The sequence below is a fragment of the uncultured Bradyrhizobium sp. genome, assembly GCF_964252615.1.
Taxonomy (GTDB): domain Bacteria; phylum Pseudomonadota; class Alphaproteobacteria; order Rhizobiales; family Xanthobacteraceae; genus Bradyrhizobium.
Genome location: NZ_CAXUNQ010000027.1, coordinates 1 through 57,671, shown reverse-complemented (window position 1 = coordinate 57,671; position 57,671 = coordinate 1). Strand labels below are relative to the sequence as shown.

At 57.6% G+C, this 57,671-nt stretch carries 43 protein-coding genes and 1 pseudogene (1 of these 44 running past the window's edge); 33 read left to right on the top strand and 11 right to left on the bottom strand.

From position 1 onward, the window contains the following. Positions 1-2,461: the 3' portion of a rhamnan synthesis F family protein gene (locus ACFE72_RS14875; RefSeq protein ID WP_375413873.1), read on the top strand. 356 nt of this gene lie to the left of the window's left edge; the window shows 2,461 of its 2,817 coding nt (coding positions 357-2,817); its start codon lies beyond the left edge, outside the window; the stop codon is at positions 2,459-2,461. 41 nt (positions 2,462-2,502) lie between these two features. Here ACFE72_RS14875 and ACFE72_RS14870 read toward each other — a convergent pair whose 3' ends face one another. From ACFE72_RS14870 to ACFE72_RS14860, 3 genes are all read right to left on the bottom strand, one after another. Then, entirely contained in the window at positions 2,503-3,414 is a 912-nt protein-coding gene (locus ACFE72_RS14870; RefSeq protein ID WP_375413872.1) for a class I SAM-dependent methyltransferase, read from the bottom strand. A gap of 242 nt (positions 3,415-3,656) precedes the next feature. After that, positions 3,657-5,948 carry a hypothetical protein gene (locus tag ACFE72_RS14865; protein WP_375413871.1) on the bottom strand — a complete coding sequence of 764 codons (2,292 nt, stop codon included), beginning with the start codon at positions 5,946-5,948 and terminating at the stop codon, positions 3,657-3,659. 336 nt (positions 5,949-6,284) lie between these two features. Further along, the gene (locus ACFE72_RS14860; protein WP_375413870.1) at positions 6,285-7,214 is read right to left on the bottom strand and encodes an NAD-dependent epimerase/dehydratase family protein; all 930 of its coding nucleotides are present in this window, start codon (positions 7,212-7,214) and stop codon (positions 6,285-6,287) included. Positions 7,215-7,894: 680 nt separating this feature from the next. Between ACFE72_RS14860 and ACFE72_RS14855 the strand changes: the two genes are divergently transcribed. Continuing rightward, positions 7,895-11,797, top strand: a complete 3,903-nt coding sequence (locus tag ACFE72_RS14855) for a beta strand repeat-containing protein (RefSeq protein ID WP_375413869.1) — start codon at positions 7,895-7,897, stop codon at positions 11,795-11,797. A 97-nt stretch (positions 11,798-11,894) separates the two neighbouring features. Here ACFE72_RS14855 and ACFE72_RS14850 read toward each other — a convergent pair whose 3' ends face one another. From ACFE72_RS14850 to ACFE72_RS14835, 4 genes and pseudogenes are all read right to left on the bottom strand, one after another. Continuing rightward, positions 11,895-12,677 carry an ABC transporter ATP-binding protein gene (locus ACFE72_RS14850; protein WP_375413868.1) on the bottom strand — a complete coding sequence of 261 codons (783 nt, stop codon included), beginning with the start codon at positions 12,675-12,677 and terminating at the stop codon, positions 11,895-11,897. Positions 12,678-12,680: 3 nt separating this feature from the next. Beyond that, a complete protein-coding gene (locus ACFE72_RS14845; protein ID WP_375413877.1) occupies positions 12,681-13,538 on the bottom strand; it encodes an ABC transporter permease in 858 nt (285 codons plus the stop codon). Positions 13,539-13,650: 112 nt separating this feature from the next. Beyond that, positions 13,651-14,532, bottom strand: a complete 882-nt coding sequence (locus ACFE72_RS14840) for a glycosyltransferase family 2 protein (protein ID WP_375413876.1) — start codon at positions 14,530-14,532, stop codon at positions 13,651-13,653. A 321-nt stretch (positions 14,533-14,853) separates the two neighbouring features. Beyond that, a pseudogene (locus ACFE72_RS14835) lies at positions 14,854-15,267 on the bottom strand (glycosyltransferase); the annotation flags it as partial. A 253-nt stretch (positions 15,268-15,520) separates the two neighbouring features. On the opposite strand from ACFE72_RS14835, the gene ACFE72_RS14830 reads away from it, so the two are divergent. The 13 genes from ACFE72_RS14830 (at position 15,521) to ACFE72_RS14770 (ending at position 29,351) form a co-directional block, all read left to right on the top strand. Further along, a complete protein-coding gene (locus tag ACFE72_RS14830; protein WP_375413867.1) occupies positions 15,521-17,110 on the top strand; it encodes a UbiA family prenyltransferase in 1,590 nt (529 codons plus the stop codon). Further along, complete coding sequence (locus ACFE72_RS14825; protein ID WP_375413866.1) at positions 17,107-18,435, top strand: FAD-dependent oxidoreductase; 1,329 nt, start codon at positions 17,107-17,109, stop codon at positions 18,433-18,435. The genes ACFE72_RS14830 and ACFE72_RS14825 overlap by 4 nt, the downstream gene beginning before the upstream one ends. Further along, complete coding sequence (locus ACFE72_RS14820; RefSeq protein ID WP_375413865.1) at positions 18,432-19,184, top strand: SDR family NAD(P)-dependent oxidoreductase; 753 nt, start codon at positions 18,432-18,434, stop codon at positions 19,182-19,184. Before ACFE72_RS14825 ends, ACFE72_RS14820 begins: the two co-directional genes overlap by 4 nt. 5 nt (positions 19,185-19,189) lie before the next feature. Beyond that, positions 19,190-20,119, top strand: coding sequence for an NAD-dependent epimerase/dehydratase family protein (locus ACFE72_RS14815; RefSeq protein WP_375413864.1), 930 nt, complete (start codon positions 19,190-19,192; stop codon positions 20,117-20,119). Between the two features lie 9 nt (positions 20,120-20,128). Continuing rightward, positions 20,129-21,442 (top strand): NAD(P)/FAD-dependent oxidoreductase, encoded by a 1,314-nt coding sequence (locus ACFE72_RS14810; RefSeq protein ID WP_375413863.1) that lies wholly within the window; start codon positions 20,129-20,131, stop codon positions 21,440-21,442. Next, complete coding sequence (locus tag ACFE72_RS14805) at positions 21,439-22,092, top strand: class I SAM-dependent methyltransferase (protein ID WP_375413862.1); 654 nt, start codon at positions 21,439-21,441, stop codon at positions 22,090-22,092. The genes ACFE72_RS14810 and ACFE72_RS14805 overlap by 4 nt, the downstream gene beginning before the upstream one ends. A 41-nt stretch (positions 22,093-22,133) precedes the next feature. Then, entirely contained in the window at positions 22,134-22,532 is a 399-nt protein-coding gene (locus tag ACFE72_RS14800; protein WP_375413861.1) for a GtrA family protein, read from the top strand. A gap of 204 nt (positions 22,533-22,736) precedes the next feature. Then, positions 22,737-23,300, top strand: coding sequence for a dTDP-4-dehydrorhamnose 3,5-epimerase (gene rfbC / locus ACFE72_RS14795; RefSeq protein ID WP_375413860.1), 564 nt, complete (start codon positions 22,737-22,739; stop codon positions 23,298-23,300). A gap of 12 nt (positions 23,301-23,312) precedes the next feature. Continuing rightward, positions 23,313-24,365 (top strand): dTDP-glucose 4,6-dehydratase, encoded by a 1,053-nt coding sequence (gene rfbB, locus ACFE72_RS14790; RefSeq protein ID WP_375413859.1) that lies wholly within the window; start codon positions 23,313-23,315, stop codon positions 24,363-24,365. Positions 24,366-24,372: 7 nt separating this feature from the next. Then, a complete protein-coding gene (gene rfbD / locus ACFE72_RS14785; RefSeq protein WP_375413858.1) occupies positions 24,373-25,257 on the top strand; it encodes a dTDP-4-dehydrorhamnose reductase in 885 nt (294 codons plus the stop codon). Positions 25,258-25,270: 13 nt separating this feature from the next. Further along, positions 25,271-26,140 (top strand): glucose-1-phosphate thymidylyltransferase RfbA, encoded by an 870-nt coding sequence (gene rfbA / locus ACFE72_RS14780; RefSeq protein ID WP_375413857.1) that lies wholly within the window; start codon positions 25,271-25,273, stop codon positions 26,138-26,140. A gap of 32 nt (positions 26,141-26,172) precedes the next feature. Further along, a complete protein-coding gene (locus ACFE72_RS14775; protein ID WP_375413856.1) occupies positions 26,173-28,200 on the top strand; it encodes a class I SAM-dependent methyltransferase in 2,028 nt (675 codons plus the stop codon). Positions 28,201-28,217: 17 nt separating this feature from the next. After that, the gene (locus ACFE72_RS14770) at positions 28,218-29,351 is read left to right on the top strand and encodes an acyltransferase family protein (RefSeq protein WP_375413855.1); all 1,134 of its coding nucleotides are present in this window, start codon (positions 28,218-28,220) and stop codon (positions 29,349-29,351) included. A gap of 48 nt (positions 29,352-29,399) precedes the next feature. Here the strand turns inward: ACFE72_RS14770 and ACFE72_RS14765 are convergent, their stop codons facing one another. Then, positions 29,400-31,022, bottom strand: a complete 1,623-nt coding sequence (locus ACFE72_RS14765; protein WP_375413854.1) for a carbamoyltransferase — start codon at positions 31,020-31,022, stop codon at positions 29,400-29,402. A gap of 284 nt (positions 31,023-31,306) precedes the next feature. Here ACFE72_RS14765 and ACFE72_RS14760 point away from each other — a divergent pair, with 284 nt between their 5' ends. The 3 genes from ACFE72_RS14760 to ACFE72_RS14750 are packed head-to-tail and all read left to right on the top strand — an operon-like array spanning position 31,307 to position 34,369. Continuing rightward, entirely contained in the window at positions 31,307-32,194 is an 888-nt protein-coding gene (locus tag ACFE72_RS14760; protein ID WP_375413853.1) for an SGNH/GDSL hydrolase family protein, read from the top strand. After that, positions 32,194-34,044, top strand: a complete 1,851-nt coding sequence (locus ACFE72_RS14755) for a carbamoyltransferase (protein ID WP_375413852.1) — start codon at positions 32,194-32,196, stop codon at positions 34,042-34,044. The genes ACFE72_RS14760 and ACFE72_RS14755 overlap by 1 nt, the downstream gene beginning before the upstream one ends. Continuing rightward, complete coding sequence (locus ACFE72_RS14750) at positions 34,034-34,369, top strand: hypothetical protein (protein ID WP_375413851.1); 336 nt, start codon at positions 34,034-34,036, stop codon at positions 34,367-34,369. Before ACFE72_RS14755 ends, ACFE72_RS14750 begins: the two co-directional genes overlap by 11 nt. 73 nt (positions 34,370-34,442) lie before the next feature. Here the strand turns inward: ACFE72_RS14750 and ACFE72_RS14745 are convergent, their stop codons facing one another. Both ACFE72_RS14745 and ACFE72_RS14740 read right to left on the bottom strand, forming a co-directional pair. Further along, on the bottom strand, positions 34,443-35,426 hold the full coding sequence (locus ACFE72_RS14745; RefSeq protein ID WP_375413850.1) for a right-handed parallel beta-helix repeat-containing protein: 984 nt from the start codon (positions 35,424-35,426) through the stop codon (positions 34,443-34,445). A gap of 343 nt (positions 35,427-35,769) precedes the next feature. Next, positions 35,770-38,145, bottom strand: a complete 2,376-nt coding sequence (locus ACFE72_RS14740) for a rhamnan synthesis F family protein (protein ID WP_375413849.1) — start codon at positions 38,143-38,145, stop codon at positions 35,770-35,772. A 359-nt stretch (positions 38,146-38,504) separates the two neighbouring features. Here ACFE72_RS14740 and ACFE72_RS14735 point away from each other — a divergent pair, with 359 nt between their 5' ends. The 14 genes from ACFE72_RS14735 to ACFE72_RS14670 all read left to right on the top strand — a co-directional run bounded on the left by ACFE72_RS14735 (position 38,505) and on the right by ACFE72_RS14670 (position 54,839). Further along, positions 38,505-41,483, top strand: coding sequence for a YfhO family protein (locus tag ACFE72_RS14735; protein WP_375413848.1), 2,979 nt, complete (start codon positions 38,505-38,507; stop codon positions 41,481-41,483). 340 nt (positions 41,484-41,823) lie between these two features. Then, the gene (locus ACFE72_RS14730; protein WP_375413847.1) at positions 41,824-42,495 is read left to right on the top strand and encodes a methyltransferase domain-containing protein; all 672 of its coding nucleotides are present in this window, start codon (positions 41,824-41,826) and stop codon (positions 42,493-42,495) included. A gap of 235 nt (positions 42,496-42,730) precedes the next feature. Beyond that, entirely contained in the window at positions 42,731-43,984 is a 1,254-nt protein-coding gene (locus ACFE72_RS14725; RefSeq protein WP_375413846.1) for a glycosyltransferase family 2 protein, read from the top strand. A gap of 1 nt (position 43,985) precedes the next feature. Further along, on the top strand, positions 43,986-44,975 hold the full coding sequence (locus tag ACFE72_RS14720) for a YbhN family protein (protein WP_375413845.1): 990 nt from the start codon (positions 43,986-43,988) through the stop codon (positions 44,973-44,975). An 11-nt stretch (positions 44,976-44,986) separates the two neighbouring features. Further along, a complete protein-coding gene (locus ACFE72_RS14715) occupies positions 44,987-45,931 on the top strand; it encodes an NAD-dependent epimerase/dehydratase family protein (RefSeq protein WP_375413844.1) in 945 nt (314 codons plus the stop codon). Further along, positions 45,928-47,223 (top strand): nucleotide sugar dehydrogenase, encoded by a 1,296-nt coding sequence (locus ACFE72_RS14710; protein ID WP_375413843.1) that lies wholly within the window; start codon positions 45,928-45,930, stop codon positions 47,221-47,223. Before ACFE72_RS14715 ends, ACFE72_RS14710 begins: the two co-directional genes overlap by 4 nt. Next, entirely contained in the window at positions 47,220-48,089 is an 870-nt protein-coding gene (locus ACFE72_RS14705) for an SDR family NAD(P)-dependent oxidoreductase (RefSeq protein ID WP_375413842.1), read from the top strand. The genes ACFE72_RS14710 and ACFE72_RS14705 overlap by 4 nt, the downstream gene beginning before the upstream one ends. Then, positions 47,975-49,087: a Gfo/Idh/MocA family protein gene (locus tag ACFE72_RS14700; RefSeq protein ID WP_375413841.1), complete on the top strand. Its 1,113-nt coding sequence runs from the start codon at positions 47,975-47,977 to the stop codon at positions 49,085-49,087. Before ACFE72_RS14705 ends, ACFE72_RS14700 begins: the two co-directional genes overlap by 115 nt. After that, positions 49,071-50,051, top strand: a complete 981-nt coding sequence (locus tag ACFE72_RS14695) for a GHMP kinase (RefSeq protein WP_375413840.1) — start codon at positions 49,071-49,073, stop codon at positions 50,049-50,051. Before ACFE72_RS14700 ends, ACFE72_RS14695 begins: the two co-directional genes overlap by 17 nt. 8 nt (positions 50,052-50,059) lie before the next feature. Then, entirely contained in the window at positions 50,060-50,752 is a 693-nt protein-coding gene (locus ACFE72_RS14690) for a nucleotidyltransferase family protein (protein WP_375413839.1), read from the top strand. Beyond that, positions 50,752-51,369, top strand: a complete 618-nt coding sequence (locus tag ACFE72_RS14685; protein WP_375413838.1) for an SIS domain-containing protein — start codon at positions 50,752-50,754, stop codon at positions 51,367-51,369. Before ACFE72_RS14690 ends, ACFE72_RS14685 begins: the two co-directional genes overlap by 1 nt. Next, positions 51,366-51,914 (top strand): HAD family hydrolase, encoded by a 549-nt coding sequence (locus ACFE72_RS14680; protein ID WP_375413837.1) that lies wholly within the window; start codon positions 51,366-51,368, stop codon positions 51,912-51,914. The genes ACFE72_RS14685 and ACFE72_RS14680 overlap by 4 nt, the downstream gene beginning before the upstream one ends. Continuing rightward, complete coding sequence (locus tag ACFE72_RS14675) at positions 51,901-52,617, top strand: transaldolase (RefSeq protein WP_375413836.1); 717 nt, start codon at positions 51,901-51,903, stop codon at positions 52,615-52,617. The genes ACFE72_RS14680 and ACFE72_RS14675 overlap by 14 nt, the downstream gene beginning before the upstream one ends. A gap of 548 nt (positions 52,618-53,165) precedes the next feature. After that, the gene (locus ACFE72_RS14670) at positions 53,166-54,839 is read left to right on the top strand and encodes an ArnT family glycosyltransferase (RefSeq protein ID WP_375413835.1); all 1,674 of its coding nucleotides are present in this window, start codon (positions 53,166-53,168) and stop codon (positions 54,837-54,839) included. A gap of 289 nt (positions 54,840-55,128) precedes the next feature. Here ACFE72_RS14670 and ACFE72_RS14665 read toward each other — a convergent pair whose 3' ends face one another. Further along, positions 55,129-55,584, bottom strand: a complete 456-nt coding sequence (locus ACFE72_RS14665; protein WP_375413834.1) for a hypothetical protein — start codon at positions 55,582-55,584, stop codon at positions 55,129-55,131. 283 nt (positions 55,585-55,867) lie between these two features. Between ACFE72_RS14665 and ACFE72_RS14660 the strand changes: the two genes are divergently transcribed. Then, positions 55,868-57,671 (top strand): NF038122 family metalloprotease (locus ACFE72_RS14660; RefSeq protein WP_375413833.1); only part of this gene is annotated, 1,804 nt, incomplete at its 3' end.

The following is a 57,671-nucleotide window of genomic DNA, read 5'->3' as shown; positions in this document are numbered from 1 at the left end:
TGCGACGCGCCTGAAACTGCCTGCAGACATTGATCCGGTCCTGCACTATGTAATTGTGGGAGAGCAAGTTGGACATCCCCCTTCGGACCGGTTCGATCCGCTCTTTTACAGCGAGCGTTATCCGGACGTCCGAGAAGCCGGACTGAGTTGTCTTGCGCACTATCTTGCTAGCGGCCGAAACGAGCAGCGACGGCCGGTCAGCACCGCTTCAAACCTCAGCATCGACGGTTCGCGCCTGGATCCTGATCGTGAGATCGTCCTGCTCGTGAGCCACGAGGCGTCCCGAACCGGCGCACCGATCCTGGCGTACAATATCGCCGCGCACTTGCGGAAACGATACAACGTCATATCCCTGCTATTGCGAGGCGGGCCGCTGATCGAGGATTTCGGCAGCTGCTCGGCGGCTGTCATCGGGCCTCTCAGCTATCTCGACTGGCATGAAGCCGAAGCCAGGCGTCTTGTCCAGCGTCTTGCCAAGTTCGGGCGTATTTCATACGCGGTCGTTAACAGCATCGAGTCGCGGTCCGTGATGTCGTCGCTTGTAAGGAGCGGAATTCCCGTTGTTTCTCTGGTGCATGAATTCGCCTCCTATACGCGGCCGCATGGGGCAATGAGCGAAGCTCTGGAATGGGCGACGCAGATGGTGTTTTCCGCCGATATGACAGCCAATTCGGCGCTGCAGGAACTTCCGACGCTGTCAAATCGGAAAATTCATATTCTTACGCAGGGTCAGTGCGTCATCCCGGGGGCGCAGCAGGCGACGGAACTGGACTCGCTGGCGCTTCGGCGCAAGATGCTGCCGAAAGGCAGCGAGGATGCGCTCGTCGTCCTGGGTGGAGGTGCCATTCAGTTTCGCAAAGGCGTTGATCTGTTTCTGTCATGTGCCGCGGCCGTTATGGCGCTTGCACCCAAACGCCCTGTGCGTTTTGTCTGGATCGGCCATGGATATGACCCGGCGAACGATGTGAATTATTCGAGCTATCTTGCCGAGCAGATCGTGCGGTCCGGTCTGAGTGAAATGGTGACGATGGTCAACGAGGTCGCCGATCTCGAGCCGGCTTATGCGGCGGCCGGCATCTTCTTCCTGAGTTCCCGCCTCGATCCTTTTCCCAACGTTACCATCGATGCCGCGCTGAGAGGATTGCCGATTGTATGCTTTGAAGGCGGCAGCGGCATCGCCTCGCTTCTGAAGGCTGACAGCACGTTACGTAAATGTGTCGTTCCACATCTGGATGCACACGCTGCAGCCCGTGTCATCGCAAAACTAGCGGGCAACGAAGATGAGCGCCGCCGCATCGGCCGTGCGACGCGGCGTTTCGGTAAGGCGAAATTCGATATGGGCCGTTACGTGGCTGAGATCGATGCGCTGGGGCGTCAGTCGATCGAGATCATGCGCCAGCGTGCAATGGATCTCGCTGTCCTGGAAGACGATCCTTTGTTCGATGCCGATTACTTCATGCCGCATAATTCCGCATTCGTAAACAGGGTCGACGCCATAAGCGATTTTCTGACGCGCTGGATCGCAGTGGGCACAAGTCTTCATTCGGTCAAAAATCCGCGGTTCAGGCGACCTTTTCCCGGCTTCAATCCGCAGATATATGCGCACAAGAACGCGGGTCGCTTTGACAGCGCCGTCATCAACCCGCTAGCCCACTTCATTCGCAGCGGCAAACCCGATGGCCCATGGTGTCATGACGTCATCTTGCCGTTCGACGAGGCGCAAGCGGAGCCGGGCACGCAATGTTCGACGGTGCTTCATGCCCACTTCTTTTATCCGGAACTAGCGCCGGATCTGTTCCAGAAGCTGGCGGCCAACCAGGCGCGCTGCGACCTGATGCTGACCACCACCGACGACGAAAAGGCGGCAGCGTTGAGCACCGCGGCGTCAAAGTATCGGGACGGCGCAGTAACGATCCGCGTCGTTCCCAACCGCGGCCGCGATATCGGCGCCTTCCTCAGCGGATTTAGCCGCGAACAACTTGCCCGATACGATGTCGTCGGACATGTCCACGCCAAGCGGAGCGTTTTGCTCGGCGATGCCACCGGGGAGAACTGGCGGGAATTTCTTTGGCAGCATCTGGTCGGCGACCTGTATCCCATGATGGACAATGTGCTGGCGCGCTTTGCCGCGCAACCCCGTCTTGGGCTGGTCTTTCCCGAGGACCCGCATCTTCCGGGCTGGTCGGATAACCTGCAAATTGCGTCAGGTCTTGCAGAGCGGCTCCGATTTACAGAACCGCTGGAACTGTTTTTCGAATTTCCGGTCGGCACGATGTTTTGGGCTCGCACCAGCGCTCTCAAGCCGTTGTTTGACCTCAATCTTGATTGGGATGACTACCCGGAAGAGCCGGTTTCCTATGACGGCACGATGTTGCACGCGCTTGAGCGGCTTCTGCCCTTTGTCGCGCGTCATGCCGGCTACGACTATGCGACGACGCACATTTCCGGTGTCAATCGCTAAAACCGTCGAACCGGTTTCGGACGCCAGGGTCGAATTACACGTTATGAGTGTCTGCGGCGGAGGACAAAAACGTCCTGCCAGCCCCGCAGTCCTCCTGATTTCGAATACACGGTCTCAAACAAGTCGCTCCACAACGAGTCGGCCTTGTCCATCGATATGAACGTATTGCCGTATTCGTCTCCTGCTTTCGCCGCGTCCACAACCTCGGCGCTATAAGGAACGAACACCAGACGTTCCGTTGCCAGCCTGTTCGACATTACATCGACTGCCGCCTCGTCCATGCCGAACATGGCGTGATGGATCTTTGAGGGCCGGATTACCTGCAACGCGTTGAGGCCGTGCGTGGTGATGATGAGCAGGCCGCCGGGAGCAAGAACCCGCGCCAGATCGGCGAGCCAGGCGAGAGCGGCACGTTCCGGCAGATGCGAAAATACCGACAATGAATAGGCAAAGTCGATTGAATTGTCGGCAAGGGGAAGTGGCGGAACGGCTTTGTTGCGAAGGGTCGTGACGCGTGGCAAATTAGCGGCGCACCAATCGACATGGTCCTGGTTTATGTCCGTGCCGGTCGCTCGATAGCGGTCGGACAAACCGAGATACCGCGTGAGACGGCCGCATCCGCACCCGAAATCCAGGATACGGCGGGGCACGGCGAGGTCGGGCGAGGCATAATGCTCAAGCACGCCCAGAAAATAAGAAATGTCATTCGCCCCGGTCCAAAGAAAGATCTCTTCTTCCGGAGCCGCCACGATTGAGCGCAGGTTGGGGGGCGGGATCGCCGGCAGCAGCGAGCGCATCGTATCATCGTATCCAGGGCCTACGGAGTGCAGCCATTCGGCAGTTTTGTCCGGCGCCAAAATATAGGAAACGATCCGCCCGTCGGGGCGCGTATCCAGCACCTCATTAAACCTGTCGCGTATTTCTTTCGAGGTGATCGATTCCAGAAAGTTCATTTTCTTCTCCAACTTCAACTCATCATCGTTTTTACATTTTAGTAGCTCAACTCTGAACTGAGATATATGCAAATATCACGATGTCCGTTTTGGATGGAGGTTTGAAGAAGGCCCGTCAGGATGCAGCTTGTCTGAAGATGAAAGGGTTCGCACGGTTGGTCGATGCGGCTGCTGGTGTCAATCCCGCGGTTCGGTCTGAGTTTCCGGACAGACCGTTAGCATTGAGCGACGTGGATCACGTTTCACCACACGGATATCCGGCTCCAGTACGACCAGTCCCAGGCGCAGTTATTTCGACAAGCCGTCTCGAGTTCAATGCTATCCACCGTTTGCGGAAGCGTTATCGTGGCTTGTTGCGGGCCGCGATCGGCACTGGTCTGCATGGGATCGAGGCATCGTTCCCATGCCGGGGCTGGGGCGCCTGGAATAGTTACCCGAAAGCACACTCCGTCGGTTTTGGCGTCGTCTCTCCATGCGCCGTCGAGAATACCGAAGCCGATATCAAGGGTCTGTTTGGCGTTGGTGGGTAAACTGAATTTCGTTGGGGCGTGCGCGAAAAGGTCACGGTTGAGCATTGCGAGCTTGGCGTTCGGAGCCTGATACATGATCGATAGCAGTTCCAGGCGTTGCCTGGCGCGCGGGCTCATTTCGGAGTGGACCATGTCGGCGCGAAGCGCGGCATCATCCATCGTGTCCAGCCGGACCATGAACTGTCTTGCCCACAGCCAGTCCGCCATCATGCCCGGTTGTATAGTGAATGATTTCACCTTGGATGGGTTTGCCTGCGACAGCCCGGCAGCCAATTCGATGTAGGCTTCCCCGGTCGCGATCAACGGCGAAAGAAAGAATCCTTCACGCGCCATCGCTGGAATAAAGCGATATCGCCTTTCTGTTCCGTCGGTGAATTGGATCTGGATGGCGAGGATATCCGACTTGAACAACAGACCTGCCAACCAGCCCAGTAGCGTAGGCTGAAGGTCGATGCGGGCAAAAATCGCGCTTTGAACAGAGGGGTCCAGAACCAGTGGTTCGCCAACCGTACCGCTTTGGGTCTGTAGCGTACGCATAGGCAGGTCGAGCGGCCGGGCCCGCTTGTGCAAGACGGCAATGCCGTCGGCAAGGTCCTGAGGTGCATATCGGGCAAGCAGGTCCGGCCAGATCGGGCCTTCCGCGAAAGCCGGGTAACGGTTGTCGATTTGCTCCGGCGCCATCAAAATAAAATCAGGCGCTCGTTCGCCGCTAAAGAATGCACGATTCTTTTCGATCAGGCGGTGGGTATAGGTGGCGAATTCCTGGATCGACGGCCGCGGCACGTAGCGCAAATTATGGGCAATCAATGTCGACTGAATTGACGGAATAACGTCAACCGTTCCGTCGAGCGCGGGCAGGGGATGCTGAGCGCGAACTTGTCCGGCAGCTTTGTTTTCCGCCGCCTCCTGCAGCGACAGCCATTCCTTTGGCCCGGAAAGAAAGTCGGCCCAGCCCAGGAGGTCCATTTTGCGTGCCTGGAACTGGCTGGAGGCTATTTCGTACGCCGGGATGGCAATGTGTTCGCTCCAGCTTCCAAACACGGACAGCAGGCCGGCTAATGCGAGAGCCGCCAATGCCGCCATTATCGGCGAAAACGTCCGCCACGAAAATGCGCAATAGACGGCGGACGCAAGAACCAAGCCATGCCAGGCGATGACGGCATGGACGTCGTGCCTCACGAACCCGGCTTTTATGCAAGCAAACAGGAATATGCCGATCATGATTACGCGTGCAAACGCGGCGGTGAAAGGCGATTCGCCGCCGCGAACGACACCGAACTCGTTCACTGCAGCCAAACCCGTCATCGTCAAGGCCCCGGCTAGGACCAGGCAAATCTCGACTGTCGGGCCCGGAATACTCATGGCCTCGGAATATCCGACGCTAAAGTCCAGGCTGCCGAGAAGGAATTCGATCAAGGCTCCATTCGGCGACGTAAGGCTGAAAATGGCGGTCAAGCTCAGTGCATAAACGATGATCGCGATGGGAAAACGCCTGTTACTTACCGCGAGGGCATCGACAATGAGAAATCCGATCAACGCCACGGGAAAGACCGTGAACTTTGCGAGCGTAGCGACTGCGCTCGCCGCCGCCCCAACTGCGACGAGCGCGCGGATGCGGCGTTGCTGCGGCTGGATGGTGCCGAGCATGGATGCACAGAACGGCATTCCGATATAAACGGCATCGGGTATATTGCTGAGCAGGAATGGAGTTGTACCGATGATGGCGACGAACTCCGTGCCGCTTCGCCTAACGGCGTTGACCAGAAACGCCAGGTAGAAGACGACAAAAAGCGTGATCGATAAAAACCGCTCATGAAAAAAATGACTGGAAAAGACCTTGGTATAGACGGTGGAAAGAGGGCCTCCTGAATATATTATTTGATTACCGAAACCTAGATCGAGATACCGCGCATGTAACAACACCTTTCGCCATGAAGGATCCAAACCCTCCCGAATGAAGGCCGGCGACGCGATGAAAAAGAAGGTAACAATGACGACGGTCAAGATGACGTATAAGACAAGGCGGGACGTTGATCGTACCATGTTTTCGTATCGTATTGATTGTCCAGTGATGGAGCTGCACGCTTCCGCACTATGATCGCATGTCATCGTCTTCGTGATCATGGATATGGCAAAGCTATTGTCAATAAGCGTCAGGTTATGGCGATTGCTACTATGACGAGAGCATCTTTGGTCTTCGCCTAAAAAGTATAGGTAGTCCGGGTAGCCTAGACGGATGCCGTACGAAGAAGGAGACACTCTCTCCCGGTCATCCCAGTGGGGTTGAGCGAGATCGATCAGGGCACGCGAAATCCGCGCGAAGCTCAATATAGATTTGGCTCACTGGGAATTCTGCCACCATGCAAGGGTTGAGCGCAGGCCATCCTCAAAACTGGTTTTCGGCGCCCATCCCAGGACTTCCCGGGCGCGATCGATCGCCAGCACCGAGATTGGAACGTCAAGCGGCCGGCCCGGCTTCCATTGGACGTTGGGTTTTTTTCCCAGCAGAACTTCGATCGATGCCAGCACCTGGCGCAGACTGTGGCCTTCCCCGCTGCCGATGTTGAAAATGCGCGTGTCGCTGCGGTCGTGCGCGGCCGCGACAAGCGCGTCGACAACATCGTCGACAAAGATAAAGTCGCGCACCACCGAGCCGTCGCCCCAGATCTCGATCGCTTCGTCGCGAAGCGCGCGAGCTATCATGGATGCGATCACGCCCTGGTTCTTGATCGATGTCTGGAACGGCCCGAACGGGTTGGTGACGCGCAGGATCCGATAATCGATCTGGTGCAGATGTCGATACAACGCGAGGTATTTCTCGATTGCGAGCTTGTTGATGCCATAAGCCGTGATCGGGTCCGTCGGCGCGGTTTCGGGCGTCGGAATTTGTTGCGGGCATCCGTAGATCGTTCCGCCGGATGAAATAAAGACGACACGGGAAACGCCGAGCTTGCGGCAGATTTCGAGTAGCCACAGAGAGGCAACGATGTTCCGCTGCACGTCACCGGCCATGTCGAGATTGGCGGAAAGCGGTGTCGCTCCGTTGACCAGATGATAAATCACGTCAAAGGTTTCGATCGCTGCTGCGAGTGCTGCGGCGTCACCGAAGTCACCCTGAAACCATTCGACGCCCTCCAGCGCCTCGGGAAACGGGCAGTTGCGACCAAACGCACGCACGCGATGTCCTTCGTCAACCAGCCGCCGGCACAGATTGGTTCCGATGAAGCCGCCGCCACCCAGAACGATGCAGGAGGGTTTTTTCTCGATCATGCGGGCTGAGCGCGGGATGGGATCATGAGTGTTTTTCCGAATGCCAATGACCGCCGTCGTTCGAGCTCGGTCGCAGCCCGGCGCATCGTCAACCCTACGAACTATCAGGGGTTGTAACTCACGCCTTCCTGGAGAGGTGTGCGTTTGTCGATGGGGACGACAATAGCACATTGCCCGGATGGCCCGTCAAGCAAGCTTGAAAAGCCCCCGGGGGCTTACAGCAAAATAAGTTTGCTGCTTTCACATTCGGGCGGGCTCAAGATTTCATTAGGAGAGGTCGTCGCTGACTCGTTTTGTAATCCGCAACTTCAACGAGTAGAAAAATGGATCGGATGAGAAGCGGAGGTTCTTGCAGGTTCCATGAGCGGCGGAAAAGCCTGAACGCGAATGTTGACGCAACGACGAGCTTGAGAATATGATCGAATAAGTTGCAGGCTCACACTTATTTCGATGCTACTGGGAGGGGCATCGTGTTTTGCGTGAGATGATTTTGCAGCCGCAGGTCATCAAAGCGAAAAATTAACAAGATAATTCAAGCGGCGACCGCCTTCCGTCCATTGCAATTTCCCGATTACTGACCGAGCGGCGGCTCGCCAAGTGGTGAAACTCAAGTATCAACAATGCGCCGGGCATCACCGGCGTTATCGCATCGGTGTGTCACACACAGGCAGGGGTTTTTCATGACAAATCATACGCCGGTTTTTACGTCATCGTCCGCGACTGGCAGCTTCAGCGAAATTGCCAACACCACGGATTCGACGACGCTGCACACATTGTCGGGCACGATGAATTTTACCGACGCCGACCACAGCGACACCCATACGACGGTCGCAACCCTGCATTCCGCAGTGTTGTCAAGCGGTTCGGTGATTCCAGGGACGTCGTTGACCCATTTCCAGCACGCCATGACATCGCAGCTCATCAGCGACAGCAACGGCTCAGGAAAGATCAAGTGGACGTTCAGCGATGCCGATGACGATTTCGATTTTCTCTCCAAGAACCAGGTCCTCACCCTCACCTATGACATCAAGGTTTCGGACAATCATGGCGGTTCGGCGATCCAGACCGTGAAGGTCACGGTTACCGGCACCGACGACAAGCCGGTTATCAACATGACGACGGTGGCCACCGTTACCGAGCAGCCGAACCATACGCTGTCGCTTACCCCGGACACGGTCCATATCGCGCTGAATTTCACCGACGATGATCTCACCAACACCGGCCACACCGCGACTGTGCTCTCGGCGTCGGCGACGGGCAACACGTCGGGAATTATTCTCGGTAATGCCGAACTGATGTCGTTCTTCGACGTCGACAATGTCGTGAAGGCTTCCGGTTCGAGCGCCGGCGTCATCAACACCACGTTTTCCGCGGTGGATCTCGCTTTCGATTACCTGGCGGCTGGCGAACACCTCAACATCACTTATGTGGTGCAGCTCGACGACCATGCCGGCGGCGTTTCCACCCAGAACGTCCAGGTAACGGTGGTGGGCACCAACGACGCGCCGTTCTATATTTGCGGGCCCGAATCCGCGCATCTCATCGAGGGCCAGGGCGTCGATTCGTCGGGCAACCTCCATGCCAGTGGCGACCTGCTGTTCACCGATGTCGACCTGTCCGATACCCATACGGTCTCGACGACCGTTACGGCGACGCGTTCGGGCGGCGGCGCGATCCCGCTTACGACAGCCCAACTGCTGGCGGCGTTCAACACCTCGCTGAGCCCGGATTCCACGGGCCATCTGATCGGCGACGTAGACTGGAACTTCGCGCTGTCGAATAGCGCGTCGAGCTTTCTTGCCGCCGGCGAGACGCTGACGCTGGTCTACCACGTCGCGGTCAAGGATTCGTCGCTGGCTTCCGACTCACAGGACGTGACGATTACCATCCTCGGCACCAACCATCCCGTCGCCATCACCAGTGGGCCGGAATCGGCCTCCGCGTCTGAACTCGCGGATACAACGGGCTCCAGCGTGATCGACACCACAACCACGGTGCCGGCCGGAACGCTCAATTTCACCGACGCCGACACCGGCGACACGCACACGGTTGCCGTGACGCTCGGCTCCTCGTCGTGGTCCGGCGGAGGCAGCGTTCCGGCGGCAACGCAAGCGGACCTTGCAGCGGCGCTGACGACCACGCTGAACGATTCCACGGGCACAGGCAACGGAAGCGTGGACTGGAACTTCGGCATCCAGGACAAGGATTTGGATTTCCTTGCGGCCGGCGAGACATTGACCGTCAACTACAACATCAAGGTCAGCGACGCCTCGACCAGCGCGACCCAGACGGTTTCGGTAACCGTCACGGGCGCCAACGATGCTGTGACGATGACGGGCGGACCCGGATCGGCCTCAGTGGCAGAGCGGCCGGGGATGAACGGATCCTCTGCCCCGGACTCCACGAGTCCGGTTCCGACCGGGACGCTGACGTTTGCCGACGTCGACCTGAACGATGTGCATACGGTCGATGTAGCGGTTTCATCAGCCGTCTGGTCCGGCGGCGATTTCATTCCGGCCGGTACGCTTGCCGATCTTCAGGCGGCCCTCATGACCACGCTGCACGATTCCACCGGCTCGGGTGCGGGCGGCGTCGATTGGTCGTTCAGCATCGCGGACAAGGACCTGGATTTCCTGGGCGCCGGCGAGACCCTGACTATCACATACAACGTTACGGTCGCAGATGGGGCCACGAGTTCGACCCAGACCGTGACGATTACCGCGACCGGCGCGGACGATCCGCTGGTAATCAATCCAGCCACCGCCGAGGCGTTGGATACGCAATTCCCGGATGCCGGCAATATCGTCGCCTCCGGCAGCCTCGATCTAAACACCGGGGGCGATGCGAGCGCGGTGGCGGCTGTCACGCAGGTGAACGGCAGCGCCGCCAATGTCGGTGCCGAGGTCGCTGGTACTTACGGTACCCTCGTGCTCAATGCCGATGGAAGCTATTCATACACGGCCAACGCCGCGCTCGACGCGCTTCAGGTGGGGAACAGCCCGACTGATCAGTTCACCTTTACGGCGACCGACAATCTCGGCCGCAGCGTGACGACGACACTGACGTTCCACGTCACCGGAGCAGACGACGCACCGCAGATCACGGCGGCCGACGTCCTCGGCACCCTGACCGAAGACGCCGGGCCGACCGTTGCGGTCAATGGTGGGTTCGAAACCGGCGATCTCACGGGCTTCTCGTCTGCCAACGTCATTGTCGACCCGCTATTCCTCGGAGGTGAATTCGGCAATTACTCGGCACGCCTGAGCGGCTCCGGTTTCCTGGAGCAGGATGTCGCGACCACCGCGGGACAGCATTACAGCGTGAGCTTCTATGTGGCCGGCGATCCCGACGCGAGCACCGATTCGCTCACCGTATACTGGGACGGCGCGCAGATCCTGGCGCAGACCGACGTCGCGCTGGGCTTCACCAAATATACATTCGACCTGGTTGGCGATGCCTCCGACCCCACCACGCAATTGTTCTTCGACTTCTCCGGCGACGGCGCCGGTCTGTTGGTCGACCAGATTTCGATATCTCCGACGCCCGGCCCCGCAACGGAGACGACAAACGGAGCAATCGCTTTCTCGGACGTCGAGACAGCCGATACGCATTCGGCGGCGTTCACGCCACAGGGCGCTGGATATGTCGGAACCTTCACCCTTGATCCCGTATCGGAATCCGGCGGCAACGGTTCAGTCGCCTGGCACTACAGTGTCAATAATGCCGATATCCAGTTCCTGGCGCAGGGCCAGACCCTGACACAAATCTACACGGTTTCGGTCACGGACTCTCATGGCGTTTCAACCATGCAAGACGTGGCGATTGCGATCAGCGGTACCAACGACGCGCCGACCGCGGTGAATGACACGATCATTACCGACGTTGGCCCGAACGCGGCTGTCATCATTGCCCCCTGGGCATTGGCGGCGAACGATACCGATCCTGACACGACCGACCAGGTCTTCGTCAACAGCCTCGGCACCAGCACCGGCGGAAACGCGGGCGGTATTTTCGGCGCGGTGTTCTTCAACGACGACGCAACGCTCGGTGGTTCGTTCACCTACAATTCCAGCGATGGCCACGCGACCAGCAGCAATTTTGCCGCGGCGACCGTGATCAACAACGCAACCACGACCACGACACTCACCGGTACCGGCGCCAACGAAATCCTCATCGCCACCCAAGGCAACGAAGCGCTCAACGGCGGCGGCGGCAACGACATCCTGTTCGGTTACGACGGCGGTCACCTGCTGACCGGGGGCAGCGGCAACGACACGTTTGCGTTCCAGAGCCAGCCTACGGGCACCAACGTGATTACCGACTTCAACAATATCACCGAGCACGACCACATCGCGGTCTCCGCGAACAGTTTCGGCGGCGGGCTGACGGCAGGCCAGGACGTGACGTCGGTGTTCGAGACCTCCGGCGACAACCAGTTTTCCGGGAGCGGAGCGGTATTCCATTTCGATACCGCGAACCAGACGCTTTACTTCAGTGGCGACGGAACGACGGGGTCCGAGATAATGCTGGTGCAGGTCCAGGCCGGCGTGACGATCAATCCGCACGACTTGCTCATCGTGTGAGCAGGCCGCAGCGGTAGGGCTTCGAGAAGCCGAGCGGGCTGCGGACACGCAGTCCGCTTTCGCTCATTTCAGTGTGCCGATCAAGCCCGCAATGCCCCTATCGCCGTGTAGCGCCGGCGTATGCGTCGAGAACCTGAGCTATCGGACCTTCCGCCTTGACGACGCCCTGATCCATCCAGACGCCTTTGTTGCAAAACCGGCGGCATGTATCGAGGCTGTGCGAGGCCAGGACGAGGATACTCGCTTGCGAAACAAAGGATTCGATACGGTCCTGCGCCTTGGTCAGGAAACCGGCGTCTCCGGCCATGATCCATTCGTCCATCAAAAGAATTTCCGGTGCGAAACAGGTTGCCACGGCGAATGTGAGACGTGTCATCATGCCGGCCGAATAGGTGCGAACCGGAATGTCGAGATAGTCGCCGAGTTCGGTGAACTCAACGATATCACCCATCCGCTCCTCGATTTCGTTCGCCGTCAGCCCGAGGATCAGCCCGCGAAGGCGAATATTGTCATATCCGCTGACCTCGCTATCGATGCCGAGGGAAATATCGAACATCGGGGATATCCGGCCCCGGCTCCGGACAATGCCCGATACAGGTTCGTAAACGCCGGCCATCACCCGCAGCAGTGTCGTCTTTCCCGCTCCGTTCGATCCGACGAGGGCTACCCGGTCGCCGGCGGTGAACTGCATCGAGACGTTTCGCAGCGCCTCGACAATGATCCGATGATTCGCATCGCTGCCGAGATGGCCGCCGGAACCGCGGAACAGGATGTTCTTTTTCAGTGACTGGGACCCGCTGTGGTAAATCGGGAATGACACGCTCACATTTTCAAGCGCGAGCCGGGCTGCATCAGTCGATATGGTCGAGGCCATGTTCATCAATCATACCCAGTAAGAAATGCGCGAGCGAAAGCGCGAGAAAAACACGGCGGTTATCACGATGTTGAGCAGGGTAATCAGCAGCACGGCAAACCAGCTTTTGGCAGACGGCACGCTGCCGAGCAGGGGCGCACGGACAATTTCCAGAAGGTGAAAAAACGGATTAAAGTCGGTGATGTATTCCCTGCCTTTCAGCAATTCTGGTTTCCAGAAGATCGGGGTCACAAAAAAGACGATCTGAACGATCGAGCCGATCAGCGGCGGAACGTCGCGAAACCTTGCCGAGATTATGCCGATGCTGAGGCTCGCAAGCGCACCGTTGATCACCACGACGATCAGGCCGGGAATAGCGAGCAGCCCGATCGTACCGGGCCAGATCTGGAAATACATCAGCACCGCGAAATAAATAATAAGGTTGTGAAGAAAAATGACCAGCTTGCTCCAGGTCGATCGATAAACATACACCGAATACGGCAACCGAATTTGCTTGATGTACGATTCGGATCCCGTAAACAACGTGCCGCCCTCGACCAGAAAGCTTGCAAGCAGTGTCCAGACCAGCAGACCAACGCACAAGAACGGCAGAAACTCCTCGACGGGGGTGTTGAACAGCCCGGCGTAGAGGACGCCGAGCGCAACGATCATGATCGCCATGCTGGCCGTCAGCCAGAATGGCCCCAGAATGGAACGCCGGTAGCGTTGCAGGATATCGTTCCAGCCGAGGTGAACCCAGAGGCGCCACGAGGCAAGCCCCGAGATCATGTCCGACCACGCAGTCGCGACGGCGTCCATCGTTCCGCCGCGTGCGATAAGCACATCGGGCAATGCAACGTTTCGGCTATTTCTCAAGGGCGCGACCATATCCATCCCTGCATCGGTTCTTGACACGTTGTTCGTAGACTAATTTGACGGAAAGCGGAACAACCCAGTCTCGCTGCGCCGATCGAGCGCATGTTGCTGTTTTCATTGTCATTTATAACCACGGCTTTTTGCGTCGGGGCGGAAAGGCCAATTGAAAACACTCGCTTATATCTGTCGAGAAATTTTCGTTATAAAAAGCATCGTGATCTATTTCGTTTCCCCACTTTGCTCGCATGTATTGGCTTTCCCGTTGAAAGCGTTCCGCGTTTTCCGGCGTATGCTCGGCCCCCCGAGTGGCGGATTCGTGATGATAGAGTTCGGCGTGAGGGGTCCAGATGTTGCGATAACCCATTTTTTTCAATCTGAGGCAAAAATCGACATCATTGTAGGCCACGGCGAGATCGGTTTCATTCAGGCCGCCGGCTTCTTCGAACACCGACTTTCGAACAACCAGGCAAGCGCCGGTGACTGCGGACACCTGGGACGTAAGAAGGTTTCGACCGAAATATCCGGAGTTCGATCTTGCCATTGCATGGTTGAAATGATTGGCGACACCGCTCACGCCGAGCACGACCCCTGCGTGCTGCACCCGATCGTCGGGATACATCAGCTTGGCGCCCACCGCGCCCACGCCGGTCATGACTGACAGGGAAACCATCTCGGAGAGCCAGTCCGGGTTGATCACATCGATATCGTTGTTGATCAGGCCTATGATCGAACCCTTTGCCTTGGTTACGGCCATATTGTTGATGGCGGAAAAGTTGAATGGGCCGACATACGGTATGATGCGCACCCGCCCGTCCATCTGCAGCTTTTCAAACAACTCGAATGTCTCGGGCAATTTGCTTTCATGATCCACGATCAGGATCTCGATCTCGGGGTAGTCGGTCCTGGTGAGAAGGCCCTCGACGCACATGCCCAACAGATCGGGACGGTCGCGGGTGGGGACGATCAATGAAACCAGCGGAGCCGGACTTGGAACCGCGCGAACCACGCGGGCCCATTGCGGCAATAGCGGATGACGCTTTACTTCGCCGGGTTCGCGGCGCCGAGCAAGATGATCGCCGACCGCGCGAAGCGCGGCCTCGGAACATTGACGCTGCCGCTCTTCGGAGAACGAGGCATCTCCGAAGTCGCGGCGCCAATGATACAGCACGGCGGGGATGTGGCAGATCCGGGCGGCAACCGTCGCATCGGCGCATCGCAGGGCGATGTCGTGATCCTGGCTGCCTTCGAAACCTTCGCGAAATCCGCCGACGCGTTCAAGAAGCGCGCGTCGGTAAACGCCCAAATGACTGATCATGTTGTGGCCGAGCAGAAGATCGATATTCCAATCGGTTTTGAAATAAGGAAGAAATCGTCTTCCCGTTCGGTCGATCTGGTCTTCATCGCTGTAGATGATATCGAGCGCGGGGTCTTTGTTGAGCGCGACCGCGACTTCGTAAAGCGCGTGCTCCGGCAACAGGTCGTCATGATCCATCAACGCGACGAACTCGCCCGTCGCCAGCAACAGTGCGGAGTTTGAAGCGGCTGAGATATGGCCATTGCGCTGCCGCCGCATCCATTTAATTCGCGGATCGTTCGCCGCGGCCTGACGCAGCAGATCGGCAATGTGAGGCGCGGTGGATGCGTCGTCGGCGATGCACAATTCCCAATACGGATAGAGTTGACGGCGGATGCTGTCGATCGCTTCGCGGAGCGCCCATTCCGGCGTCTCGTAAACCGGCATAATGACCGAGATAAGCGGCTTGTTTTTCAAACCGGATACATGGGCGCGAATCTTGTCTCGGTCGGCCGGCGAAAGCGTATCGAAATGCTCCACCCATCGGTCGTACCGCTTGATCGACGTTCCTTGGCTGAGGCGATAAGCGGCCCTTAGAAAACGCATCAAGGGCGCTCTGAGCCGGGTCGGCAGTTTCCCGGTAACCGCTCTCAGCGGGCCGCTTAAGCGCTGCGCGATCTGCGTTATGATAAGATAGGACATGCTTGCCGCGGCGCGGTCCCGCCAGGTGGGTATTTGCGTTCGAGATTGCATTTACATGCTTGGCATGAAACATGCTAATTTGCTACGTCAGGCGCAAATCCCCCTCGTAGCGCCCACGGCGAGCCGCCCGATCGTGCTTCAAGAACGTCCAAATCCTGCTGTTGCGCCGACGGCGCCGCCCTTGGTGGTCGATCTCGACGACACGTTGCTGCGAGTCGATACTCTTTATGAGCTTTTCGTTTTAGGACTTTTTACAAAACCGGTTCAGACATTGTCGTCGCTTTTGGCGTTGAAAAGCGGAAAAGCTGCATTCAAACGCCGGCTGTCCGGCATCGCGCAATTAGACGTCGGGTCTCTTCCCGTTCGCGAGGAATTGCTTGCGTATCTGAGGCAGGAAGCCGCTACCGGCCGTGAGATTCATCTTGCCACCGCGGCCGGAGCCGCCGTCGCGGCAGGTGTGGCCGAGCGATTTGCAATTTTTCAGTCGGTCCAAAGCACGGATCGCGACGTCAATCTGAAAGGCCCGCGTAAAGCGGAGCGACTGAAGCAGCTCTTTCCAGCGGGCTACGTATATGCAGGCGACAGCCGCGCCGACCTTCCGGTCTGGCAGAGTGCAAGCGCCGCGATCATCGTTTCGGCAAATCCCGCATTGAGCGCAGCAGTTCAATCCGCCGGCATTCCGATCGAGCGCATTTTCAACAAAAGACCGGGCCAATTGAGCGCATGGATCAGGGCGATCCGTCCGCATCAGTGGGTGAAAAATGCGATCATTTTCGTGCCCGTTATCCTGGGATGGAGAGACGTAGCTCTCGCTTCCGTTGCGACCACGCTCGCCATGCTGATGCTGCTCAGCGTCGTCGCGTCGCTGACTTATCTCGTCAACGACATGGCCGACCTTTCATCGGATCGAAAACACTGGTCGAAGCGGCGTCGTCCTTTTGCTTCCGGCGCCATTCCGCTCCGCGACGGACTGCTCGTGGTCGGCATCGCGCTGCCGCTTGCCTGCCTTCTGGGTTTGTGGATTTCACCTGCGGCGGGCGTCTGCCTCATTTCTTATGTTATCGTAACCCTAGGCTATTCATTCGGGTGGAAGCGCATTCCACTGTTCGATACGTTCGTCATTGCGCTTCTGCTCACGATCCGCATCGTAATCGGCATCGCCGCGGCCAAGCTTATGCCGTCCGCGTGGCTGCTGACCTTCTCGATGTTCTTTTTCTTTTCCCTCGCGCTAGCCAAGCGTCATACCGAGATATTAAGGGCGTCGGAGAACGATTTTCAGAAGCTGGAAGGCCGGGGCTACCAGCTTCACGACGACAGCCTGACGCTGACATTCGGTATCAGCGCATCCATGGCTTCGATTGTCATTGTTGTCATTTACCTGGTCGAAGAGGTGTTTGCCCGCGACATCTACAATACACCGGCGTGGCTTTGGATTGCGCCGATTTCGATCTTTCTGTTCAGTTGCCGGATTTGGGTATTGGGGCACAGAGGAAGGATGACCGACGACCCCGTTGCGTTCGCGTTGCGTGACCGCGTCAGCATCGGTCTCGGCCTTTTTGTCGCCGCGGCCATCTTGTTGGCGTTGTGACCGGCTTCCTCTCTCGTTCCGACATCCTGCCCTGGGGCAGGATACCCCGCACCCACATTCGCATGGCCCGTCCGTCATTCCATGACGAACTTGACGGGTTGGTCGCCGATGGCTCGCGCGGACCAAACCACCTCCTGGCTTCGGGATTGCGGCGGTCGTACGGGGACAGTTGCATCAACGGCGGCGGCGCGATGATCGACATGACCGGTCTCGATCATTTCGTCAGTTTTGATCGTTCAACCGGGCTGTTGGTCGCCGAAGCCGGCGTCAGCTTGGCAGACATTCTGAAGCTCGTGGTTCCCGCCGGTTATTTCCTGCCGGTTACCCCCGGGACGAAATTCGTGACGCTTGGCGGGGCTGTGGCTAACGATATTCATGGCAAGAATCATCATCGCGCCGGGACGATCGGTCGATGGATTCGCCGGCTCGATTTGATCCGCAGCGATGGCGTCGAGCGTTCGCTCTCGCGGGAGGACACGTCGGGCGCTTTTGCGGCGACTGTCGGAGGTCTTGGGCTCACCGGCGTCATTACGCGCGTCGCGCTGGAACTCTTGCCCGTCGCCAGTTCCAACATGGAGGTCCAGACGATCCCGTTTCGCAACCTTTCGGAATTCTTCGCTCTCGCTGCCGAAAGTGAAGCCACCTATGATTATACCGTTGCCTGGGTCGACTGCCTGGGGAAGGGCACCACTCTGGGTCGTGGTATTTTAACGCGGGCTCGCCATGGTAACGACGGGCAGTTGCGCGTTGCTCCAACCGCAGCGCCGTCGGTTCCGTTCGATGCTCCCGGCTTTTTGTTCAATCGCCTGTCGCTGTCCACATTCAACCAGATTTTTTATCATGTTGCCGGCCGGCCTCGACGGACAATGATGTCCTACAATCGATTTTTTTATCCCCTGGACGCGATAGGAAGTTGGAACCGGCTTTATGGCCGGCAAGGCTTCTATCAGTATCAAAGTGTACTCCCGGCCGGCAATGCCGAGCCCGCAACCGCGGAAATGCTGCGCATGATAGCCCGAGCCGGGCAGGGGTCATTCCTCGCGGTACTCAAGACGTTCGGTGATTTGCCCTCGCCGGGTTTACTGTCGTTTCCCATGAAGGGCACGACGCTGGCGCTGGATTTCGCCAATCGCGGTCCGTCCACCCTGTCGCTGCTTGACGAGCTCGATGCGATTGTCCGGGAAGCCGGGGGCCGGCTCTATCCGGCCAAGGACGGCCGCCTCCCGTCAGCGCTGTTCCAGGCGGGCTATCCGGCGCTCGAACAGTTTAAAGCCCATATTGATCCTGGAATGTCCTCCACGTTCTGGCGGCGGATGAACTTATGACGAGCAACGGCCCGCTTCGCGTACTGATGTTAGGCGCCGGGTCAGGCATCGCACAGGCCACCGCGCGGCTTTATGCCGATGAAAACGCGGTCCTCGGACTGGCCGGGCGCAATGCCGGGCGTCTGGCGGGGATCGCCGACGACTTGCGGGCGCGGGGAGCGACCCAGGTCGAGACGTTTGATGTCGATTTCACGACCGCACCGGTTCTACCGACGCTTGCCGCCATGGCCGACAGGCTGGGCGGGGTGGACCATGTCATTCTGGCCTATGGCGTCTTGGGCGAGCAGGCGCTTGCTGAGAGGGACCCGACCTTGGCGCAGTCCATTATCGACGTGAACTTCGGCTCGGCGGCCGTCTGGACGCTGGCCGTGGCCGCGCTGCTGGAGAGGCAGGGAAGGGGGTCCCTGGTGGTTCTGGGCTCGGTCGCCGGCGACCGTGGGCGGCGCGCCAACTATATCTACGGAGCAGCCAAGGCCGGCCTTTCGACGCTCGTGGAAGGCATCAGCCACCGCTTTCACAGAACCGGCCCGCGGGCAGTTATCGTCAAGCCGGGGCCGACCGACACGGCGATGACGGCCGGAATGACGAAGGGCGGCCCGTTGTGGGGAACCGCCGAAGCCGTCGCGGCCGTGGTGCGGAAAGCTGCCGATGCCGGCGGCCCGGTGGTCTACGCGCCGGCGCGCTGGCGTTGGATTATGGCGATCATCCGCATGATTCCAGCGCCCGTTTTCAACAGGATGAATTTCTAGCCGCGATGCGAAAGATAGTCATCACCGGGGCCGCCGGCCTGGTCGGGCAGAACCTCGTGGCGCGTTTGAAGTCGCGGCCTGATCTGCAGCTCATCGGTATCGACAAGCATGCAGCCAATGTGCGTTTATTCCGCGAGGTACATCCGGACGTCCACATCATTGAAGCAGATCTCGCTCGAGCGGGAGAGTGGGCAGACGTCTTTGCGGATGCCGATACCGTGATCATCAATCAGGCGCAGATCGGCGGCCTCCATCAGGCGGAGTACGAGGCCAACAACGTCATCGCGACAGGCGAGGTCCTCGCAGCGATCCGGACCCATGCCGTGCCTTATTTCGTTGGGATGTCGTCATCCGTCGTCAATTCCTCGGCGGATGACTTCTACACCCGGTCCAAGACCGCGCAGGAAAGGCTGTACGATAAAAGCAGGGTGCCGCACGTTACGCTCAGGCCGACCCTGATGTTTGGATGGTTCGATCGAAAGCACCTGGGCTGGTTGCGGCGTTTCATGGATCGTTCGCCGGTCTTTCCGATTCCCGGAGACGGCAAATTCACACGGCAGCCGTTGTTTGTCGGCGATTTGGTTTCGATCATCATTGCATCTGTCGAGCAGCGAAAAACCGGCACGTTCGACATCTCGGGGCTCGAACAGATTTCATACCGCGATCTCATCGCCATGATCCGTGACATCGTCAAGGCACGCGCGCGGATAGTTCATATTCCCTATTCCATGTTCTGGGCCCTGCTGCGGCTCTATGGCTGTGTCGATAAGAACCCGCCGTTCACGACCGGTCAGCTTGAGGCGCTCGTGATTCCGGAAATGTTTCCGATCATTGACTGGCCCAAGGAATTCGGTATCGCATCGACGCCGCTGCGCCGGGCTTTGGAAGACACGTATCTGGATCCCAGATTTTCTTCGATCACGTTGTCGTTCTAGGGGGCGGAGATGACCCGCATTGTCGTGCTGGGTGCCGGGCCGATGGGGCTCGCGGCTGCGCAACGCGCGGTCACACTCGGCCACGAAGTCGACCTGATAGAAGCCGACGGCAAGGTCGGCGGCATGGCGGCGCATTTCGATTTTTCCGGGACTTCGATCGAGCGTTTCTACCATTTCGTTTGCAGGTCGGATGCGCCGACGTTCGCGCTGATGAGCGAGCTTGGCATCGGTGACAGGATGCGTTGGGTCGATACCTCCATGGCCTATTATACCCACGGCCAGCTTCACAAATGGGGAGATCCGATAGCACTGCTGAGGTACCCGCATCTGACGTTACTCGAGAAAATCCGAACCGGCTTGCAGATGTTCTCGACGGCAAGGTCTGCAGACTTTCACCGCATCGAGCATTTGACGTCGCGGCAGTGGATCGAGCGCGGTTCCGGCACATCTGTTTACGACGAGCTTTGGAAGCGGCTGCAGGAACTGAAGTTCCATGAATTTGCCGACCAGGTTTCCGCCTCCTGGATCGCAACGCGTATCAAGCGCATCGGCAACTCGCGCAAGTCGATGTTGCAGGAACAGCTTGGCTACATCGACGGCGGGTCGGAAACGCTAGTAGCGGCGATCGCCGGCGACATCAGAGGCAAGGGCGGCCGCATCCATTTACGGACACCAGCCGAGCGCGTGATCGTGGACCACGGCCGCGTCGCTGCCGTACGCGCCGGCGGCCATAATTACGCGGCCGATGCCGTGATCTCGACGGTTCCGATCCCCCTGGTAAACGGGCTGATCCCAGACCTGCCGCAAGACTGGAAGGACAAATACGCGGCGATCCGCAACATCGGCGTGGTCTGTCTTGTCTTCAAGCTGCGCAAGTCGGTGACGCCTCATTTCTGGGTCAACATCGTCTCCGACGATATCGATATTCCGGGAATTATTGAATTTTCCAATCTGCGCCCGGTCGGCGCCCCGATCGTATATGTTCCGTATTACATGCCGGTTACTCATATGAAATGGAAATGGACGGATCGGCAGTTCATCGAGGAGGCTTTTGGTTATATCAAGCGCATCAATCCCAGCATCGGTGACGACGATCTGATTGACGCCAAGGCAGGTCGCTTGCGCCACGCCCAGCCGATTTGCGAGCCCAACTTCCGCGACAAACTTCCGCCGGTCCAGACGCCGGTTGGCGGGCTGCAGGTTGCCGATACATGCTACTATTATCCGGAAGATCGCGGGGTCGCGGAAAGTATTCGATTGGGACGTCGCATGGCCGAGAATGTACGCAACGATCCTTCGCGGGCAGTTGCGGGAAACATATGAACGATCTGGCAAGTATTTATAAGTCGCGGTTTTCAAACACGGGCCTTGAAAAGAGGAACCGGGTTTGGAAGATATTGTGCGAAGAGTTCTTTCAGCAGCACGTGCCGCCGCAATCCACCGTGCTCGATCTGGCGTGTGGTTATGGGGAATTCATCAATAATATAAAAGCGGCCCAAAAATACGGGGTCGACCTGAATCCGGATGCAGCGGCATATCTCTCGCCCGAGGTTAATTTCAGGCTCGCGCCAGCCTGTGATCTTTCGCATATTGCAGACAACAGCCTGGATCGCGTCTTCACGTCTAATTTTCTCGAACATCTGCCGGATAAGGCTGCCTGCGACACAGTGCTCAAGGAGGTCCGGCGTACGCTGAAGCCCGGCGGCAAATTCATGATACTGGGCCCGAACATTCGATACGCCTACAAGGAATATTGGGATTACTACGATCATTGCCTGGCGCTGTCGCACCTGTCGCTGGTCGAAGGTCTTGTGCTTGCCGGCTACGAGCCGGAGAGCGTGACGGATCGTTTTCTGCCATACACCATGAACAATGCGCGACCGGCAGCCGATTGGATGGTCCGGACCTATCTGCGGATACCGTTGCTGTGGAAGGTGCTGGGAAAGCAGTTCTTTGTCATTGCGCGGAAATGAGAGGAGATGGTGAACCGGTACAGCGGCGCGCGAGATGCCTGATGAACAACCGCTTCGCACGTTTTTTCCTTGTCGGCGCGGCGGCGGCGGCGGTAAATATTCTTGGCCGCGTCTTGATTTCCTGTTTTGTGCGATTTGAATACGCGGTAGCGCTGGCCTTCCCGGTTGCACTGACGTTTGCTTTCGTCATGTCGCGGGTTTTTGTCTTTGAAGCCTCCGAACGTCCAGTTTGGAAGCAATATCTTCGCTTTTGGCTCGTCAATCTTGTCGCGCTGATTCAGGTTTGGCTTATCAGCATCGGTCTGACCTACTGGCTCTTTCCAGCGGTCGGGTGGACCTTTTACCCGGAACTGTGTGCGCACATCATCGCGGTATGTAGCCCGGTCCTGACCAGTTACTATGCGCATAAGGTCTTCACTTTTAGCGGGAAGAGCGGGTGACGTAGACGTCCGGCCGATCGTGGCGACGATTGTCAGAATAGACCAGCGCAGGCCGGCGCGGAACATTCAACGACAAGATGCCGAAGGCTGGCAATCCCGGAAATTGACCATTTAGGGCGAAATATGTAGTGGTGTCATGGGTCCGCCGAAATCGAAACGGGGTGAGCAGGTCGAGTTATCCGCGACCTGCCGATGAGAGTGGCAATGCAAATCGAACGGCTGGAAATTCCGGACCTTCTGTTGGTGAAGCCGGCTAAGCACGGCGATCACCGGGGCTTTTTTTCAGAGACTTTTCGCGCGGACGTCTTGGTCGCCCACGGCGTAGAGGCCATCTTCGTGCAGGACAATCACGTTCATTCGGAACAAAAAGGTGTTCTCCGGGGCCTGCATTTTCAGGTGCCGCCGCATGCGCAGGGCAAGCTCGTGAGGTGCATGCGGGGGGCAATTCTCGACGTCGGCGTCGACATCCGGGTCGGGTCACCGACCTATGGACGGCATGTCGCAATTGAACTGTCGGCGGCGAACTGGCATCAGTTGTGGATACCGCCGGGCTTCGCCCATGGTTACATCACGCTCGAGGACGATTGCGAAGTCATCTACAAGGTCACCGACTATTACGCGCCCGAATGCGATCGGGGCATCGCATGGGACGACCCGGCCTTCGGGATCGATTGGCGTCTACCGGCGTCGGAGGTTATTTTGTCGGACAAGGACCGGCAGCAACCCCGTCTCGCCGATGCCGCGGCTGCTTTTCAGTTTGTTCGTTAGAGGAGTTGGTTGATGCGGGTTCTTGTTACCGGAGGCGCCGGCTTTATCGGATCCGCGGTGTGCCGACACTTCATCCTGGATCTCGGATACGACGTTGTGGTCGTCGACAAGATGACGTATGCGGGGAATTTGGCGTCGCTCGCCCCGGTCGCTTCCAGTCCACGCTACGCCTTCGAAAGGCATGATATTTGCGATGCAAGCGCGATGGGCGGAATTTTCGCCAGGTATCGTCCCGACGCGGTCGTCCATCTCGCCGCTGAAAGCCATGTCGATCGCTCGATTTCCGGCTCGGATGTGTTCGTCAAGACGAACGTCCTCGGAACCTTCACGCTTCTTGAGGCGGCGCGAACGTACCTTGGGTCGCGCCGCAAAGGCGCGGAAGCCGATTTCCGCTTCATCCATGTGTCGACCGATGAAGTGTACGGTTCACTGGGAGAGCACGGGCTGTTTACGGAGACGACGCCGTACGATCCGAGTTCTCCCTATTCCGCCACCAAAGCGGCTTCCGACCATCTCGCCAAGGCGTGGCAACGGACCTACGGACTGCCGGTGATCGTGTCGAATTGTTCGAACAATTACGGCCCCTATCACTTTCCGGAAAAACTGATTCCGCTGATCATCCTCAACGCATTGGAACGCAAGCCGCTGCCGGTGTACGGCGACGGCTCCAACGTGCGGGACTGGCTCTATGTCGAAGATCACGCGCGCGCGCTGGGCGTTATCCTGGCCAGGGGCCGTCCCGGCGAGACTTACAACATCGGCGGACGCAATGAACGGGCCAATATCGATGTCGTCCGCCAGATTTGTTCATGGATGGATCGCCTGCGCCCGGTCAATTCATCGCATCACGAGCATATTTCCTTCGTGACCGATCGGCCGGGGCATGACCAGCGCTATGCGATCGATGCCACCAAACTGGAAACCGATCTCGGCTGGCGCGCCCACGAAACGTTCGAGACCGGCATCGAAAAAACGGTTCGGTGGTATCTCGAAAATGCCGACTGGTGGCAGCCCTTGCGGGACAAGGTTTACAGCGGCGAGCGCCTCGGCCTCGTAAAGGCGTGAGGCATTGATGCGGCTGTTTGTCATCGGGGCGGAGGGGCAAGTCGCGCGCTCCCTGCGCGAGGTTGCGTCGCGCACCAACGATATCGTCTTCGGCTTCGGCGCGCGGCCCGATCTGGATCTGTTGCGCCCGGCCTCCATTGCGCAGGCACTTGCCGGGTTCCGTCCCGATCTGGTCGTCAATCCAGCCGCCTACACCGCCGTCGACAAAGCCGAATCCGAACCCGACCAGGCGTTCGCGATCAATCGCGATGGCGCGCGCGCGGTCGCTTCGGCGGCTGCCGATCGCGGTGTGCCCGTTATTCATCTCTCGACCGATTATGTCTTCGACGGTAAAAAGAAAGCACCGTATTCCGAAACCGATCCGGTGGAACCGCAAGGCGTTTATGGCCGGTCCAAGCTGGAGGGCGAACGGGCTGTCGCCGAGGCAAATCCCAGGCACATCGTGCTTAGAACGTCATGGGTCTACGCCCCGTTCGGCAGCAACTTCGTGCGAACCATGCTTCGTCTGAGCGCAGAGCGCGACCGGCTGCGGGTGGTGGACGACCAGTCCGGATATCCGACCTATGCCCCCGACATCGCCGGGGCGATCGTCACGATCGCGCGCCTATGGGCGGCCTCGGACTGGCACGCGAAATATTCGGGCGTCACCCATGTCGCCGGCCCGGATGTTCGCACCTGGTGCGGGTTCGCCCGGGAGATCGTTGCGGGGGCCGCAGCGCGGGGTGGGCGCCTTATTCCGGTTGACCCGATCTCAACTTCCGACTATCCCACGCCGGCGACGCGGCCGGCTAATTCCTGCCTGTCGAGCGAAAGGCTGGAAGCCATTTTTGGACTTCGGCTGCCGCCCTTGAAAAGTTCATTGGCCGATTGTTTGGACCGTCTCCTTCACTAGATTGGGGCATATTTTGAAGGGCATTATCCTCGCCGGCGGCAGCGGCACGCGGCTCTATCCGATGACCTTGGTTACCTCCAAGCAGTTGTTGCCGGTCTACGACAAGCCGATGATCTACTATCCGCTGACCACGCTCATGCTGGCGGGGGTCCGCGAAGTTCTGATCATTTCGACCCCGCATGACCTGCCGCTGTTCCAATCGCTGTTGGGCGACGGCGGCCAATGGGGCTTGTCGCTCTCCTACGCAGCGCAACCGCGGCCGGAAGGCCTGGCGCAAGCGTTCATCATCGGCGCCAAATTTGTCGAAGGCGGCTCATCGGCGCTGATCCTCGGCGACAACATTTTTTTCGGGCATGGCCTTCCGGATCTTTTGCAGAACGCGGTCTCCCGCACGGTCGGCGCGACGGTATTCGCCTATCACGTCGTCGACCCCGAGCGATATGGCGTGGTCGCGTTCGACCAGGCCGGGAAAGCCACCTCCATCGAGGAAAAACCGCAGCACCCGAAATCGAATTTCGCCGTTACCGGCCTTTATTTCTACGACCAGCAGGTCGTCGATATCGCCGCCAACATTCGGCCGTCCTCGCGCGGCGAACTGGAAATCACCGACTTGAACGGCGTTTATCTCGATCGCGGCCAGTTGTCGGTCGAGCGGATGGGTCGAGGATTTACCTGGCTGGATACCGGAACGCCAGATAGTCTGTTGGAGGCCGCCGAGTTCGTCGCGACCCTGGAGAGGCGGCAAGGCTTCCGCATTGCATGTCCTGAAGAAGTCGCCTTCAATCAGGGTTATATCGACATCGATCAATTGGAGCGGCTGGGTGTGGCGCTGGGAAAAAGCGATTATGCACAATATGTTCGCGATCTCGCATCAAGACCATGATTGCTGCATGTATTTAACGCCTTAGTGAAAGAATGCCCGATCCTGAGGAAAGGCCCCAGCTACGCGCGTCACACGATGGATCCCGCGAGCCTCAACTATCTGTCGTTGTAGTTGTCTATGACATTCCGCGCGAGGCGCCGCGGACGCTTCAGTCGCTGTCGGCAGGTTATCAGCGCGACATCGCACCCGGCGACTACGAGGTGATCGTGGTCGACAACGGCTCGGACCCGGCTCTCGATCCTGAACTGGTGGCGAGTTATGGGAGCAATTTTCGCCTGATCCGTGTCGCTCCGGCGTCGCCGTCGCCGGCGCACGCGGTCAATCGAGGCATTGCCGAAGCGCGCGGCGGCATCGTCGGCGTCCTGATCGACGGCGCGCGGATCGCAAGCCCGGGGCTGCTCCATTTCGCGCTGCACGGCGCGACGCTGTACGACAAGGCGGTCGTGGCGACCCTTGGCTGGTACCTGGGTTTCGACTTTCAGCGGTTCGCCATGCGGATGGGATACGATGCGGCGCAGGAGGATGCGCTGCTCGCCTCCATAAAATGGCCCGAAGACGGCTACCGGCTGTTCGAGATTTCGACGCTGGACGAATCGAGCGTCGAAGGCTGGTTCTGTCCCATCGCGGAATCCAATGCGCTGTTCCTGAAAAGAGAGCTCTGGGACACGCTGCAGGGGATGGATGAGCGTTTCGACGGCCCCGGGGGCGGGCTGCTCAATCTCGATATGTTCGATCGCGCTCTGGGGCTGCCGGGTGCGCAGCTCGTCATCCTTTTGGGGGAGGGGACGTTCCATCAACTGCACGGCGGCGTCGCAACCAACAGTCCCGCCGAACGGCTGCCGGAGACCTGGCAAAAATGGGCCTCACAATATGCCCGGATCCGGCAGCGCGCGTATCAGGTTCCAGCGCCCGGCAAGCCGCCCGCTTATATCGGCACCCTGTCGCGGCCGGTGCTGCTTCATTTCACCCGCGCGGCGGTCGATCCGATCCAGCGCCGGTCAGAGCCGCCCCTGGGGCCGGCGTTCGATCGGAACCTGTGGGCGATGACCCCGCCGAAGCCGGCCGGTGATCCGGTCGTTGCCGAACTGATCAACATGGCGCACCGGGAATTTTATGCAGGGCACTATCCGGCGGTCCTTGGCCTGGCCAACCTGGCCAGGAGCCGCGCCCCCGACGAGCCCGAGCCGCTGCGGTTGCTTTCTCTGGTAGCGAGCAGTCTGGATTACAGCCATCCGATCGAGGGCGATTACTTCGTCGCCATGGGTGACGCGTTCCGCATCATGCAAAACAGTGAACTGGCCGCATCCAATTATCGAAAGGCGTTGACGTTCGACCGCGACCTCGTCAAGGCGCATGTCGGCCTCGCCACCTTGCGGTTTCCGGGCGATTTTTATTACGAATGGCTGGAACGCTTTTATACGCTTCTGGAGCCTGAAACGGTGATCGAGATCGGCGTTTTCGATGGCCAGTCGATCGCCCGCGTGCGGCCCCCGACGCTGGCCATCGGCGTCGATCCGAATCCCAGGCTGGCATACCCGCTCACCGCCGAGACGCATATTTTCACCGAAACCAGCGACGCGTTCTTTGCCCGCCGCGGACCCGATTCGCTGCTGGCCGGACGGCCGGTTGGCGTCGGCTTCATCGACGGCCTGCATCTTTACGAGCAGGCATTGATGGATTTTATCAACCTGGAGCGCTACTGCGGGCCGCGTTCGGTCATTCTGTTCCACGATACCGTGCCGCTGGACGAGGCGACGCAGAAACGGGCGTGCGACACGAAATTCCACACCGGCGACGTCTGGAAGGTCGTGCCGTGCCTCAAGCATTACCGGCCGGATCTCGATGTCTTCACCATTGCGACGCCATGGACGGGACTGACCGTGGTGACCGGCCTCGATCCGGCATCGCGGGTGCTTGCGGAGAATTTCGACGAAGCCGTCGCGCGCTTCATCGAGGCGCCGTTCGCGGACATCCAAGACCGCCTCGACAGCGCGCTTAATATCGTTTCCAATGATTGGAGCGTCGTCGAAGCGCGCCTCAAGGCGCGCCACATTATTTAGCGTCTCGAGGCGGTTCGATGACAACCAGCGTCAATCGTGGCTATATTCCGGAGATCGATCAGATCAGAGGTTATGCCGCGCTGCTTGTACTGTTTTATCACGGACTGAACTTATTCTCGCAACAAATGCTGTTCGGAGTTCTTTATGCTCCGGCCTACAGACTTCAAACCATTAATCCAATCATGGCATTTGTATATGAAGGCCACAGCGGTGTCGGCCTTTTCATCGTGCTGTCCGGTTTTATCCTGACCATGGGATGTGTCGGCCGCAAGATTGATTACGGAAAATTTCTGTTGTCGAGAATTTTACGGTTGTATCCGCTATACGTTTTTTTTCTCGCCTTTGCGGTGTGCGCCAATCGGGACGGGTTTAATTTCTCAAGCATAGTGCAAACGTTGTTGCAATTCAGTAATTTTCCAGGAGGACCGGCAAGCAATTTGACAAGTATGTTCTGGGCAGTATCCGTCGAATTCCAGTGTTACCTCGTCTTTCCATTCCTGATTATGTTTTCGGATACGAGAGGCAACATATTTCTTTTGGGCGTCATGCTGCTGGCGCTTATTTTTCGGGCCTTGCTGGTATTGGACGGCGCCAATGCACGAGACCTGTCTTACTGGACGGTGGCCGGCCGTATCGATCAGTTTGTGTTGGGGATTATCGCGGCAAGAATCTATGTCCTGCACGACCTGCGTAGCGCGCTCAAGCCCTGGTGGGTATTGGTTTCGACGTCTCTCGTCGTCATTGCCATGTTCCTGTATCACCGGTCGGGCGGTTGGATTGTAACCGCGAATTGGAAGATTTTTTGGCCCCCGATCGAAGCCGCTTTCTGGGCGTTTTTCATCGTGACCTACCTGGCCGCCGGTCGGCTGATTCCTGCGATGATCGCCAAAATGGCGACCAGGGTCGGTGAGATCAGTTACTCGATTTACCTGGTCCATTTCATCGTTTCGATGCTGATCGTCAAATACCAATGGTTTACTCGGATCAGCGGAAACCCCTATTATGACGCGCTTATCACCACGCTCGTGCTGGCGGCGCCGATCACGATATCTATCGCCTCGCTGAGCTATGTGCTGATCGAAGCGCCGTTCCTGGCCCTGCGCAAGCCGTATATCGTGCCCCATGGCGATGGTTCGGTGCAGGCCGGCTGATTGCCGAGGATCACCGCACGGGACGCAAGTTCGGCGGATGGCGAGCCGTCATGTACACAATGCCTTTTCAACCATGAAATTTCCGATAACCAGGGCATCGAGGCCGCTCCTGAAAAAACTGGCCAAGGCGTGCTCGGGAGAATTGACCAAAGGTTCGTCGTCCAGGTTAAAGCTGGTGTTCAGAACGACGGGAATCCCGGCACGAGCATCCAGTGTCGTCAGAAGCCGATGGTACAGCGGGTTCGTCTGGCGGCTGACGGCTTGCGGGCGGGCGGAGCCATCGACATGCACGACGGCGGGTAGCCGGGCGACCCACTCCGGTCGGACTGCTCCCGCCATCAGCATGTATGGTGACAATACGCGCATGTCGAAAACGTCGAAAAAGCGCTCCTCCAGCACCGAGGGAGCCAGCGGCCGCCAGGACTCTCGCCGCTTGATACGATTGACCCGATCGAGGTTCTTGTAGTCGGCAGGGTTTGCCAGGATGCTCCGGGCGCCAAGCGCACGCGGCCCGGCCTCGGCGCGACCCTGGAACCAGCCGATGGCCTTATTGTCCAGGATCGCGGAAGCCGCAGCCTCGACGGAATCGACGTCGCGATAATTTATCTGCGCGGCGCGCAGCAAATCTCGGATGTCGTCATCCGTGTACTTCGGCCCCCAATAGGCATGATCGAAATCGATCGTACATGGACTGCCGGTAAGCTGCTCATGCGCCAGAATAGCTGCTCCTAGAGCCGTCCCGGCATCGTGGCTGGCAGGCTGAATGAAGATACGGTCCACGAATTCCTGCGCCGCCAATTTTCCATTGCCCGTGCAGTTGAGCGCGACGCCGCCGGCGAGAACGAAATTCCGGCTGGACGTGCGGGCGGCCAGATGTCGCGCCATTCTCAACAGCGAGCGTTCGTAATAGTGCTGCAGGGTGGAGGCCAGATTCTGGTGGCGTTTGGTGAGAGGTTCACGCGGATCGCGCGGCGTGTTCCCCTGCAGAAACGCCCGATAACGGCCCACATCCGGCAATCCGAAAGCATCGTCGCACCAATCCGGAAGCAACTGGCCATCCGGGGTTCCGTAGGAGGCCAAACCCATGGTCTTTCCTTCGCCGGAGTGAAAGCGGAAGCCGAGCTGCTGGGTGACCAGCCCGTACAGTTCGCCCCAGCTATTTTGGGGGCTTATCTCGCCGATCACCTGAAGCGGGTGGCCCCGACGCTGATATCCGAGAAGACCGCTCAAGCGGCCGCCCCAGCCATCTAGTGAAATCACGTTGGCTTCGTCAAACCCCGATGGCGTAAAGGCGCTCGCGGCATGAGCGAGATGGTGATCGTAGTGATACAGTTCGCCATACCGAACCAGATCTGTCTCCGTGCTCAAATGCACGGCGGGGATGTGGAGGGCGGTGGCCGGTAACCCGTCTGCAAGGTATTGCGCGATCGCCTCCGTCGTCAGGTCTCCTGCGTTTGGCCGTTCAAACCCGACGGCCGTCGCGTTTACGTCCGCAGCGGTCAGCCCCGCGTATCGAAGGCAGAATTCAACCGCCCTGTAGGGATGAACCCGCGGCGCATGTTTCAGCCGCGTGAATCGTTCCTCCTCCGCAAACGCGACCAGCTTGCCATCGACGAGCAAGCAGGCGGCAGTGTTGTGCGAGATCGGGTGCGTGACGCCGATGATGACCATTAATTGCCTCGTAAGCCGTATCAGCCTTTAGAGGCTTTCACGGAAAAATCCTAGCCGGGCCTTGCATCCACGTGCATCCTCTAGAGGATCGTCGTCTCGAACAGTATTGCAGGTAGGCCATTGTATTGTTTTTCACGGTACCAGGGCTGACGAGCCGATCGACAGGTTTCTCTCTCAAATTAATGAATTCAGGATTGACGCCCGCGATCAGCGGCTCTTAATGACATCGAATCCGCGAGGATTTCTCGGCTCAGAATAGTAGAGTCGACTTCGGATTTAGGCTGTTGGGGACGAAAATTGACCGGGTATTGGTGCATAGTATGGCGGTAAAACGGAGTGTCGGATATCTCGATATCTTCCGGCCGCATCCTTTGCTGGGCTGGTCGATGTCACCGAATCAGGAACGTGAAGTTTCGTTTCGAGAGGGCGTTTTCGAAAGCATTGGCGCGGACGGTTGGCGGCGAGTGGCTGGCGCTCCTGCTGCGGCATCTTCCAGAATCGCTTTCTATGGTTGCTCATTTACCTATGGCACCGCATTGCGTGACGAAGAAACCTTCGTTTCGTTGCTGCAGTCCAGGCTCCCTGACGCCATGATGCTGAACCGCGGTGCCGGCGGGTATGGAACTACGCAAAACTATCTTCAATTTCGCAATGACATAAAAAACCAATATATCGATGCAGCGGTTTTTTGCGTGATCAGCGATCATCGTTATCGGAACTATGCCCACCCAGTCTGGATGCGCCGCCATTTACTAATGCAATGGTACGAAATTGGCGTCGAGCAAATGCCGCGCGCACGTATCGATCGATCGGGAAAGGTCTGGATCGAATTTATTCCGATCTGGCAGCCAAGCCTGCTTCGGGAAAACTTCGACTTCATATTTCCGGACGAGTTCACTCTCGATCGTCTCACGATTGCCGTGTTGCAAGAGATACAGGACGTAGCTCGCACGCACGATATTCCGATACTGATTGCACTGCTCGACAGTGTGGACGATCCGTTTTCCGCGATCTTGCACGAGGCGATTCCATCGGCGCTGGACATCTCCACGCCTTACGATGGGGAACACACTTTTATCCCGCACGATATTCATCCCAATGTGCGGGCAAACGAAATCTTTGCGGAAAGGCTTTTTCCGCATGTTTCATCACTCGTTTCCGGGTTACGATGATGCCGCCTTACGTGCTTGGTATCTCGGCCTTGTTCCACGATTCTGCCGCGGCGCTGGTCAGAGGCCGGGAAATCGTTGCGGCCGCGCAGGAGGAGAGATTCACCCGCCGCAAGGGCGATTGGCGGTTCCCGCATGCCGCGGTCAACTATTGTCTGGGCTTAGTCCCTCAGGGTACGCCTGTTGCGGCGATCGCTTATTACGAAAATCCTATGTTCAAGGTGGACCGCATTATCTCCAATGCGATGGACGCTTACCCGCGAGGCGGCGCTATCTGGCCGGATACGCTGAGAACATTGAGGGCACTTAACTGCGAATTGCCGGCCTTGCTGCGCGCGTTTCAGACTGGAGATGACAATATCCATTTCGTGGATCATCATCGATCCCACGCTGCATCGGCCTTCTATCCTTCGCCATTTCCGCGGGCGGCGATTCTCGTTGTGGACGGAGTCGGAGAAAGAGCCACGACTTCCATCTGGCATGGTGAAAACGACTCGATCGAGCCCGTCCGGGAGATCGCGTTCCCGCATTCCTTGGGCCTGTTGTATAGCGCCTTTACCCAATACCTGGGCTTCAAGGTCAATTCCGGCGAATACAAGCTGATGGGTCTGGCGCCGTTCGGAAAACCGGTCTTTCGCGATCTGATCCGAGAAAATCTCATCGATGTCAAAGATGACGGATCGTTCGCGCTCGACATGAAATATTTTCGCTTTGCGACCGAGAGGACGTCCATCAGTCCGTTGTTTTCGGAGCTCTTTGGACAGCAGCCGCGCAGCCCTTCCGGCGTCATTTCCTCACACCATATGAACGTCGCGGCTTCGATTCAAGTGGTCCTCAACGAAGCCATGACTGGTTTGGCTGCGCTTGCGCAAAAGTTGACGGGAGCAAACGATCTCTGCCTCGCGGGGGGCGTTGCGCTGAACTGTGTGGCAAACAGTCACATCGCCAGGCAGGTTCCTGCGATCAGCCGGATTTGGATACAGCCTGCGGCGGGTGATGCCGGCGGCGCCTTGGGTTGTGCCTTGACCACGGCGATCAAGCTCGGACGCACGAACAGCACGAAGGCGGCCCCGGTTGACAAGACCTCCGACGGGATGATGGGGGCTTTTCTCGGACCCGAGTACACCAGCGATGAAACACGTTCGGCGCTGGAGGCGCACGGCGTTGCATATGAGCTGATCGGTGAAGAAGAAGAGCTGACCGCCCGCGTTGCTGAGGCGCTGGCCGGCGGTCTGGTGATCGGCCATTTTCATGGACGAATGGAATTCGGGCCGCGTGCGCTTGGCAACAGATCAATCCTCGCCGACCCGAGGCCACCGACGATTTTTAGCCGTGTCAACCAGCAAATAAAAGGCCGGGAAGGATGGCGTCCCTTCGCGCCCGTCGTTCTTGCCGAAAAGGCCGCCGAGATATTCGATCCGCCAATCGACAGTCCCTACATGTTGTTCGTCTCCGAAGTGAGGGAGAACCTCCGCGGTGGTCCTACGATTGCCGAGTTGCGCTCTCAAGGTTTGGACTCGCCGGTCGATCTGGCAAAGGCGGTGAGATCGCAATTCCCGGCCATCACGCATTGCGATTACAGTGCGCGGTTGCAATCCGCACATCCGGAACAAAATCCAAGACTTCATCGAATCCTGACTCGTTTCTTTCAACTGACAGGATGTCCGCTGCTTCTAAACACGTCATTCAATGTGCGGGGCGAACCGATTGTTTGCTCGCCTGTCGATGCGATCCGGTCTTTTCTTAACTCAGGCTTAGATTGGCTCGTGCTCGACAGTTACGTCGTAAAAAGACAGGATTTGACCGAAGCGCAGCGAAGCATGGTGGGGAGCATCGTATATCATGCGGATTGATGCCGTCGATAAAATCGAGCTTCTTGTTGAATTATTCGAACGGCATGCGGAAGCAAAGGATGATAAAGCATGCCCGTTTCCGACCAACTCTCAATTCATGTCGGTACCGTGCGAATCAAGATCGGAGACGACGACGCTCGCGGAGATGTTGGCGGAAGCTCCCAGTATTCTAGAAGTTTTCAGCCACAACTGGCACCGCCGAAACGACCTTCGCCATGTTCCAATCGACCGCCTCGTTCGATTTTTAGCGGAAAACGCTGAAAGCATCGAACGTGATACACCGCGGTCGGCCAAGCTGCTTCATTATGTATATCCCATTGTCTGACACGCAGTCGATTCGAACAAAAACTCCGGACGCTGTAGCGTCCGGAGTTCATCTTCCAGCTTTTAAAGAGGAATTAGTTTAGAATAAGCCCACCCGAATTCACAGGAGCGAGCGGCGTGCCATCGGTGCCGTTGCCGACGATCTGATTGTTCTTGAAGGACTGCACCGTTGCACCGACGTTGCTTACTCCGGTACCGTTGTTGGAAATCGTATTGGAGCCGAGCCGCAACGATGCTTGAGCACCGGCGGCGGCAGCGCCCGAGTTGAGATTGAAACTCATAGTGCTGCCCGTAACCACTGCCGAGTTCGCTCCGCCCGAACTGGAGAGTCCAACACCGCTATTAGAGCTGGCACTCATAACGCTGTCCTTTACGTTCAGGTTGGCCGTGCCGCCGCCGCCCGACCCGTCCATGAAGATACCATTTGTGTTAGCTTCGAACTGAACCCGGTTCACAGACACGTTGGCGCCTGCTCCGCCGGTCGGCTTAATGAGAAGGCCGGCATTGCTGATCGTGCCGCCATTGTCCGTAATATAACTGTCGGCTACCAATACCTGCGCCAGCCCAGAGCTGTTAGCGACGAGGATGCCGTTGCCGTTGCTGCCGCCGCTGGCACGGCAGTTGCGGATCTGCGTCTTGTGGATGTGAAGCACGACGCCGACATTGATCATCTCGATGCCGTTGAGGCCGGTGCCGATGCATTCAATGTCCTGGCCCTTCAGCGTGACGATGCTGCCGGCCGGGGCGCTGACGATGAAGCCGTTGACGCCAGCGGAAAGCACGCCGCCCTCGGTATAGTCGCAGACCACGCTGATCGACTTGGTGATGGTCAGGGTGCCGAAGCCGCCGGGATCGAGGCAGTTGATTTCGCCGTTGACGGCGGTCTTGGAAATCGCGCCTGCATAGGTCTTGCAGGGCGCCGTGCGGCTGCACGGGTTGGCGTCGTCGCCCACGCCCGAAACCCAGGTGCGGGTGGCCTGCGCATGGGCAGGGGCTGCGAAAAGCAGCGGCGCGAACGCCAGCCCTAGCGCAGCAATCGATAGTGCAATCTTTCTCATCTTAAAAACCTCCCAATGTTAAGTTCACATCATCTGCATACGCTGCGAACATTTCTGGATGATGTCAGGTGCGTTTCAGCAGTTTTTCCGGACGGTATCGGGGTTATTTCAGCAATCATGCAACTAGAAGTAGGTAAAAACGTCCGAAAAATAAGCTGAATGCAACTTTACTGATCCGCTTCTGACGGGTCAATGAATTTTCATTGCGCGATTTGGTCGCTGTACAACGTCGAGTTCCCGGAAAACACGAACCCCGTGCAACCAAGTGGCGCCACGACATTGGCCCAGCCGATCATCTCGATCGCGGGTAATCGTTTTAATTCAGCGTCGGGTTATCGACGTGCTATCGCCGCGAGCTTCGCACATACGTGGTCGCATATTCGAATCCCGCTTTGGCAGCCGCGAATGGAATGATTCGTTCGAGCGCATGCAGCAATGTGCCGTCGATCGGCAACGGCTCCATCGGAAAATCGGCGTCGCGCAGATCGAGCCGGATCAACGGTTTCAAGGCGGCCGGCCGCGCCCAGAACATCGTGCCGACCGGGAAGTCGAAATGCAGCGGAAGGGGCTGCGGGAGCTGCATCCGCGCGGCGAGATGTTCGGCGATCTCAAGGTTCTCGTCCCAGCCGTTCAGATTCGGATCCTCGGCAAATACCAGCCCGACATGCGGATCTTCAGCGAACACGCGCAATATCGTGTCGGCCATCGCGAACTGTCCGCCGATCAGGTGTTCCCACGCGAAGTTACGCCAGCGATCCCCGGTGGTGCTTTCAACATGCAGGCTGCGTTTGCCATGAAAGTGGCCGACAACGTCGTAGGCCGAATAAAGGCCGTCCCGCAATCCCTGAAGAAAGGGCGCGAGATCGCGGCCGCGATTGCTTCCGACCGCGATCTCGACATGTCGCGTTGCGGATTTTGCGACGATGTCTGCGATCTCGTCGGCCTTCGCTTGCGTCGTCGTCGTCAAGAACAGATCGAAGGCGTGTCTGTTCTGGTTCAAGCGGCGGATAAAATCAGGCAGCAAATCGGGATAATGAAAATGGCCGTGCACGGCAATCCGGCCGGGCCTGGTCGGAACGATGTCGTCCGCGGTCGGGGTTATGACCCGGTGCGTCCATCGCCCGGACGGACGTCCGTTGCGCGCGAAATGGGCGAGCGGGTTTTCCGGTCGTTGCGGATCGAACGCCGGATTCTCGCACGCATAGATGAGCGGGTTGAATCCTTCCAACGGCCTTCGCATGAACGTGCCGGCGAGCACCTGTTTCCACGGCGCAGCCAGCCTGGCGTCGGCGAGGTATTTCCAAACCCCTGCCTCGGCGCTCCATGAATCCGAGTCGTAACCAAAATGGAGGTCCGGGTTGAAGGCTCCGTTTTGCAGAACGGTATTTTGGTCTTCCCTGAGTTGCGCCAGCGACCGACGGGCGCTGGTCCCCAGTTCGTCGAGCGCCTTCACATAGGTTTCCATGTTGAAGTTCCGGCGGGCGATCTCGGCGACGGCCATCGAGGCCCTGCGCAGCTTCGCGGGGTCGGTGACGAGGCTGCAGATCACCTTGGCGGCGGCGTTCGTGTCGAGGTGAGGAACGACGAGGTCGCGGGTTTCATCGCGGTTCGAAAGAAGCTCGGCGAACCCGGTGGTTTGATCGAAGCAAACCACCGGGATTCCCCGCAAGGCCGAATCGATGGCGACGTTCGGCAACGGATCCAGTCGCGACGACAAGAAGAAGACATCGGCGCGATCATAGGCCGGACCAAGATCGTCAAGCTCGCCGAGCAGCTCGACGTCGCCGTTCAATCCGCTTTCGTCGAGCTGCTGCTTCAACGCATCGAAGTATGGCTGATCAAACGAATAATGCGCGCCGACCCAGGCAAAGCGAACGCGGCGGTCCGGCAGCATGTGCTTGACCGCGGCGGCCGCGGCGATGAAAAGGTCCACTCCCTTCCGCATCGTCACGGTTCCGATGCCGATCACGCAGAATTCCCGGTCGGAGTTTTTCCGCGCCGGCGTTGCCGCAACCAGAGCCGAAGTTTCGTGCCGTTCGGCAGCGGCAAAGGGAAGTTTCGACGGTCCCTGCGGCAGGATCTTGAAATCCCGCGCCTGCAAGATCTTGTAATCGGCGGCTGCCGCATCGGCGACGATCCGCGCGGAAAAAACAATGGTCGAGGCCATCTTGAAAAGTCCATGGAGCATGCCGACCGGCCTGTAGGCGCTGGAAAATTCGTGCACCAGCGCCACCACGGGAATGCTCAGCGCTTCCAGTTCGGCAACGATAAATCTGCTCTCGACGGTATTGGCTATCGCATATTTGGGAGCATAATTATCGTAGATCTGACGCGCCAGCGCCTCGATCTCGCGGGGCTTCATCGGAAAATCGTCGGCCAGACATACGACGGCGGAGGCGATCGTCTCGAATGCGGAGCGCAGCGGGCCGCCGCGTTTCAACAGCACGACGACGTCGTAATGCGCGCGGAAATCGCGCGCCAGATTCCAGGCCAATATGGGCGCGCCGGTTCGCGTGGCTTCGTGAACGATCAAGAGGATGGTTTCGCGGCCGGGTTTTATCTCCGCCTTCGGAAAGGCGAGGCCGTCAGCTTTCGGGGTGGAGAACCGTCTTGAGATCCGGTCGGCAACGCCAAGAACCCTCCTGGCCAGCCGTTTGGCCCATGGCGGCAATTTCCTGGCTAACCGCCTGACCGGCCCGTCGTCTCGCCAAATTGACATGATGAATTTTCGCTATGCAGTATTTGAGCCACAGACCTGAGCGCCGATATTGCGCTTTCTTCCCGCTTTTAGAGCATCATTCCCCCAGTGCTCAAGCTGCCTTATTCGTCTCGCCCGGCGCGCATGCACGAAGAGCCTCCGCTCGCCGTCACGAAAGGATCCGCCGTCGCGAGACGTGACTGGATTGCCCGCGCGCGGAAAAACCCTCCAACACACACTTTTTCCGGATTGTATTCCAACAATCCGGACTGCATAACGGGCGCGCCGAAGTTCTGGTATTTCACGGAAATAAGGGCTGCCGGGCGCCGCGACCGCAGAGCGGGCGTTCCAGTCTCAAGCAATTACCCTCAGTTTAGCGGATGAAACAGCTCAGAATGTTCTGGAACGCGCTGATAAGGACCGAAGGAATTCGAGCATCTCTGATCCTGGCTCTGATCCTGAATGTCGTTTTTTTTCCCGCGCTATGGGGTGGCAAGACGCTGCTGATGAGCGCGCGTGACGCACCTTCCATAATGCAGTCCGGAGCTTACCAGCAGGACCGGCCGGCGGGGGGCATCAGTCGGACATCGGACGCCGGCGCGCCTGCGTGGCAATCGGAACCCTGGTTGAAAATCGTATGCGATCAGTTTGAAAAAGAGCACAACCTTCCGCTGTGGAATCCGTACAGCGCCTATGGAACTCCCTTAGCGGGCGCCATGCTTGCACAGCCGTTTTACCCGTTGAGTTTCCTCATCTGCATTCACCCCACGGCATGGACATACGACTTTCTGGTTGTCGGCCGGCTGCTTGTAGGCGGCTCGCTGACTTTCTTCTTCGCGTCGTTGTTCCTCGGCTTCCGCCCTTCGCTCTTCGCCGCGATCGCTTTTATGCTTTCCGGCTACTTCACGCTCTACATGGATATGCCGCATCTGAGCGTCGAGGTGCTGCTTCCCGGACTGTGTCTGACGTTCGAGTTATTGCTCCGCAAAAACTCGTTGGCCGCCGTAGCCGGAATTGCGGCCATGGTGCTACTGAGCGCGATCGGCGGTATGCCGGAGTCCATGTTCTTAACAGTGTCATTTGGATGTTGCTATTTCCTCTTCAGGCTCGCGGGTGTTGCGGAATTCCGGCAGCGAGTCTTCGTTCACCTCGGAATGGCAGCCGCGGGGTTGGTACTCGGTTTCGCCCTGGCCGCTTTTCTTCTGCTTCCCTTCTTTGAGTTTATGCGTCTCGCACACGACACTCATCAAGCTGCTAATTTGGGCGGGCATGCGCGTGGGTTAGATTTCTTCGAGAACGGGCGCGCATCCATCACCTATCTGCTTCCTTTGATCTTCGGCCCGGTCGGAAATTCCATCCTGGGTACCGGCTGGACGGGGGTCACCGGCTACTGGGGTGTCGTGCAATGTCTTTTCGCGATACTGGCTCTGTTCAGCTTGTTTCTCTCCTCGCAGAGTTCGCATTTCAATACACTGAAATCTTTAACGTTATTTTTCTCAATCTTTTTGGCTCTCATGCTGCTTAAGCGGTTCGGTCATCCAGCCATCAATTGGATAGGAAGTCTTCCGCTGGCGGACCTGATCGTATACCCGAAATATTTAGAGCCGCTGATGGCATTCTGCGTCGCCATGTTGGCGGGTATTGGATTTTCCGTGTTCGTTGAAGGAGGGACGAAGTTCCGCTATTTCATTATATTCGCTACCACGGTTATAGTGCTGATCGTGATGTTCGCGTTGGCGGGCTGGTCCCTCCCGTCGGTGTTGGAGCTTAAGCAACACGCGGCAGTCTACTACCTGAACGTGCTGGCGGGGGTGCTTGTAGTGCTGGCGGCGGTTATGCTGCTGTTGTCCCCGCTGCAGCGATCCAAACGGATATCCTGGGCGTTAATCGGTTTGCTTTCCATCGAACTGTCGTTCAACTTTGTCGTGCCCAGCTTTTATCTATTCAGCGCGTTGCCCTCCGTGAATATGTCGCCTTTTGCCGGGGCTCCTTACCTGGACTTCCTTAGGACACGAAACACCGAGCACGATCGGGTATTTGGTCGGGAGGGATTCCTTTATCCCAATTGGTCAGGCGTGTTTGGACTGGCGGATGTGCGAACTCTCGACGGCATGTTTTACAAGCGATACATGACGTTCATACGTAATTTCTTGCTCAAACCGGGTGATGAAGGACGCATGAGTGGAGATTTGGCAGATCGTTTCACAGGAGCGGAAGCAAACTATGCCTACGCCTTCGATAGTGAAATCGAGAAGCGGTTTCTGGCGCTCTCTTCGGTGAAGTATTTGATAAGCGGGAGCGAATACGGTGACTCTTCCGAGGTGCGGGACGAAATCGTTGCTCAACATCGCGATGACAACGTTTGGGGATTTGGCATGGGCACGTTCGGAGTGGGGCCGGGCCAGTCCCCTATGGGCGTGTTCCAGCATGCCCCTTCCAGCCGAATTTCTTATAAGACAATCATCGATCCCAAGCGGTCGATGTTCGAAGGAGTGGCGGTCATTAAGCCGGAGGCTCATGACAAGAGTGATGGCGTAGGTTTTCTGCTCGAGGTCAGGACCGGCGGACATACCGAGACGCTGTTTTCCACCTTGCTTAATCCTAAAGATATTCCCGCGGACCGGGCCGGACGACAATTCCAGGTGGACTTGACGCCATATGCTGGAAAGCATGTCGAGCTTCTGTTTTCCACGGATCCGGGCCCGAGCGGAAGCAACGCCTATGACTGGGCGGGATGGACACGACTGCACTTTGTCCCGGCCCCAGGCGCGGAAGCGGATGGGTCCGCGTTCGTTTTCAAACAGGTGTATGAGAGCGAAGTCCGCATTTATGAAAACGACCAGGTACTGCCGCGAGCCTCGCTGTTTGGTGCGGCCGAGGTGCTACCGGATGACCTCGTGTTGAAGCGGCTTAAGGAGCCGTCTTTTCGCCCCAACGCAACGGTCCTCTTATCCGCGGAGTCACTTTCGGACGAGGATTTAGCAAGGGTTCGTCCGCTAACCGAGGCCCGCGAAGGCCGGGTCGCAAAGGCGCGGATCGCATCCTACGATTCCCAGCGCGTGGTGATCGAGGCGGAGACTAGCGCGCCGGGTGTGCTTATGCTCAACGACACGAACTATCCGGGCTGGCGCGCTACCGTCGACGGCAAGCAAACGTCTGTGCTGCAAGCAGACTATTTGTTTAGAGGCGTCATCGTGCCTGCGGGCAAGAGCATCGTCGAGTTCTCCTACAAGCCGACGTCTTTCCGATTAGGGGCAGCGATTTCCGCGGTGGCCCTCGTCGTCCTGGCGGCTGCTGCGGCGCTTTTGCGTCGCCGAAAGCGATTGTACCGCCCATCTTCGGCCCTATCCAGCCGGTGAGGTGATATCCGCCTCGAACGAGGCAGGGATCGGACCCATCGCCACTCCGCCGTTGAAATCTCAGTCCGATCGAGACGAAGGAAAAGCAATCCAATCCGGTCCCGTTTCCAAGGAAAATCGGCCGAGTTGCGTCTCATCCCGTTTGATTTTTGGTATTATATTACCTGATATCCCGGATGAATCGGATATGAATTAGCTGAAATTACTTCACCAAAGCACGACCCGGCATCGATTATTTGATGAGTTTTCCAGCAACCTTCCACCTGAGGTTCAACGATGCTAGGTGATCCGAGACGCTTTGTTTACGCATGAAAACCTCCTGCATAACTGGAAGGTCGAGATGAAGAGTATCGATTCAATTTACTACCGGGATGCTGGCTCGATCAGAACCGCTCGCGGCGTGTCGGCAAGGGCCAGAAAGGCGATGTATGATTTGTTTATCAGCGAATTTGCACCCGATCATTCTGTTTCTATTTTAGATATTGGAGTCTCGGAGGAGGATGGCCTGGAAGCCAACATGCTCGAGCAACAATATCCATGGCCTGGCCAAATCACCTGTGCAGGACTTGGAGATGGCGCCGCTTTAAGAAGCGCTTTTCCGAAGGTTTCATATGTCAGCATCTCGGCGGGTGAACGACTTCCATTCCAAGACGGACAGTTCGACATTGTTTGTTCTAACGCTGTCTTAGAGCATGTTGGCGGACCAAGCGAGCGAGCGTTCTTTTTAGCTGAAGCTCAGCGCGTCGCTAGCTCGGCATTTATCACAGTGCCGAATGGATGGTTTCCAATCGAGCATCATACGGCGGTTCCACTGTTGCACTGGAATCCAAAATTTTTTCGGTTTCTCCTAAAACGAACGCGGTTCTCCTATTGGACGACCCCTCGAAATGTGGAATTTCTGAGCGAGGCATTGCTGGCCAAAGAGTGGAAAGGTAAGAAGACACTGAAGATTTGCAAAACGGGCATGTATTTAGGGCCTCTGAGCTCGAATCTTGCCTTGATTATTCGCTAAGCGAATCGGCGCGATGCGTTTGACATCGTTGGATCAGCCTTTGCCCCCACGGGTGGTGTCCAGATGACCATTCTGTAGATGCAAGACACCATTGAGACGTGATCTCGGAAGCCTAAAAACCTAGCTTGCCGGGCTGGTAAGCTCGGATCACCTGTGCTAATCGCCTGCAGGTTTTTTGCTTCCATTCGGCTAGATCGGTCCGAAGAGAGGAGCCACCTCCACCGGAATCCAATCTATGACCTGCTCAGTGGCTAGCACAGACATAATCGCGGAACATCATCTGTCGCGTTCGACGGCATGGAGCACCCTCTTCAACCATTACGAGGCTGCCTTCGTTCGTGCGAATGGCGTTGAACGTAAGAGACTGGCGTTTACATTCGGCGGCGTTGGAATCGAGGAACTCCGTCGAGAAGTAGGCGTCCGAACGGCTGCTTCTACGTGGGGCGACCTCCTCCTTCTTGATGTTCACCTCGCCTTCGATCAGTATGATCGCGCGCGGGAGCATTTGGCCGAAATCCTTTTTCGCGCTGGATATGAGTCACCGATAATTTGGGCGTCACGAGACATCCTTCAAAAGGAAAGCCAGCGCTCCGGCATATTCAACGACGTTTTATCTTCTGAAGCGTTGGGATTTCCTCCGAGCTTTGGCCTGAGCGACATCAAAAGTATTGCAAACCAGAAGGGCCGCCTCCTGGCAATCGGTGTGAGAGGGAAGCAACGTCCTCCAGATGAACGGAACTGGAAAATCTCAGTGGTCTTGCCGGCCTTCAACGAATCCAGCACGATTGATGTTGTTCTTAAACGGATCTTGGCGAAGAGAATTCAAGACGCGACGATCGAGGTTTGTATCGTTGAAAGTAATTCAACGGACGGGACACGAGAGAAGGTTCTCGCCTACCAAAATCATCCGCAGGTAAAGATTGTTCTGGAAGACTGTCCCCGCGGTAAGGGGCATGCTGTCCGGGCTGGGCTGCAACAGGTCTCAGGCGACGTAATAATTATTCAGGACGCCGATCTCGAGTATGACATCGACGACTACGAAAATTTGATCAATCCAATTCGAGCCTACAAGGCAAGTTTCGTACTGGGATCGCGGCATCCGGCGGGAGAACGGGTTTGGCAGCTCCGCAGCTTTGAGGGGCAGCAGTTCATTTCAAGCGTTATGAATGTCAGTCATCTGTTCTTCGCTTGGTTGTTGAACTTCACCTTTCGTCAGCGGTTGCGCGATCCGTTTACGATGTTCAAGGTTTTTCGACGTGACGCGATTGAAAACGTGCATCTCGAGTGCAACCGGTTTGATTTCGATATTGAACTGGTAGGCAAGCTTACCCGTGTTGGGCGCTTGCCGATTGAAATCAACGTCAAATATATCTCGCGATCGTTTGATGAAGGAAAAAAAGTTTCCTTTTTTCGAGACCCGCCGACCTGGGTAGCGGCGTGCGCAAAACATCGCTTTTCGACACTCTATCTATCAGCGTCCCCCCGCTAAGATGAAATCAAAACTAAAGGGGCTGATTGGCCTTTTAAGCAGTCTTCTGCTGCTGGGTCTCATCTTTGTTCTACTCCGAGCAAAAAATGCTGATTCTCTCTTAGAGGCTTGGCGCCGACTAGGATTCCTCAGCCTGTTTATTGCCGTCACCTGCGTGTTGGGGACGACCTTAGCCGGAGCATGGAGACTGCAGGCCATCATGGCCATTTCTAATAATGCTAAATCTAGTCTTGCAAGTCTGCTCCGGCTCCAACTGGTCTCGCAGTTTGTCGCACACGGAGCTCCAATTTCGGCACTTGCCGATGTCGCGAAAGTAGCGATTCTTTCTCTCAGGTTTAATCTGTCGCCGGGCGCGTCTTTGCGGGTCGTGGTTTATGAACGTGTACTGGGTGCCATCGCCATCATATGTTTGGGATCGGTGGCCTTCGGTTTCCAATTTCTGGTTTCGGTGCCTCTACACGTTCTCAAAGTTGAAGCGTTGGTCTGGGCTACGGGGATATTGGGGATTATGGTCCTACTCGGACTTTCTCGATTCAAAATTGTTACCGGGATAGGTTTGCTGGACAAGGCGATCCGCGGCATATTCACGGTCGGCCACCTGCTGTTCCGGCCAAGGCTGTCTGTTACGTTGCTGATATCGTCTGCGGTCCAACTTCTGTTGATGGCGACGGCGTTCCTTGTGCTTGCCGAGTCCATGCACCTCGTCGTTTCGCCGCTACAACTGATCCTCTTCATGCCGTTCGTTTTTTTTGTAGCGTCGCTGCCCATTTTCTATCTCGGTTGGGGAGGGCGCGAAGCTGCAGTGGTCTTAACCCTCGGCTCGGTTTCATCCATGACTTCTTCAGAAGCCGTGGCGTTGTCCGTCGCCTTCGGAGTTTGCGTTCTGCTGGCTGCATTACCGGGAGGAGTGTTCTGGTTGATGCGACCATCAATGCGGAAGGCGGCCAGTGACCGGGCCGCTCAGTTGCAAACGTTGAGCGAGGAGAATTAATGCTTGCCTTTGTGACGGGCGCCGCCGGTTTTATTGGAAGTAATCTGGTAGATCGGCTGTTGGCGGATGGAAATAAGGTGGTGGGGTATGACAATTTCTCGACCGGCCGTCGGCCGTTTCTAGCCTCCGCATTGCGATCCCCCAACTTCAGTCTGGTCGAAGGAGATTTGCTCGACACCGAGAAATTAAGCCGGGTGATGGCAGGTTGTGAAATGGTTTTTCATCTCGCCGCCAATGCCGATGTTCGTTTCGGCACCCACCATCCGTTCAGGGATCTCGAGCAGAACACCATTGTTACTTACAACGTCCTCGAGGCCATGCGCGCAAATGGCATCAGGAAGATAGCGTTTTCGTCGACCGGCTCGGTTTACGGAGAAGCAACGATTTTCCCGACCCCGGAGAACGCGCCCTTTCCTGTGCAGACCTCGCTATACGGCAACTCCAAAGTTGCGGCCGAAGGCCTGATCTCGTCCTATTGCGAGGGTTTCGGATTTCAAGGCTTCATCTTTCGTTTCGTTTCGATTCTCGGCGAGCGCTACACCCATGGTCATGTCTTCGACTTCTATCAAAAGCTGCTGGCCGATCCGTCGCGGCTTGAAGTGCTGGGTAACGGCAGGCAGCGCAAGTCGTATCTCTATATCCACGATTGCATAGACGCGGTCATGGTTGCGGTCGGGAAAGCCACCGAGCCCGTCAATATCTTCAATCTGGGCCAGGATGAATATTGCGAGGTCAACCAGTCGATCGGGTGGATTTGCCGGCGGCTCAACGTCGCACCCGAGCTGATCTATACGGGGGGCGAGCGCGGCTGGATCGGCGATAATCCCTTTATCTTCCTTGACTGCGGCCGAATCCGCTCCCTCGGCTGGACACCGAAATTGTCCATTCAGGACGGCGTCGTCGCAACGCTGGAATATCTCATTGCCAATCCATGGGTCGTCGAGGCTCGGTCGTGAAAGTCTGCGTCCATGGCCTTTGGCATCTCGGCACCGTCACGGCGGCGTGTCTCGCGGCGCGCGGAATAGCAACCGTCGGGCTTGCCGAAACCGAACAGGCCGCCGCCAAGCTCGATGCCGGGACCGCTCCGCTGTTTGAGCCCGGCCTTGACGCGCTGCTGCGGCAGGGTTTGGAGCAGGGAGCGCTGAGCTTCACCGCGGATGTCGCCGCAGCCGTCTCGTCGTCAAATCTTGTTTGGATTTGTTTTGACACGCCGGTCGATGATAACGACGTCGCCGATGTCGATTACGTGCTCGATCGGGTGCGCGGCACCTTTCCGCATCTGAAGAGCGGGTCGGTCGTGCTGATCTCGTCACAGGTCCCGGTCGGCAGCACCGCGCGGCTGGAGCGGGAATTCGCCGAGGTTGCGAATGGACGCGACGTCTCATTTGCCTATTCGCCCGAGAACCTTCGACTTGGCGACGCCATCCGCGTGTTTACGCAATCGGAACGCATCGTAATCGGGGTTCGCGGCAGTGACGTACGCCGGCTCATCGAGCCGGTGCTCGAACCATTCTGCGAGACGCTGCTGTGGACACGGGTCGAATCGGCCGAAATGGTCAAACACGCCTTGAACTCATATCTGGCCACCTGCGTGACGTTTACGAACGAGATTGCCACCTTGTGCGAGCGTGTTTCAGCCGACATGAGCGAAGTTGAAACGGCATTGCGTCTCGACCCCCGCATCGGGAAAAAAGCGTATGTCCGCGCCGGATCCGCGTTCGGCGGCGGGACTTTGGCGCGCGACATCCAGTTCCTCAAGGCCGTCGCTACCGATCACGGCGTGCGCGCTCCGGTATTGAACGCGGTCCTGGAGAGCAACGACCATCACAAGGGATGGGTGGTCCGGCATTTGCGTCACCGGCTTGGAGCGTTGAAGGGGAAAAAGATCGGCATTCTGGGTCTGGCCTACAAGGCAGGTACCGATGCCATACGACGTTCAGTGGCGATCGAGGTCATTGAGGAATTGCTTGCCGGCGGTGCCGATGTCACGGCTTTTGATCCGAAGGTGACGGTGCTGCCGGCACCGCTGAATTCGGCGGTCACCGTTGCGGTCTCGAGCAATCAAGTTTTCGAGGACAGCGCCGCTGTGGTATTTGCTACCGAGTGGCCGGAATTTCTGAAGCTCGACTTCGCGGTGCTGGTACCCGCCATGAAGCGAGCATTGTTGATCGATCAGAACGCCTTTGCCGCGAAGCAGTTACCGGACCTATCCGGATTGGAATACATCGTTGCGGGCAAGGTGCAATGAAGCTCAAAGGTCGCTTTGCGCTGATTACGGGTGCCAGCCAAGGGCTTGGCGCCGAAATCGCGCGCCAGTTCGTGGCGAACGGTGCGTCGGTCATGCTCTGCGCGCGCAGTGCGGATAAACTTCGCGACCAGCAGCAAGCACTTGCGCCGCTCCTCCTACCGGGTTCCCGCATCGTCACCGTGGCTGGCGATGTGGGAGAGGTCAACGACGTCGACGCCATCTTCGCGAGAATAAATTCGGATTTTCCCCGGCTTGATATCCTCGTCAACAATGCCGGAATTTACGGCCCAATGGGCAATATCGAGAACGTCCACTGGAATGAGTGGGTCGATGCAATCCGGATCAATCTACTGGGTCTGGTTTACGTCGCTCGGGCGGCGGTTCCGATCTTCAGGTCGCAGCGATACGGCAAGATGATCAACATTTCCGGCGGCGGGGCTGCGAATCCGATGCCGGGAATCACGGCATACGCGGTGTCCAAGGCCGGGGTCGTTCGATTTACCGAGTCGCTCGCGCTTGAATGCAAAGCCGACAATATCGACGTCAACGCGATCGCGCCTGGCGCCCTCGTCACCCAGATGATGACGCAGCTTCTTGAGGCAGGCCCCGATAAGGTAGGAAAAGATTTCTACGAACGCATGAAAAAGATAGCGGACGAGGGCGGAACACCGCTCGACGTCGGCGCGGCGCTTTGCGTCTTTCTGGGCTCATCGGAAAGCGACGGCATCACCGGAAAATTGATCGCCGCGCAATGGGACCGATGGGAAGACTGGCCCCTGCATCTCGACGAACTGAACAGCAGCGACGTCTATACCCTGCGGCGCATCACCGGCCGCGACAGGAACAAGCAATGGGGCGATCGGTGAAGAGCGGACCGGGAGTTGCGATCGTCGGCTGTGGCCTGATCGGCCAAAAGCGGGCCAAGGCGCTGGGCGGCGCGCGCCTCGTGGTCTGTGCCGACGTCGTGCAGGAACGCGCCGACCGGCTGGCCGCAACCGTTGATGGTTGCAACGCCGTGGCCGATTGGAAACAGGCGGTCAGCGATCCCGCAGCCGCGATCGTGATCGTCGCGACGTTGCACGACAGCCTGGCGGAAATCGCACATGGCGCGGTCGCAAACGGCAAGCACGTCTTGATCGAAAAGCCGGCGGCGCGCCGGGCGGGCGAACTTGCCGGCCTTTCGGAAGCCGCGGCTGCCAGCGGAAGCCTGGTGCGGGTCGGCTTCAACCATCGCTACCATCGCGCCCTGCAGAAGGCGCATCAGCTGGTCGCGTCCGGCGCGCTCGGTCCGCTGATGTTCTTGCGGGCCCGGTACGGTCATGGCGGGCGGCCAGGTTATGACCGGGAGTGGCGATCCAATCCCGCCACGTCGGGCGGCGGCGAACTCATCGATCAGGGGCCGCATCTCATCGACCTGGCGCGCTGGTTCCTCGGCGAATTCCCGGAGGTCGAGGGTTTCGCAGCCACGTATTTCTGGGATATGCCGGTAGACGACAACGGGTTTCTTTTGCTTAAGACGGCTGCAAAACAGGTTGCATTTCTGCATGCCAGCTGCACTGAATGGAAAAACACCTTCTCATTCGAAATCTACGGGCGGGACGGAAAACTCGAGATCAACGGGCTTGGCGGCAGCTATGGTATCGAGCGCCTGACCTTTTACCGGATGCTGCCGGAAATGGGTCCGCCCGAGACGACCTCGTGGGAATACCCGATGGCCGACAACTCGTGGGACGTCGAGTTCGCGGAATTTCTGGACGATATCCGCTTAAAGCGCGCGCCGTCGGCTGGCGTGCGTGACGCAATAGAGGCACTTACCATTATCGAAAAAATCTACAGGATCTCTGGTTATGATCACCACGCGTAGTCCGCTTCGTATCAGCCTTGGCGGAGGCGGAACCGACCTGCCTTCGTACTACCGCGAGCACGGCGGGTTTCTGATCGCCGGCGCCATCAACCGCTACGTCTATGTCAACGTGATGCGGCCGTTCACCACGGGGATCTACCTGAAATATTCCCATCTCGAGCACGTCGATGCCACCGACGACGTGCAGCATCCCATCATTCGCGAAGCCATCAAGATGCTTGATTTCAGGACGCCGCAAGTCGAGATAACGACGCTGGCGGATATTCCGTCAGGTACGGGCCTGGGGTCGTCGGGAAGCTTTACCACGGCGCTTCTGAAGGCTCTCTATGTGCACAGGATGCGTCAGATCGAGCCCAAGGAATTGGCGGAAAAGGCTTGCGAAATCGAGATCGACCGTCTCGGCGAACCGATCGGCAAGCAGGATCAGTATATTGCGGCTTGCGGAGGGCTTACCTGCTTTACGTTCAATCCGGACAATTCCGTCGACGTCGAGCCTCTCAAGATCTCGATGGATACCAAGTTCGATCTCGAAGACAATCTGCTGCTGTTCTTCACCGGATTTTCCAGGAGTGCCGGGTCGATCCTGAAGGATCAAAACACCAAGACCAAAGGCAGCGACAAAGACATGATCGCAAACCTGCATTTTGTAAAGGAGCTGGGGCTTCGAAGCAAAGCGATGCTGCAATCCGGCAAGACCGAAGATTTTGGCGCCCTGATGCACGAACACTGGGAACATAAGAAGCGCCGTTCCGGCGGAATGAGCAATGCGCAGATCGACGATTGGTACGACCTCGGCGTGAAAAACGGCGCGACCGGCGGCAAGCTGGTTGGTGCGGGGGGCGGCGGATTTCTTCTGTTCTATGCCAATGACCGGAACAAGCTGCGCCATGCCATGACCAAGGCCGGCCTCGAAGAAGTCCGGTTTGCGTTCGACTTCGAGGGAACAAAAGTGCTGTTCTCGTGAAGCTTCCGGTGGCTATCCTTGCGGGTGGTCTGGCCACCCGGCTTCATCCAGTCACCCAAACCATTCCCAAGGCCTTGGTGGACGTGGCCGGCGAACCCTTCATATTGCGCCAGCTGGCCTATCTGAAACGTCAAGGCGTGGCAAAAGTAGTGCTTTGTATAGGATACTTGGGCGAGCAGATCGAGGCGGTTGTCGGCGACGGATCGGCAAGTGGACTATCGGTAACCTACTCGCAGGATTGGCCCAAGCTAATGGGAACCGGGGGGGCCCTGAGGCGGGCTTTGCCGCTTCTGGACTCCCAGTTTTTGGTCCTGTATGGAGACTCCTATCTGCCCATTGACTTCGCCCGCGTCGAACAGGCTTTTCTGAACAGCGGCAAGCCCGCCTTGATGACGGTCCAGCGCAATGCGGACCAATGGGACAAGAGCAACGTTCTGTTCCTGAACGACGTGCTTGTGGAGTACAACAAGAGGGCTCCAAGGCCTGAAATGAGCCACATCGATTATGGACTTGGTGCCCTTTCGGCTCAGATCCTCGTCAAGCAAAGCGCCAAGGAACCGTTCGATCTGGCTGACATCTATCATGGACTTTCGCTATCGGGAGAGCTGGCCGGTTACGAAGTGCATGAGCGATTCTATGAAATAGGTTCGCATGACGGCCTGGCGGAAGCGGCTGAGTACTTCAAGAGCAGGGGATTATGATGGGTTACGCTGAACAGCATATGCGCGAGTCCGCTGAGATCATTGCGAAGATGGACTTGGCCGCGATCGAGAAAATGGCGGACCTGCTGGCGCAGTTGAAAAGCGAGGGCGGACGGGTCTTCTTCCTGGGCGTCGGCGGCAGCGCCGGCAATTGCTCTCACGCGGTCAACGATTTCCGCAAGATCGTAGGGATCGAGTGCTATGCGCCAACCGACAACGTATCCGAATTGACCGCGCGCACCAACGACGAAGGCTGGGCGACCGTCTTTGTCGAATGGTTGAAAATTAGCAAATTGCTCGCGAAAGACGCACTTTTCATTTTTTCCGTCGGTGGGGGCAATCTTGAAAAGAATATCAGCCCCAACCTCGTGACAGCGCTGCAATATGCGAAAACGGTTGGTGCAAAGGTCATGGGAGTCGTCGGCCGGGACGGTGGTTATACCGCGCAGGTCGCCGATGCCTGCGTCATCGTGCCGACCGTCAACACGGAGAACATCACCCCACATTCGGAAGCGTTTCAGGCTGTCGTCTGGCATCTGCTTGTGTCGCATCCGAAGCTGAAGGCCAATCAGACCAAGTGGGAATCGGCGGTCGCAACCTCCGGTTCTTCCAGATGACTTCGAGGGCCATTTTCCTCGATCGCGACGGCGTGCTCAATCGTCCGATCGTCCGGGACGGGAAACCTTATCCGCCGCCGCAGGTCGAGAACCTGGAGATCTACGATGGACTTCGCGACCAGCTTCAGCGATTGAAGGACCGAGGCTTTGTCTTGATCGTTGTCACGAATCAGCCTGACGTGGCGCGGGGCACGACGCCCAGGGAAACCGTCGAGGAAATCAACGAAGCAATTGCCCGTCACATTCCCGCGATCGACCGGTTCATGGTCTGTTTTCATGACAATGGCGACGGCTGTGACTGCCGGAAACCGAGGCCGGGGATGTTGTTGCGGAGCGCGGAGGAATTCGACGTCGACCTCGGTCGCAGCTACATGATCGGGGATCGCCGCGGCGACGTGGAAGCGGGCATTGCGGCGGGCAGCCGTACGATTTTTATCGATCGCGCTTACAGGGAAACTGCGCCCGAACGGTACGATTACAAGGTCGGTTCGACCCAGGAAGCGCTGACAATCATAGAGAGCGAGATGGACCATGAAAAAAGTTGAAGATCTGACCGTAAAAATCTTTGCGGATGGCGCCGACAGAGCGGGCATGATGGAGATGTATGCAAAGCCGTTCGTCAAGGGTTTGACCACCAACCCGACCCTGATGCGCAAGGCCGGGATAACCGATTACAAGGCGTTTTCGCTCGACATCCTGAAGGCAATTCCGGACCGTCCGATTTCGCTCGAGGTTTTCTCGGACGATTTATCGGACATGGAGCGCCAGTCGATGGAAATCGCCGGTTGGGGCGAAAACGTCTATGTCAAGATTCCGGTGATGAACACCCAACGGAATACCAGTTACAAGCTCATCGAAAAACTTGCGGCCCGGAAGGTGAAGCTGAACATCACGGCCTTGATGACGTTGACGCAGGTGCGCGACGTGGTGGCCGCGCTGGATCCGAATGTGCCGAGTTACGTCTCGGTATTCGCGGGACGCGTTGCTGATACCGGTCAGGATCCGCTGCCGATGATGATGGCTGCCGTTGAATTGCTCAAGGTCGCACCGGCCGCCGAATTGATCTGGGCCAGCCCCCGCGAGCTGTTGAACATCTTCCAGGCGGATGCGATCGGGTGCCACGTCATTACCGTAACCAACGATATTCTGAAGAAACTGTCGCTGGTCGGGAAGAACCTCGACGACTATTCGCTTGAGACGGTCAAGATGTTCCACGATGACGCGCTGCATGCCGGGTACAAACTATAGCGGTACGTTCGACAAAGCGCGGTGTGCGTCATTTGTTCGGAGCCCATAACGGCCAATGGCACCTGGAAGAAAAACAAATCGGCCCAGACGAACAACTGCGGAGCTTGTCGCGCTTATCAGGCAGCGCCACGAGGATTGGTGGCCGCATGAATTTCCGCTTACGATTGTCAGGTCGGCAGAGCACGATTGGACGGCGATTACGGACGCGGCGCTGGGAAACGACTTTGTTGCAAGTATCGGCCGGATTGTAAGTGACCTGCGATTGCAAAATGCGTGGGTCGGCCAATAGCGGCCGCGTTTGACGAGCGCTTGGACGGATTGAACGAATTCCTCGAGAGGCGTTGAACGATGTTCATCTTCGCAATTGGATCTTGGAGCTGTCATTGAGGAGGACAAAGGACGCGGAGTCCTTTGTGCAGACCCCAACATGCGCAGAGGACCGGGGGGCGCGGTACGCAAAGCAGAGCGATACAGAGATGGTAATTAATTCTTTCGATTGGACGCCAACCCGCGAATGGAGTTCCCCTTTACTCCGCAGAGCGACGAACTTGCCGCAAGTCATTTGTATTGCCGTCGCGTGTTTATTCTTTTGGGTTGGCATACAATGGATTTGGGAGCATCGGGTCGGTGGGCTTCTCGACATGGATGAGGCCGGCTACTTCGGTATTGCCGTCGGGGATTATTTTGAACTCACCAAGAACGGCTTCTTAGCTTGGCTAAAGCAGGTGACAGGCCCGAACATCCAGGCCCCTCTAACAACGGCGCTGACATCTTTAGTTTATGCAGCCGCGGGCCTCGAACTGCATTACGGTTACCTTGTGCCCCTGGCGAGCGCCACGATCGCGATCCTAGCAGCATATTGGCTTGCCTGCGAAATCGCCGGTCCCTACGCTGGGTTGGGCGCCGCCGCATTGACTGCTACGACTCCGCTGATTGTCATCTATTCGCGAAGCTTCCATTTCGCTATGCCTGCTACGGCTCTTGTTGCCTTGGCGTTACTCGCAGCCGTAAAATCTGATCGTTTTTCTAAAACTGGATGGTCGATTGCCTTCGGAATATTTTTAGGTCTATTACCGCTAGCGCGAACGATGACGATTGCTTTCATTCCAGGAATTTTGTTCGGAGCGGCGCTCAACATTGCGTCGAGCGCGTCGCTTTCGGGCCGCTTGATCCGTTTCGTTGGTGCGCTCGGAGTTGCGGCGATCGTTTCGGCGATGTGGCTTGCGTTCACGTGGAAAGAAGTGGGCAGTTACTTGTTTAGCTTCGGGTACGGTACCCGAGCCGCAGAATACGGCACGGTCATACCGTTTTTTTCGCTAGATACCCTTCAGAGGGCGATACTCCTCGTCGCCTGCTCCGTCTTTTTGCCGCATCTTATTTTAATTGCTCTCGGACTTGCGGTGATGCCAGCCGTCGCATTTCACGCCATCCGGCAGCACGGATGGAAGAGCGGAACATATGTAGCCAACTCTCCGCTATTGCTTCTTACCGTGACGGTATTCTGCGGAATTGCAGCTCTGGTGAGTTCACCCAACACCGGGTCCGCGTTTATTGCGCCATTGCTTCCCCCGCTTGTGGTACTCGCGGTCTGTTTGGCTTGGCAAGCGTCGACCCTGCGACTCTACCGCGCCGCCGTTCTTTTCGTCATTGTGAGCACCGCTATCGTGGTGGGGCTTCCTTTTTTGAATATCTATACCTTGCCGCAGGGTGCAACCGGGGTGCCATACCTGGGTCCGGTGGGTGTGTCGGATAATCGAGGAACCATAGACATCTATATAGACAGCAGCGGCCCGCGGGCTATGGGCCGTAACAAGGCGGACGCCGCGCTGTGGCTCGCGGTATTTGCTGAAACAAATCACGCCATTTCTGAAAATGGCGAAAGCGGTGGAGTAGCGGTCGGTTTCCGAAACGGAATTTACAGTGTGAATGCGCTTGGACTTCAGTATTTCTTAAAGACGCGTGCTGGTCGCAGTTTCATCCTTGTGGACCCGGGAGGGACGGGAAATACTACGGGAGGTTTTCGCGAATGGCTAACTAATGGAGCGGCGGCCCACTCGAACTTGCTTTTGACGTCGCCCGGGGAGGAAGGTGAAGACTTTGGTCCCCCGGTCGATTACGCCGCACTGGAAGTCGCAGCGCGCGATGTGGATTTCCTCCCCGTCGATACTTGGACGTTGCCCAACGGCCGCGTCGTGACGTTATGGAAACGGCCCAAGCGGTAGCGGCGGATACAGTTCGGATATTTAAACAGAAGCCGGAGGTGTTTGATGTCAGATCGAGGCATCGTTGCCGCAGCTCCAGTTGGCCTACGAGCCACCTACTGCCTATGACATTCGGGGCAAAGCGTTAACATCGCGGCGTCGGACCGTGCTTCGGCATATCATTGCCGGAGGGATCATCGTGGCCAGCATTGCTCCGGCGGGCACGCGCAAAGCTTCAGCTTCATGGAAGCGCTTCAGATCACGCTGCATCAGCTATATGCGGTGCAGCCTGAAAGTCGAGATTTCAGGCTCAGAATGGGCATTGGGAAGCCTGTACCCACCAACCCGGATTAATTCCGACGACAGTCACACATTCGCCGGGAGGGCCTTCAAGGGGGACCAATAGCCCAAAGCTCCGCCCGTCTGGATTATTATTTGTATAGCGATATCGTTTTTCCGGCGACGGATCCTCCGGGATATTTTTCAAGAACCCGCCATCAACCAGGTCTTTCTTGAGGTCGCTGACCGGGTTGTCGGTAAAGTTGGGATATCCTCCGCGTGCCTTGTGATAATTTTCCAAGGCGCCCTTGAGAAGCGCGGCATCTTTAACGCGTTGCTGATCTCGAATGTAAGCTCCGCCGAAGCCAGGCAGGTACATATCAATCGCATACAGCGTGCCGACAAACGAGAGCGCCATCATCCCAAATCCACCAATTGCGGTCAGCAGCCATCGCGAGACCTTCATGTCGGCGAATTTTACCACCATGGATTCCCAATGCAGCTTCTTCGAACCTACCGCGGCAACTTTGCGGCGTAAAGACCTGCCGGCATCCGATAATGCCGCGCAAGGTCAGACGGGTCACAGCCATGGGAGGCTACAATACTTATTAAAGAAGTGTTGTAGCAGTCCGGGAAACTGGCCCGCCCAAATTAAGCCAACCTATAACAGCCTGCTTCAAGATACGGAAGAATCGCGAATCGCATCCGGCAAGGATCCGCCGAACGCCGTCCCGCTTGCTTCTGATAATGGGCCTGCTCGAGAGTAGTCAATGAACTCGGATTTCCTTCCAAGTCTGCTACCAGGTGAGCAACAGCCTTCAGACGATGACTTCAATGCCGTGGGTGGCGAAATCTTCGCGACCTTCTCACCCTGGGCATCCTGGCTCAGTGACGGCAATCCCTTCGCCCCCGCGCCGACTACCTGGTTGCCGACCGTATCCGGCGGGACGGCTGACGGTCCCAGCGACCCGGGTTCCGTGGTCGTCGTCAGCTCCGGCGGCCTTACCATCAACCTGATGTTCGATGCCGCCGCATTGGCGGCACCTGCAAGCTTTCGGGCCGGGATACAGCAGGCTGTCGCTATCATGGCGGCGGCCTTTTCCGACAAGATCACCGTCAATTTGAAGATCGACTATAGCGGAACCGGTGGGGGCGCCGCCGCCGGTCCCGATCACGGCGTGTTCCAGAGCTATTCGTCGATCAGGGCCGACCTGATCAACAATGCGACGCCGGGCGATACGTCGTTCAACGCGCTGGCGGCCGGATCATCGATCCAGGAACAGTCAAGCATCGCCGTCTGGAACGCGCAGTTGAAGCTTTGGGGCCTGATGGGGGCCAATGATACAACCACCGACGATGGCAGTGCTACCTTTGCAACTGATATCGATCCGAGCCTCTTGGTTGGCGTTGCGCTGCACGAACTGACTCATGCGATGGGCCGCGTTCCCTACGGCGTCCAGCCGGATATCTTCGACCTGTTCCGCTTTACAAATCCGGGCACTCGGCTGTTCCAAGGCGGCACCACCGCCCCGGCCGCCTATTTTTCCTTAGACGGGGGCAATACCAAGCTTGCTGATTATGGCCGCACCTCCGACGTCAGCGACTTTCTCAATACTGGCGTGCAAGGTTCCAATGATCCGTTCAACGAATTTTATAACGGAAGTACCTCGCAACGGCTCACTGCCATCGACCTGAAGCAACTGGTCGCTTTGGGATTCCATCTGGTTCCTTTCGACACTCATGTTCCCGCACTCATCCATAATATCCCGCTCTCACTTAACGCGGGTGCCACCCAGACCATCACCTCAAGCCTTCTCAGCGTCCTTGATGATGTCAGTTCCGGCGCGCAGCTGCGCTACACGGTAACAACGGGCGCAAGCCACGGTACGTTGTTGTTAAACGGGACCCCAGCATCTGCCTTCACGCAGGCGGACATTGACAGCGGGCTTGTCAGCTACCAGGAGACCGCAAACGGCTTCGCCTCCGATACATTTTCCTTCAAAGTAGCGGATGCTTCGGGCAACACCACCGACGTGTCGTCTTTCCAGATCAATATCAGTCCGTTCGACCCACTGGCGTACGTTGCCTCCAATCCGGATATGATTGTTGGCTTTGGTCTCAATCTAGCCGCCGCCACGGACTACTACTTCAGCATCGGCATCCATGAGCGTCGCGCCACAAACTCGTTCGACGCGCCGGAGTATCTCGCGTCGAATCCCGACCTAATTTCGCCGGGCGTTACCCCGCTGATGGGCATGCAGCACTACGTCGCTCATGGATATTCCGAGCATCGCGCCATCGCTTCGTTCGACGCGCTGGAATATCTTGCCTCCAATCCCGACCTTATTTCGCCGGGTGTCACCGAGGCGATGGCATCGCAGCACTACGTCAATCACGGATACTTCGAGCATCGCGCCACTGCCTCGTTCAACGCGCTGGAATATCTTGGGTCAAATCCTGACCTGATTTCGCCTGGCGTCACCGAGGCGATGGCATCGCAGCACTATGTCGACCACGGGTACTTCGAGCATCGCGCCACTGCCTCGTTCAACGCGCTGGAATATCTTGCGTCGA

Bases quoted from the DNA above. Each gene is read 5' to 3' on its own strand.
- ACFE72_RS14870 (WP_375413872.1), bottom strand. From the start codon at position 3,414: ATGAACTTTCTGGAATCGATCACCTCGAAAGAAATACGCGACAGGTTT.
- ACFE72_RS14860 (WP_375413870.1), bottom strand. From the start codon at position 7,214: ATGATCGAGAAAAAACCCTCCTGCATCGTTCTGGGTGGCGGCGGCTTC.
- ACFE72_RS14855 (WP_375413869.1), top strand. From the start codon at position 7,895: ATGACAAATCATACGCCGGTTTTTACGTCATCGTCCGCGACTGGCAGC.
- ACFE72_RS14850 (WP_375413868.1), bottom strand. From the start codon at position 12,677: ATGAACATGGCCTCGACCATATCGACTGATGCAGCCCGGCTCGCGCTT.
- ACFE72_RS14845 (WP_375413877.1), bottom strand. From the start codon at position 13,538: ATGGTCGCGCCCTTGAGAAATAGCCGAAACGTTGCATTGCCCGATGTG.
- ACFE72_RS14830 (WP_375413867.1), top strand. From the start codon at position 15,521: ATGCTTGCCGCGGCGCGGTCCCGCCAGGTGGGTATTTGCGTTCGAGAT.
- ACFE72_RS14820 (WP_375413865.1), top strand. From the start codon at position 18,432: ATGACGAGCAACGGCCCGCTTCGCGTACTGATGTTAGGCGCCGGGTCA.
- ACFE72_RS14815 (WP_375413864.1), top strand. From the start codon at position 19,190: ATGCGAAAGATAGTCATCACCGGGGCCGCCGGCCTGGTCGGGCAGAAC.
- ACFE72_RS14810 (WP_375413863.1), top strand. From the start codon at position 20,129: ATGACCCGCATTGTCGTGCTGGGTGCCGGGCCGATGGGGCTCGCGGCT.
- ACFE72_RS14805 (WP_375413862.1), top strand. From the start codon at position 21,439: ATGAACGATCTGGCAAGTATTTATAAGTCGCGGTTTTCAAACACGGGC.
- ACFE72_RS14800 (WP_375413861.1), top strand. From the start codon at position 22,134: ATGAACAACCGCTTCGCACGTTTTTTCCTTGTCGGCGCGGCGGCGGCG.
- rfbC (WP_375413860.1), top strand. From the start codon at position 22,737: ATGCAAATCGAACGGCTGGAAATTCCGGACCTTCTGTTGGTGAAGCCG.
- rfbB (WP_375413859.1), top strand. From the start codon at position 23,313: ATGCGGGTTCTTGTTACCGGAGGCGCCGGCTTTATCGGATCCGCGGTG.
- rfbD (WP_375413858.1), top strand. From the start codon at position 24,373: ATGCGGCTGTTTGTCATCGGGGCGGAGGGGCAAGTCGCGCGCTCCCTG.
- ACFE72_RS14775 (WP_375413856.1), top strand. From the start codon at position 26,173: ATGCCCGATCCTGAGGAAAGGCCCCAGCTACGCGCGTCACACGATGGA.
- ACFE72_RS14770 (WP_375413855.1), top strand. From the start codon at position 28,218: ATGACAACCAGCGTCAATCGTGGCTATATTCCGGAGATCGATCAGATC.
- ACFE72_RS14765 (WP_375413854.1), bottom strand. From the start codon at position 31,022: ATGGTCATCATCGGCGTCACGCACCCGATCTCGCACAACACTGCCGCC.
- ACFE72_RS14755 (WP_375413852.1), top strand. From the start codon at position 32,194: ATGCCGCCTTACGTGCTTGGTATCTCGGCCTTGTTCCACGATTCTGCC.
- ACFE72_RS14750 (WP_375413851.1), top strand. From the start codon at position 34,034: ATGCGGATTGATGCCGTCGATAAAATCGAGCTTCTTGTTGAATTATTC.
- ACFE72_RS14745 (WP_375413850.1), bottom strand. From the start codon at position 35,426: ATGAGAAAGATTGCACTATCGATTGCTGCGCTAGGGCTGGCGTTCGCG.
- ACFE72_RS14740 (WP_375413849.1), bottom strand. From the start codon at position 38,145: ATGTCAATTTGGCGAGACGACGGGCCGGTCAGGCGGTTAGCCAGGAAA.
- ACFE72_RS14735 (WP_375413848.1), top strand. From the start codon at position 38,505: ATGAAACAGCTCAGAATGTTCTGGAACGCGCTGATAAGGACCGAAGGA.
- ACFE72_RS14730 (WP_375413847.1), top strand. From the start codon at position 41,824: ATGAAGAGTATCGATTCAATTTACTACCGGGATGCTGGCTCGATCAGA.
- ACFE72_RS14725 (WP_375413846.1), top strand. From the start codon at position 42,731: ATGACCTGCTCAGTGGCTAGCACAGACATAATCGCGGAACATCATCTG.
- ACFE72_RS14720 (WP_375413845.1), top strand. From the start codon at position 43,986: ATGAAATCAAAACTAAAGGGGCTGATTGGCCTTTTAAGCAGTCTTCTG.
- ACFE72_RS14705 (WP_375413842.1), top strand. From the start codon at position 47,220: ATGAAGCTCAAAGGTCGCTTTGCGCTGATTACGGGTGCCAGCCAAGGG.
- ACFE72_RS14700 (WP_375413841.1), top strand. From the start codon at position 47,975: ATGGGACCGATGGGAAGACTGGCCCCTGCATCTCGACGAACTGAACAG.
- ACFE72_RS14695 (WP_375413840.1), top strand. From the start codon at position 49,071: ATGATCACCACGCGTAGTCCGCTTCGTATCAGCCTTGGCGGAGGCGGA.
- ACFE72_RS14685 (WP_375413838.1), top strand. From the start codon at position 50,752: ATGGGTTACGCTGAACAGCATATGCGCGAGTCCGCTGAGATCATTGCG.
- ACFE72_RS14680 (WP_375413837.1), top strand. From the start codon at position 51,366: ATGACTTCGAGGGCCATTTTCCTCGATCGCGACGGCGTGCTCAATCGT.
- ACFE72_RS14675 (WP_375413836.1), top strand. From the start codon at position 51,901: ATGAAAAAAGTTGAAGATCTGACCGTAAAAATCTTTGCGGATGGCGCC.
- ACFE72_RS14665 (WP_375413834.1), bottom strand. From the start codon at position 55,584: ATGGTGGTAAAATTCGCCGACATGAAGGTCTCGCGATGGCTGCTGACC.